Below are 57,671 nucleotides of genomic sequence, written 5' to 3'. Positions count from 1 at the left end.
AATTAACTGTAGATAAAGAAAAAGTAAGGCTTCGACTTTTAAATGGATCAAATGCAAGAAATTACACCTTTAAACTAAATACAGGGGATTCTTTTGTACAAGTCGCAACGGACGGCGGGTTTTTAAATGAACCGGTCTCAATGGAAGAAATCACACTTACGCCTTCAGAGCGGGCCGAAATAATCATTGATTTTTCTAAAGTCGATGGTAATGAAAATATAGCGTTAATGAATGAAGATGGTGCCACGCTCTTACCTTTTGAAATCACAGATCAAACAGGTAAGAACATGGATATACCTGATGAAATGAATGACTTTTCAGTTACGGAAGAAGAAAAGAACCTGCCAGTGACAAAAGAAATTGAACTTTTCGGCATGATGGATCAGGTAACGATAAACGGAAAAAAATTTGATCCTGAAAGAATTGATTTTACGCAGGAACAAGGTGTTACAGAAGTATGGGAAATCTATAATAAACCTGACATGATGGGCGGCATGATTCATCCGTTCCACATCCATGGTGCTCAGTTTAAGATCCTTTCCAGGAATGGAGAAGCACCACCTGAGAACGAAAGAGGCTGGAAAGATAGTTTTTCCGTTGCCCCGGATGAGACTGTAAAAATTGCCATTCAGTTTAAAAATAAAGGCATATATATGTTCCACTGTCACATACTTGAACATGAGGACAATGGGATGATGGGACAGGTTAAAGTAGAGTAAGCTCCAAAGCTTCAATCTAATAACAAAAAAGGAACTATTTCTTGATTTTTTCTAGACGAATTACAATATTGAGTAAGTTGGAGAAGGACAATCATCATTAAAATTATGTGCAGTTTCTATGGAGTTTTACCATATCGGTTTATATGCGAAATGGATGGGAATTCAATTAATGTAAGTGCATTCAATTCTATAGGAGGGATTTATAATGGCTCATGAACAACATCAACAACTGATTCAGACGTTACATGAATGTATGGAAGCCTGTAACCACTGTTACGATGCTTGTCTGAGGGAAGAAGACGTAAAAATGATGGCGGAGTGTATCCGATTGGATCGTGAATGTGCAGATATCTGTGCATTTTTAGAACAGGCTCTGACAAGAAATTCACCATTTTCTTCTGATCTGGCGGCAGTATGTGCCAAGGTCTGCGAAGCATGCGGCAACGAGTGTCAAAAACATGACCACGATCACTGCCAGAAATGTGCAGATGCGTGCTTCAAATGTGCAGAGGCTTGTAAAGAAATCGCCTAAGCACAACACTTAGAAAGAAGTGGTATGTCGGAACTTATTCTGGACATACCACTTCTTTTATTTCCGGTTAAGATTGTACCCAGCATTTTAACGAAAATATACATTAAGGTGTATTTGCATTATTAATTAAGAGCGCCCTTGATTTTGACAATACTTATAAGAGACGCCTTAGTTTAGACAAGGTTATAAAAAACAGTTGAGTTCGCTTAGAACCATCGTTGCAAGGAGGAGTAAACCGAATTCCCTTCAAAACAGTCATTAATGTATCTGTTAATTCATATAATAAAAAGAGCTTATCCATGCAGATTATCCATTTGAGATAGATAATCCAGTAAAGATAAGCTCTTTAATATCATCTGTTTTTATTCAACAGGTGACAATTCACTTTCTGTCACCCATTTATGATTTTCTACTTTTTCTCCAGTTGTTGTTGTGAAGTCAAGCATATATACAGTAGTGTCTTCAGCAGATTCTATCACAGCGGTTGCACCATCCATGCCTTTCATGTGATCCGCATCCAAGGTCACTTCAGTGCCGGGCTCCAGTGGTGCTTCTCCTGGACCTTCCAATTCTTCATGGATGACCCATTTATGATTCTCCACTGGGTCTCCACCAGTTATAGGGTAATAAGTGACACTATAAGCAACAGTATCAAATGCGCCTGCAATTGTTGCTTCAGCGCCATACATACCTGGCATATGATCGGCTTTGATAATGGCTTGGCTACCCACTTCATAAGTTGGATCTTCTGCTTCCTCCAGACCGTCAGGGACTACACCAGTGCTGGACATCTGTTCAGCAAAAATGGATTGAATCGTTTCTTTCACTTCTAAAATACTGGTGCGTATATCATTAATTTCTGCTTCAGTCTCTTCAATGGATGCATCCTGATTTTCCATTTTTTTAGTTATAGCATCCAAATGGTTGTCAGCGGCGCTTAAGCGATTCAACAGAGATTCCAACTTGTCCAGATACTCTTTATAGAGCTGGACTTGATCAACTGTTATAGGGGCGCCTTCGATAGATCCTTCGATTGCCTCCAGTTCAGATTGGATGGCGTCCGTTTTCTTCTCAACCTTATCCAATCTCTTTTCAACCTTTGCTTCCCCCTGTGCGTGTTCACTGGCTTGGGGAGCTGCGTTGGTGGAATCTGCCGAAACTTGTCCTGCTGATAAGCTGATTCCAATAACGGTTGCGAGTGTGACGACTGTTTTTGTAAATCTGTTATTCATTTTACATTCCTCCCTGGTATTTTTTCTAAGAGATATTTACCTTAAATGATACAAGCAATCCAATGCCTTCTAATCATTTTAAATTTCTATTGATTCACCTTTCTGAAAAAGCATCACCCCCTTTGCAACCATGACCTTCCCCTCTTTGAAATTCAGGTTAATAATATTTTTTAAAAATGCTTTAATGGGCATGCCCTTCTTCCCCATCATTACGGTTTTTAAGAAATACATATTCCCCTATAAAGATGACAATGATGAAAATGATGGAGACGACAACAATCAGCCAGTCGTTCACCAATTTCACCCACACAAAAGCAGCCAGTACGATACCATCGAGTATAAATGCGGTCATGACAATAGCAGGGTTGGCATCCACCTTATCCCGCAGGTGTTTAAACACACCCCAATGCACAATCATATCCATCACAAGATACAATATGGCACCGACTGAGGCGATACGGCTGAGGTCGAAAATGACGGCCAGTACCATCGCAAGTACAATCGTGTATACCAGCGTATGCTTTTGGATTCGCCCGGGCATGCCAAAGTGCTTATGTGGAATCAGTTTCATATCTGTCAGCATGGCAAGCATCCGTGATACCGCAAAGACACTGGCAATAATACCGGAAACTGTTGCGATGATCGCAATGCCTACGGTAAACCATACACCGTAGTTTCCAAACGCCGGTCTGGCGGCTTCGGCAAGCGAGTAGTCCCTGGCTGCAATGATTTCGTTTAATGGCAGATTGCTGGATACCGCCCATGCAACCAGCAGATAGACAAAAAGACTGATGGAAATGGATGCAACAATCGCTCGGCCGATATTCTTATGGGGCTTAACGATTTCAGAGCCACTGTTGGTGATCGTCGTAAACCCTTTGAATGATAGGATGGTGAGTGCCACAGCAGCAATCATGCTGACAACCGTCGCGTCTTCCGTATTTCCACTGCTTTCAGCGGGTGTAATGGAAAAACCGGCGACCCATAATCCACCCATCGCAAAGACGACGAGCCCCATTATTTTAAGCAGGGACACAATCGAAGTAAACGTCTGAATGAAACTGTTGCCAGAAATGTTGACCAGGAATGCAAAGAGCAAAAGACCAACAGCGAGCACAGGCACCAGGTAGCTGGTTGCATCCATATTAAAAATCTGTAATGTATAGGTGCCGAAAGTACGGGCCACCAGACTCTGGTTGATGACCATGGATACGGCCATCAGCATCGCTGCAGAAGCAGTGACGGTACCCTGACCATAGGCTTTTGCCAAAAACATGCTGATGCCCCCTGCAGAGGGGTATTCATTGCTCATCTTGACGTAGGAATAGGCACTGAATCCAGTTACGATACCCCCGACGACAAACATGATCGGGAACCACGTGCCGGCAAGCGCGGCAACCTGCCCCAGCAATGCAAATATGCCGGCACTGATCATGACCCCTGTCCCGAGACCGATTGCACCAGTCAGAGATAAACTGTCTTTTTTATATTCGCTCATTAGCATCACCTCAGAAATAATTACCTCTAAGTATATGCCCCTGATTTATGCAGTTAGTGTGCAGTTTTTAAAATATTTCAAATTAATTTTAGCAATGTACTCAAAACCTACACTATTAAGCAATTGATAATATACGAACATTACTTTTTATTCCACTTGTAGCCCACGCCCCACACTGTGTGAAAATAATCATCGATGGGAAACCCCACTTCCCTGATTTTTTCTCGCATGTTTCTAACGTGTGAATCCACAGTTCGGCCTTCAGTTTCTGAGTACATCCCCCATACCAGGTCAATCAGTTGATTTCTTGAATATACCCGTCCCGCATTTTTCATAAGCAATCCAATCAATGAGAACTCTTTGGGAGTCAACTTGATATACTGATTTTGATAGGACAGTTCGAATCGATCCTTGTCCCATAGCAGTCCGTCCACCTCAACATGATTGACAGCTTTCGCCCTCCTTAATAATGCATCCATCCGCGCAACGAGTTCTTCTTCATTGAAGGGTTTTGTTATATAGTCATCCGCCCCCAATCTGAGGCCTTTGACGATATCCGCCTTCTGCTCCCGTGCAGTCACCATGATGATGGGCACATCCGAATACTGACGGATTTCTCTGCAAACGTTCCATCCATCCATGTCAGGCATCATGATATCGAGCAGTACAATATCGAATCTTTCTTCTTCGATGTATTGGAGTCCTTCTTTCGCCCCCAGCGCTTTTCTACAGTCATAGTGGTAGGGATTCAAATACAACGCCAGTAATTCCAGCATTCTCTCTTCGTCATCAATCAACAATGCTTTTTTCATACGCATCCTCCTTCGGCAAAGATATGTTGAAAACCGTTCCTTCACCTGGTTCACTTTCGACTTCCATCTTGCCGTTGTGAAGTTCCACAATTTCTTTGGCGATTGTTAGCCCAAGACCAGAACCCCCTTTGGAACGGGACCTTGATTTTTCTGCACGATAGAGTCGTTCAAATATATACGGCATATCTTCTTCGGAAATGCCTTCCCCTGTATCTGAAATGACCGTTAAGACATCATTTTTATTCTGAACCACTTCCAATCTGACATGATTTCCACGGGGTGTATATTTAATGGCATTATCGAGTATGTTCAACAGTACCTGTTGGATTCTTTCCGAGTCAATGGTAATGACCACATTACTTGGACAGAAATATGAAAATTCTATACTTCTTTCTTCAATTGCCGGATAAATCCGTTCCACGATCTTTTGGATCAGTGCATCAAATTCCACTTTTTCTTTTTTTATGGCAAATTCATTCTGATCTATTTTGGCCAGCTCGAACAATGTTTTTATCAGGCCGGCCAGATGTTCTGTCTCCTCCTGGATGATCTGTGTATATCTGGTTCGATCTTCCTCGGATGTGGTATCCCGATTGATGATATCTGTATATCCTTTCAAATAGGTCAGTGGCGTACGGAGTTCATGGGAAACATTCGACAGGAATTCATTTCTTTCATTTTTCAAACGCTTCAAATCTTTTGATAAGCGTGTGATGGCAGTTGCCAACTCTCCGAGTTCGTCTTTTCGACTGGTGGACAATTCTACTTCATGGTTGCCTCTGCTCAACGCTTCTGTGGCCTGCTTCATCCCGACCAATGGTTGTGTAATGACCTTCGAAAGTACAATCACCGTGATGATGGTTAAAATGACAGTGATCACTCCGATGATTAAGAATTGTTGTGTGAGATTGCTGATGATTTTTTCAATGTGATTGCTGTTGGCAAACATGAATACATGTCCACTATGTACACCATCCATGATAATTGGGCTGTCTGTCGCCACAAAATTTTTCTCTGCCCAATCCGACTCCAGTACGACCCCCTCATCTGGCACTTGGTCATTATCCGTATGCCTGATCACCGAGATCATTTCCGGGGCCATCGGGTTGGAGCTGGTGACCACTACCCCCTCTTGGTCTGTAATCGCGACAATAAAATCAGATTCGGATTCCATGATGGCGACATGCTCCAGAGTAGAGGGGGTGTAGTTTTCTTCCAACACATCCCGATGGGTATTCCCGCGGGCCAACAAGTCTCCCATCACGTCATCGACACGATCATTGACCAGGTTTGTATATAATATGGAGAATAATATGATTTCAACAGTGATAACTACTATAAAAAATAACAGCCCGATCTTCAGGGATAATTTATTTAACATCACAGCCCCCTCCCTTCGACATTAACCCTTCAAGTGCCTAACAACAGAGTGAAAAGATGATCTCAAAGTTTACGCTTACCTGGTTTGACCCCCATCTAGAACTTTTTCCCAAGCAGTTGACCCGGCATCAGAAAAATATACGTCACCGTTTACGGTATAGATGGCCAGTTCTTTTTCATTCTGTCGGTTCCGGGCAATATATGCAATTCCATCATTCTCCAATTCCGGTGTATCAATGATGGCTTCTTCATTATTTTTAACATTTCTTCTGTGGAGTTCAACATTTTCATTATTTATCGCATAATATAAGTCGTCTCCATAGAAATATACAGTCGTTCCTACCTCGTTTGGATTTGTTAATGCTTTAAATTGATTGCCACCATCCTCTGACAGATAGATGCCGGTGGAAGTCGCTGCTGCGATAAAGCTGGAATCTGACGGATGGATTGCCAATGATAATACGCCCCCTTCTAGGCTCTCCGCATCTACTTTTTCCCAATTTTCTCCATCATCAGTACTTTTATAAAATCCTTGACCCAACGCTGAATTCGGTTCAGGATTCAACAGAAAAATATCATGGCTGTCGTATCCTACCGCCATGGCATGATAATCCGTTTCCCCCTCGAATTGGATATGTTCAAGTGTCCTGCCGCCATCAAAGCTACGTTGAATACCAAAAGGGTTGGGAATATCGGAATCTCCTCCTGGATGCCCGGAAGTATAAAATCCTTCATCTACAGCATTGAACCCCATATAGTCATTGTAGTTCCTGGTGGTTTCATGCCATCCCCCGTCACGGAATATTTTCAAACCGCCATGGGTCGCCAGATATAATCCATCATCCCCACCAGCATATCCCATTCCATGCACATGTTCTATTTTACCGTTAAAAGCCTCTTCGAATTCACCTGTTCCGCCGCTACTGCATCCCGCTAGAAATATCGCTGATACTGTCATTGCATTAATCATCAGTTTTCTTGATACCATAGTCGTTTCCTCCTGCCTCTATTCACTATTCATTTGGGAAGTCTTCAACCATTTTATTATTTAAATATCGATTTTTAGTGCAGATTCTAATAAGGATATGACATGTTGTACCTAAGTTAAGAAACTCTCCATTGAAAACCTAAACATATATTTGTAAACATTAATCCCTGATATTTGCTGATTACATCCACTTTTCATTGAATCTGCACTTAAACTGCAAATTCTAAGGGTATGGTTTTAGTATCTCAAAAAATTGGAGGCCAGGTAGATGAAACAATTTCAAAGAATTTTTTTATCAGGTGCAATGATTTTCGCATTAGCGTTGGGGGTTAGTCCAGGAGCAGCAAACGCAGGCAGTACAGATACTGCCGCCCATGAAGATGGAAGCTATTACTACTATGAAGTCGATGCGCATGGAAACAAGACGCAGTACATTGATGGTTTGACTGAAAAAGAATTGGAAGATGAATTGGGTTACCCTTATAACGGGGCTCGTAGTCACTACTACTATGAAGTCAATGAACATGGAGATAAGACGAAATACATCAATGGGCTGACAAAGGAAGAGCTGAAAGAAAGACTGTACCATTATAATATGCAGTCCGAATCCCCTTCTGAGGACCACATGAATATGCAATCCGAACCACATTCCGGTGGACATATGAACCATTCCGCTGAGGAAATGTCGAGTTCTGGTGAAGTGCCTGAAGATTTGGAAGAAGCAGAAAATCCAACCTATGAAGTAGCGAGCCAAGCAATTATTGAAGCTGACCACATGCAAGGCATGCAGGGGGCTGAAGCAACCATCTCCGGAGCCTTTGATACAACGGTTTATTCCGTATCGTATACACCAACGAATGGTGGAGATCCAGTAGAAGATCATAAATGGGTCATCCACGAAGAATTGGAAAATCCGGGTGAAGCCCCATTAGAACCAGGGGATGAGGTAGTAATGAATGCCACGCATATGGAAGGTATGAAAGGTGCCACTGCTACGATTGATTCAGCTGAACAAACAACAGTTTACATGGTAGACTTTGTCACAACAGATACTGGAGAAGCAGTACAAAATCATAAATGGGTAATTGAAAGCGAATTGGCGCCTGTTGAATAACTCTAAACATTTTCAACGATGAATAAAGAGTCTATCCAAAACGGATAGACTCTTTACTATTGGCCATATGTTATTAATCCAATATACCAAAATGTTAAAAACAAGTGAGAAAATTTATACAATTAAGAAGGAAGTCGAAATTACAATCATCTTCCTTCCATAATATATTGTATAATTTTCACTTCTTATAAAAAATATTATCTCTATAATACTTCAAATAAGTTTACTTTAATCCATTTCGAATCGATGTAGCAATTGCGCATTGATTGCTACGATGATGGTGCTTAAGCTCATCAGTATTGCACCGACAGCCGGGCTGAGTACAATGCCCCAAGGAGCCAGAACGCCTGCAGCCAATGGGATGGCAAAAATGTTGTAGCCGGTTGCCCATATCAAGTTCTGAACCAGTTTATTAAAGGTCCGTTTGGAAAGGCTGAATATGGCCAGTATATCTTTCGGATTGCTGTCCACAAGAACGATATCTGCACTATCCATAGCGATATCTGTCCCTGCCCCTACCGCAATGCCAACATCTGCTTTCGTCAAGGCCGGCGCATCATTAATACCGTCCCCGGTCATTGCAACCACTAAACCACGCTTTTGAATTTCCGTCACTTTCTCTGCCTTCTGATCCGGCAGAACTTCTGCATAGACTTCATCAATCCCGATTTGTTCTGCAACGTAATTCGCCACTTTCCGGTTGTCTCCAGTGAGCATGATGGCCTTGATATTTCGCTTGTGCAATTGTTCAACCGTCTGTTTTGAGCTCTCTTTGATTTTATCTGCCAATGCGATGGCGCCTGACAGTTCTTCATCAATGATCAGGAACACAACCGTCTTACCCTGTTCGGACCATTTGTTGAAATTCTGATCGTCAAAGCTGATACCTTGTTCACTGATATACCCGGGACTTACAACTTTGATATTCCTGTTATCAATTGTCCCTTCAATTCCCACGCCAGTAATGGAATTGAAATGAGTCATTTCATGCAGTTTCAGTTTTCTTTGCATTGCTTCATTGAGTATTCCCGTAGCAATGGGATGCTCAGAGTCATTCTCTACTGTCGCTGCATAGCTTAGTATCTTATTTTCGTCCATATCACTGAAAGTTTGCACGTCTGTTACTCCAAATTTACCTTCAGTTAACGTACCAGTTTTATCGAAAATTACCGCATCAATATTCCGGGCCCGTTCGAACTGAGGACGTTTGCGAATCAACAGACCATGCTTCGCAGATAAAGCAGTAGAAACAGAGATGACCAGGGGCGCTGCGAGACCTAAAGCATGCGGGCAGGTGATAACCATGACGGTCACTGTTCTTTGTATGGCCGTATCTACAGTGGCTCCGATACTTATCCAAACAATAAACGTGATAATACCGGCAGCCAAAGCGATATAAAACAGCCATTTGGCCGCCTGATTCGTGATGTCCTGCGTTTTGGATTTTGTCTTCTGGGATTCTTTGACCATTTCGATGACCTGGTTCAAGTAGGACTCATCCATCAGTTTTTCTACTTCTATTGTAAGTGAGCCTTCCCTGTTGATCGATCCACCGATGACCTCGTCATTAACAGATTTGGTTACGGGAACGGACTCACCTGTCAGCATGGATTCATCGATTTGGGATTTTCCTTTAACGATCTTTCCATCCAATGGCATCTTTTCTCCCGGTTTGACCAAGAGCAGATCCCCTGCTTTGATAGCATCAACCTGCACTTCTTCCGTCTCACCATTCTCAGCAATACGGTTTGCTGTGCTTGGCATCAGGGATGCCAGTGACTCCAGAGCTTTGGATGCATTATTGATGGATCGCATTTCAATCCAGTGGCCCAGAAGCATGATCAGTACCAGGGTTGCCAGTTCCCAGAAAAGCTGCTCCCCATTAAATCCGAATACGACAGCCATACTGTAGAAGAATGCGATGGAGATGGCCATGGCAATCAGTGTCATCATCCCGGGTTCTCTGTTTCTCAGTTCATCAAAAGCCCCCTTGAGGAAAGGCCAGCCGCCATAGAAATAGACGAATGTGGACAGGCCAGCGAGGATATAGAGGTCCCCTGCAAAGTGCCAATCGACACCCATGAAATCCTGGATCATCGGAGACAGGAGAAGGATCGGAATGGTGAATATCAGCACAACAAAAAACTTATTCCGGAACTCCGTCACCATATGTCCGTGATGGTCATGTGCACCGTGCCCATGATTATCGTGGTCATGTTCATCATGAGACCCATTGTGACTTTCATGGTCATGATGGTCGTGATGGGTATGCTCTTCCTGACCATGATGATTGTGATTTTCCTCCTGGTCAGGATGTGCCTCTTTTTTGTGATGATTCATTTTATCACTCCCTCATATTTATCTCACTTTCATCATACCCCGATGGGGTATGATGAAACAAGTAATCGATTCTCAATATTGAATTTCATATGACAATATACTCAAATGACATACGAATCATGGAGTGGTTCGTATTGGACGCGAATATAAAAAATCTCTGAACACTTTGGAAGTGATCAGAGATTCAGGCCGGAAATAACTACTTCAGCTGCAAGTCTGTCAAACAAGTACTATCCCTTTCGAAAGTGGAAAAAGTGTACTCAGTATGTTTATATTGAGGCCTTATTGATAAATGGGCTTATAAAAAGTTATTCGTCTTCTGTTTTGTCACCATGGGACTCCATGAAGTCACCACAGGCATTCATCATCTCTTGCCCTTCAGGTGAATTCATTCCTTCCATCATTTGAGACATGTTTCCATTTTCCATCATGTTCATCATTCCATTGCCTCTCATCATGTTGCCTACGCCATTACTTTCTGGTTCTTGGGCAAATACTGTTGTTCCTAATACCAATAGAGCAGCAAAAGCAAAAGATGACACAAATGGTACTTTTTTGAATTTCATTTCTTGGTCTCCTTTCTATTCATTATAACTAGGACACCTTTAGTATAAACGACAAATTTGTTGAATTTGTGAGGATAAAAATTTTTAATTATTATTTTTTAAAACAGCCTTTTTAGCTTCAAATTCTTGATCATCAATTTCCCCACGTGCATATCTTTCTTTTAGAATTTGTAGTGATGAATCTTCTTTTTTGTCAAATGGTTTGAGTATTAATAAGACTATTCCATATATTAAAAACCCTAACACAATAATCCATATTATCATGTTAAGAATCATGCTTCCATCCATCATAGACATCATAGTTGTTACCTCCATCATTCTTTTATTTTTCTAATAAAAGTTTATATATTTGGATTCTTTTTAAATTTGTCTCATTTATTCTTTCTTTTCTTTAGAATTACAAAATATACAATCCCTATGATTAGGATCGGTAACCCCATCCATAAGCAAATCTCCAGAAAAGTTTTTAAATAGGACTCTATTGATCCTGTTCCCCACATCATTGTGCCAGAAGCAGTAAGACACATTATTCCAATTGCAATTAGAAGTACGACAATCAACCACTCTATCTTTTTCATATTGCCTCCTTATTCAGCTACAGGGAAACTTAACTGAAACCTCGTTCCTTTACCCACCTGGCTATTTACCGAAATAGTACCATTTTGTAGTTCAACCAAATTCTTTACAATTGCCAATCCTAACCCTGTCCCCCCAAGCTCTCTTGAACGAGACTTTTCAACACGATGGAAACGGTCAAAAATAAGTGGTAGATCTTTTTCAGGAATTCCAATACCCGTGTCCTCAATCATGATGTGAATTTTTTTATCTGCATTCCATACTTTCACAACGACGGATCCTTTTTCTGTATATCGGATCGCATTCCCCAACAAGTTAGTGAAAATTTGTTCTAAACGGATCCCATCAGCCTCGATGTGAGGTACACTTTCATCAACTTGAATTTTTAATGTCAGACCTTTCTTTTCAATTTCCATTTTGACTTTGAAAAGGGCACTTTCCAATACTTCTGTAAGGTCGATAGTAGACATTTGAAGGTCAATTTTACCTTCTTCCATTTTGGATAAATCAAACAAATCATTGATTAATATAACCAGCCGATCCGTTTCATCTTCAATAATGTTTAAATATTGAAGCTTTTCTTCTTCTGACTGGTAAAGACCCTGTTTTAATACTTGAGCATATCCTTTTAGGTATGATATTGGTGTGCGTAATTCATGTGATATGTTTGCAAAAAATTCTCTTCGCTTCGTTCTATATCTATTTGTTTCTTGTGCAAGGTCGTTAATTGCTTTTCCTAACGAACCTATTTCATCGTTTGAAGGAATACTTACCTGTATGTCTAAATTCCCCTTTGCCATTTGCCGGGTCGCTTGTTCCATCTCTATGAGTGGATCTGACATTTTCTTTGATAGTAAAAACGTGAAGCCAAGTGCTAGAAATAAAGCACCAACTGCAGACAATATTAGTAAATCTCTAATTTTCTCCACAGGTTCATGGACATCATTTATAGGCGCTAAAACAAAAAAGGCTCCTTGGAAAGTACCAGAACGGATGATAGGATGGCCCGATCCAATGTAGCTGACTTCTGCTCTAGCATCATGAAACATTTTTTGAACAGGTTGTCCTTTCCACAATAGATCTATATCTTTATTAGATAGATTAGTTATTTGGACACCAGGTTCTACTACGACATTTCCATCCGAATCTATAATATAAATTTCCTTATTAGTCAACTCGCCCAGTGTCTTAAACATATTTAGAGAGTTCTCATTTTTTAGAGATGTAATGGTAAGGGCATACTTTTGAGAAAATTCTTCTACCTCTTCTTGAACTTGATTATAATAAAAATTGGTAAAAATTTGATTCGCAACATATCCTAGAGGTAACAATACGACTAAAAATAAAACCATAATAGTTCCACCTAGTTTCAGAACAATTTTATTCATGTCATGTTTGATCCTCTTGTGTATTAAATTTGTATCCTACACCCCAAACAGTTTTGATTGGGTTATAGGACAACCCTACTTTTCGAACTTTTTCTCGGATGTTTTTCACATGTGTATCAATCGCTCGAAAATCACGAAATTCATCGTTGTCCCAAATTTTATCCAATAATATCTCACGAGTAAAAACCCTTTTGGGCTGACTCGCTACAGAATAAAGAATATCAAATTCTTTTGGAGTTAACTCTACTAGGACACCTTTATGCCTAACTTCTCTACTTTCATTATCAATTGACAAGTCTCCAAAGTGCAACTGAGTACTATTGGTTTCCTCTTTCTCAACATGTTGTCGACGAAGCAAGGCATTCACACGGGCAACTAGTTCCTCTGGAGCAAATGGTTTTATCAGGTAATCATCGGCACCAAGATTCAAACCATGAACTCGATCCTTAATATCATTTCGAGCAGTTAACATCAGGATAGGTACTTGACTGGACTTACGAACAGTTTTACATACTTCCCATCCGTCAATATCTGGCAGCATGATATCCAAAACCATTAAATCATAAGGGATTTGACGAGCCATCTTGATGGCTTCATCCCCATCCACTGCTTCATCAACCTGAAAATTCTCCTTAGATAAATAAATCTTAACTAAGTTTCTCATGTTCCATTCATCATCAACAACTAGAATTTTACTTTTCATATACTAGCCTCATTTTTTTATTGCATCATTCATTTTAATCTAAAAATTTGTATTATCTGTGAGGTTTCTTTTTATTCTATATTTGTTTTCTTAATTGTAATCATTATACATGTAGCCATTGAACCTTTAAAGAAAAGCCTTAACTTTTTTAAAAGGAGTTAAGGCTTAAAAATAGTTTGGTTATCCTGTGGTAACGAGTGATTATTCACGGTCATGAAATCATCATTTTAATGGGTAATTGCTACACCTTTATCAACGCTTTTATCCCATGTCTCTCCGCCGTCATTTGAAAAATAGATATCTTTCGCATTGGTAGCAAAAACCAATTCATCTTTATTTATAGGGTTCTGTTTTACATAAGCTATTGCATCCTCTTCTAGACTTGGAATACTTAGCTCATTCACTTCGTTTGAAGGCAAATTAATTTTTAAAAGTTTCGCCTCTTCTGACTGCGTTGCTACCAAAAGATTATTTTGATGGTCAAATGAAACAGCGGAAACAGCCTCAGAATCAGATAGTCTTTCAAAATTATTTCCATAATCATCTGATAAGAAAATACCTTGGTCTGTTCCAATAGCAACGATTCCTTCTTCTGTTGGATGTGCTGCCAATGAAGTAGCCTGTCCTACCAGTCCTTGTAACATACTTTGGTTCCAAGTCTTAGTTTCATTAGTAGAATAATAAAATCCCGGTTGATCCATTCGTGAATTTTCCGCTGGATTAAATAAATAAATCTCTTGCGTTTCATAACTCACGGTCATCCCATGAAAATCAATTTCTTCGTATAAGTCAAGAATATCAATTGTTTTGCCTTTATCAGTACTTTTAACAATTCCAAGTGGGTTTGCTAGTTCTGAATTAGGAGATGGGTGTCCACTGCTATAGAACCCTCCCTTGAACATAGAAAAGCCCATATAGTCATGTTTTTCTCTCTCTGTTGGAATAGTCCAAGCGCCATCCTTGTATACTTTTAGTCCATCATGGGCAGGCACATATAACTCTTCCCCGTCACTTGTGTACCCAAGACCATGAATATGTTGAAACGTTACTTCTTCTTCAGTATTTACAATCGCCATAATTAATAGAAAGATTGTTACCATGAAACCTATAATAGAGACCCATTTATAAATGATGCTTCTCTTTGAAATCAAATGATGTTTGTTACGGTTTTCTTTATTTTTCAAGCTAATGTTTTTCATTTTCTTCTTAGCTAATACAAATAATCCAAGGAAAATTACAAGTATTATCAGTGAGGCGATGAAACCATAATTCCAATAATTTGTAACTTCTTCACTGGCATGTCCTTCAGTACCATGAGCAAAAACCTTAATTGGAACCAAAAACAAAACAAAATTCATAGCTGATAATAAAATTACTTTTTTCATTATTTTTCATTTACACTCCTAGTAAAAATTATTTTAAATAGAACGATTAATAGTAAATACAAAAAGTTTGTGGAAAGTAAGTGGTTTTTAAAAGTCATTTTTGCCTAATGTTATGTTGGAAACCAGTAAAGCCATTTAAAAGAAGTTGCTAGAATTTTTTTCACATCAAATGGCTTATGTTACTAAAAAACTGATACCATATGATTCCTCCAACAAAAAACATTACAGAAACGCTATTCACTATTTTATAATTTAATTGTGTAGAATTTGTGAGGGTATATGATCATAACGAATTTATACTTTCCTCTGACCGATTTTACATCGCTAGAGTTAAATTGGGGATATGTAACAGGAAACCCCACTTGGAGCTCAGAGTACAGAATTTTTATTTATAATAATTATTCTTACCTGATTGTCTACATTCCTAATCTTGCATTCAAATGATATTTCAAGACCTTTATTTCAATATTTTATTAATTACACTTTTCCCGATATTTGTCCTTAACAAAAAAATAATTACAAGATGAAATGAAAAACATCTGACCTTGCCAATTGTCATGATACTGTCATACAGAGTGATTTTATAAAATGCTATAATGAAAACCATGAATCAGAACGACAGGCAGGTGACAAACATGAAGGGACGTACGCGCAACATCCTCAGGGTGAGCATCATAGTGACCATCACCCTGCTCATAGGAATTACAGTATGGTTCAACCTGACTTCTGGCACGCAGGCAGTCGAAGTGGGTGATGAGGCTGTGGACTTCAGGCTGACGACACTCGAAGGGGAAGAGATACAGTTATCCGAGCTGATCGAAGATAAGGGCGTCATCCTGAATTTCTGGGGCACGTGGTGCCCGCCATGCCGGGAAGAGATGCCAGATATGAATGATGTCTACACTGACGGACACGAAGATTATGAAATCGTTGCTGTGAATATTGGTGAAAATGAACAGCAGATTACTCAATTCCTATCCGGTCTTAGTGCGGATTTAGAATTCCCGATTGCACTGGACCGCTCAAGAAGCGTCACAGAAGCTTATAATATCGGCCCCTTGCCGACAACCATTGCTGTAAACAAAGAAGGTATTGTCGTCAAAAAGCAGGAATATCAGCTCACGCACGAAGATATATTGGCTTTCGTCGAGGAAGCCACTGAATAGGATGAGTGAAGTATGGAACTTAAAGAGATGAAATGTGAATCATGCGGTCATATCAACCCGCCCGGCACCCAGCTGTGCCAGTCCTGCGGCAAGATGATTGACAGTGACTACGACCAGAATAAAATCAAAGACCTGATGAGATATGACGGCAGTGCCATCAGATCCAAGACGAAACCGAAAAGTATTTTCGACAAAATCTGGATCTTTTTCACTTCCGTCAGAGTCGGTGTGTCCATCATACTGGCCATCACCGTTGCGGCTGCCATCGGGACGATCTTCCCGCAGGAATACTACATTCCAATCGGTGTCGATCCGGGCGAACACTATCAGGAAAACTACGGGACCCTTGGTTATCTCTACTACTCACTGGGATTTCATAACCTCTATTCCTCCTGGTGGTTCCTTATTCTCAATGGTTTGCTTGCCCTGTCGATCATTGCAGCAAGCATAGACCGCGGAATACCGCTGTTCAAATCGCTGAAAAATCAGCGTGTCAAGAAGCATGACTCCTTCTTTCGCAGGCAGAGGCTGTTTCTGAATACGGAACGTCCTGCCAATACCGACAGCCTTATTGATGCATTTTCGAAAAAGCGCTACAAGGTGAGGAAGGACGGGAACAGCTACCTGCTCGAGAAGGGGCGCCTGTCCCGCTACGGCCCCTACATCAACCATATAGGACTGATCCTCCTGCTTTTCGGCAGCATGTTGAGGTTTTTCCCTGGAATGTATGTAGACGAACTCATCTACCTCAATGAAGGGGAAACGGAAGAAATCCCGACCACCCAAGGACAATATTATATCAAAAATGAACGCTTCGTCATTGACACATATGAGAAAGAGGATGGCGAAGTCTTCCAGCAGGCACTTTCAGAAGGATCGGACCTCGTCAGCAACTTCCAGACCGACATCACATTCTATGAGAATAATAGTGCGGACATCGTCGGATCCTCCCCGGACCTCGAAGAAATCGACGAGTACAGTATCCGTGTTAATCACCCGTTCAGTTTTGGTTCTTATGAGTTGTATCAGTCGAGCTATGATAATTCTCAACTTAAAGCGATGACTTTCAGAGTGGAGGATGCCTCAGGCAATACAATCGGCGATAATTTCACCATTAATCTGGATGATCCGGATTCACAATTTGCCGTATCTGAGGATATCAGCGTCAACATGAGAGCGTATTCGCCTGATTTTCTCGAAGTGGCTGACAATGGAACACTCGTTTCGGCGACACCTGTTCCGACGAATCCCGCCTTCGTATTTGAAGTCACAAATGGACAGGAAAGCGAATTGAGCCTCTTACAGATTATGAACAGCACTGATATAACGGAAAACAATGAATACAATATCAGATTCGTCGGTGCTGAAGAACACATTGCCACCGTTCTTACAGTCAAAAAAGACCATACGATACCATTCATCGCAACCGGGTTCATCATCTTTTTAATCGGCCTCTCAGTTGGTTCATATATCAACCATAGAAGGATATGGATCAAGGCAGACGATGATTTCATGCTAGCAGCCCATACCAACAAAAACTACTTCGGCATGAAGCGTGAAATAAACGAAGTGCTCGAATCCAACGGTCTCGAAGCCGTCAATGACAAACTGGATGATGAAGACAAAAACAAGGAGTAATACTATATGGCATCCCAACTTGTATCAATCAGTAGTACGCTGCTCTATGCAGCTTTCATACTATACCTTGTCGCGATGCTTCCCCTGGCGACGAGCATCAAATCAAAATCGAACAAGCCTGCAAAGATAGCCATCACCATGGTAGTCATTGGATTTATCCTGCAGATATCCTATTTCATTTTAAGGTGGATTGCGCAGGGGCATGCACCCGTATCGAACATGTATGAATTCATCACCATGTTCGCCATCATGATCATCGCCGGTTACCTGATCACGTATTTCTATTTCAAGACCAGGCTGCTCGGGTTGTTTGCGCTTCCGGTATCCATGCTTCTCATGGCCTATGGCAGCATGTTCTCGAGAGAAGTGGAGCCGCTGATCCCTGCACTGCAGAGCAATTGGCTCGCCATCCATGTCATTACAGTGACCCTGGCTTATGGCATACTGTCGATGAGTGCCGTCGCCGGCCTGATCTATCTGCTGAAGGCCGTCCCGTCGGATGAAAAATCCTGGCGGGCACGCTTTTTGGAAGCGATTATGGCGGGTATCATCATAGTAATCACTTTCATTGCCACCACAGTGCTCATGCAGAATGTGATCGGCTATCAGGATGACTTCCTCTACCAGGATAAGCAGGGCCAGAATCAGATTGCCGAATACCATCTGCCGAGCCTCATCAATTTCGAGGGGGCTGTGCCTGTAGAGCATGTGGGTGAAAACAACTATGAGGAGGCGGATCATTTCCATAGTGGCGTGAACCTCCCTCCGCTGATTGATTCACAGAAGCTGAACACTGTACTATGGTCCTTCCTGCTCGGTCTGATCGTGTATGGAATCATACGACTCATCCTGAGAAAACGGATCATCGCAGTGCTGAAACCGTGGTCCAACAAGGCAGACCTCAACCTTATGGATGAAATCGGCTACCGCTCGGTCATCATCGGTTTCCCGATCTTTGCACTCGGAGGCATATTCTTTGCCTCAATATGGGCGCAGATCGCCTGGAGCCGTTTCTGGGGGTGGGATCCCAAAGAGACATGGGCATTCATTACGTTCATGTTCTATACAGTGTTCCTGCACCTCAGGCTCAACAGGGGATATGAAGGTGAAAAATCGGCATGGCTGGCCATCATCGGCTTCCTGCTCATCCTTTTCAACCTGATCGCCATCAATCTGCTCGTTGCAGGGTTGCATTCCTACGCATAACGCAGCAACACATGAAACTGATTGATCTTTCAATCTTTCAGCGAATCCTATGATAGTGTTGAACAGTACACATATATGCAATATCTCATGATAAAGGGTGCAGTGAAACCGAATGAGAATAAGATATAGTTGATCTGGATATACTAATACATCGGTAATTTCAAATAAAAGAAACCGTGCAGATCCATTTAATGGATCTGCACGGTTTCTTTTATATATTTCACATTGTTTTTCGATTGATCATTTCTCGAACAAAGTTTATAGATGTATATTTATCTTCTTTATATAGAAAGTGATGTGTGTATCCCTTTTTAAACTTATCAATTACAAGTTTTGGATTATATTCTTTTAATAATAAATTTTCTATACTCTGAACTAGAATCCTTGGAAGTCGCCGAAAAATGGCTGTAACCAAATAATGATTTGAGTCAATCCATCAAAGTAAAGAAGGATACCCATCAATACCATAATCACGCCACCAACCTTCATAATTACGTTTGAGTATTTCAACATCCACCGTGTACGGGATACAAAGAAGCTCAAAATGAAGAATGGCACTGCAAATCCAAGACAGTAAACAATCATTAAAATTAAAGCATTATTTGGTGCCGTTGCACTCATTGCAAAAATAGCACCAATAATTGGGCCATTACAGGGCGTCCATCCAGCACCAAATGCCGTACCTATAAAAATTGAACCTAAAAATCCAGATGGTCTATTTTTGAACTGTATTTTCCTGTCTTTCATAAGAAAATTAAAGTTTAATACACCGGTAATGACCAACCCAAAGATGATGATCAGAACTGAGCCGAGCTGTCTAATCAAATTCGCATGCTCAATCAACAATCCACCTAAAAATACTGTACCAAAACCGAGTGCAATATATACCAAACTAAATCCGACGAGAAAAAAAAGTGTATGTAATATCGCTCTTGCATTGAATTTTTGATTTTCCACTTCATTATAACTCATGCCTGTTATATAAGAGACGAAAGCAGGAAACACCGGAAGCACACAGGGCGAGACAAAACTTAAAACACCGGCTCCGAATGCAAGGAGAAACGTCACTTCACTGCCCATGAAAACACCCCCATTCACAGCCATTCTATCAGACATGAAGGAGGATCTTACATAATTTATACCAATGTTTTAGAACATTCTATGACATTTAAGTCTGCCCATTCTGCACCTGGCATATTTTATGATAGATTTCACGGTGTCTGCTCAGTTCCTCATGATCCCTCTTTCTAGAATTGAACCGTGGTTTAAAACCAGAACCTGATCGATGTTTTGTTATGTTGACAGTATATCCAATCGTTAGAGTTATCTCACCTTTTTTCATCTTCAATAAAGTAATCACTTGAATAATAAAAATATAAAGTTTATAATATATTCAAATTAAAATTTGAATGAAGAGGTGGAATATGAATAAGACAGATGCTTGTGATATTTTTTGTTATGACGAGGAAAAGGTTAACCGGATGCAAGAGAATTTACAAACTGTAGATATTGCCGGTATATCACAGATGCTTAAGGCTATTGCCGATGTGAATAGGGCAAAAATCACCTATTCCTTATGCAAGGAAGAGGAATTATGCGTCTGTGATATCGCAAATATACTCGGTGTGACTGTAGCAAATGCATCTCATCATTTACGCACGCTCTACAAAGAAGGCATCGTTACATTCAGGAAAGAAGGGAAACTCGCGTTCTATTCACTGGAAGATCAGCATATTAAAGAAATCATGACGATTGCATTAATACATAGGAAAGAAGTGATAACCAATGTCTGAAGGGATTGCAGAGCTGACTGAAGAAGAAAAAAAAGTTTACCGTGTTCAGGGGTTTTCCTGTGCGAACTGTGCAGGGAAATTTGAGCGCAATGTGAAGAAACTACCGGAAGTTCAAGACGCGAAAGTCAATTTTGGCGCCTCTAAAATCTCAGTCTACGGGTCCACAACGATTGAAGAATTGGAAGAAGCAGGTGCGTTTGAAAACCTCAAAGTGGTGCCTGAAAAGTCTAGTCGTCAAGCGCAACCAGAAGTTAATAAAGAAAAAAATGTTTACCGTGTTCAGGGGTTTTCCTGTGCGAATTGTGCTGGCACATTTGAGAACAATGTGAAGAAACTACCTGAAGTTCAAGATGCGAAGGTGAATTTTGGCGCATCAAAAATTTCTGTATATGGTTCTGCAACGGTTGAGGAACTGGAAGAAGCAGGGGCGTTTGAAAACCTCAAAGTGGTGCCTGAGAAATCCCGGGAAGAAAGTGGACAAGACAAAAAAGAAAAGGAAGTAACCATTCCATTTTATAAAAAGCACAGCACTCTGCTCTATTCGCTACTGTTTATCGCTTTTGGCTTCATTTCAATGTTGGTGAATGGTGATGACAATATTCTTACACCACTGCTGTTCATCACTTCCATGATTGTCGGAGGGGCTTCAATGCTGAAAACGGGTCTCCAGAATTTAGTCCGGTTTGAATTTGATATGCGCACACTCATGACAGTTGCTGTTATTGGTGGTGTAATCATAGGCGAATGGGCAGAAGTGGCAATTGTCGTCATTCTCTTTGCCATCAGCGAAGCTCTGGAGCGCTTCTCGATGGACCGTGCGAGACAATCCATCAGTTCGTTGATGGATATCGCACCCAAAGAGGCTCTTGTCAGACGCAACGGACAGGAAATGACAGTGCACGTCAATGATATTGCTGTGGGCGATATCATGATTGTTAAGCCTGGACAGAAAATTGCTATGGACGGCGTAATTGTCAATGGCTACTCTGCAATCAACCAGGCAGCAATCACAGGTGAATCAGTGCCGGTTGAAAAATCGATCGATGATGAAGTATTTGCAGGGACACTGAACGAAGAAGGCTTACTGGAAGTTAAAATCACTAAATTGGTTGAAGATACGACCATTGCCAAAATCATTCATCTGGTGGAAGAAGCACAAGGTGAGCGTGCTCCTGCCCAGGCATTCGTTGATAAATTTGCAAAATATTATACGCCTGCCATTATGGGTGTCGCAGTGCTGGTTGCGATTGTACCCCCGTTATTTTTCGGTGCGAGCTGGTCCACTTGGGTGTATCAAGGGTTAGCGGTTCTCGTTGTAGGTTGTCCTTGTGCATTGGTCATTTCTACTCCGATATCCATTGTTTCAGCAATCGGAAATGCTGCCAAGAAGGGAGTCCTTGTAAAAGGCGGGGTCTACCTCGAAGAAATGGGTGGATTAAAGGCCATTGCATTTGATAAGACCGGCACACTCACAAAAGGCGTCCCGGTTGTAACTGATTATCGTTTAATCGACAATGCAATTGATGAAAAGGAAATGCTGGCAGTCATCACAGCATTGGAATATCGTTCCCAACACCCATTGGCATCAGCAATCATAAAGAAAGCGGATAGCAATAATGTTCCCTATTCCGATATACACGTCGAAGACTTTTCTTCCATTACGGGCAAAGGGATAAGGGGTAAGATCAATGATAAGATGTATTACATTGGCAGCCCGGCATTGTTTAAAGAGATACAGGCAGCCAATTTCAGCAATACAATTGAAAAGGATGTCAAAACGCTTCAGAAACAAGGGAAAACGGTCATGCTTGCGGGCACAGAGAATGCCGTCCAAGCAATCATTGCGGTTGCCGATGAAGTACGCGAATCAAGTAAAGAAGTGCTTCAGAAACTGCATCAGGCAGGCATTAAAAAAACAATCATGCTTACAGGTGACAACCATAGTACTGCCAATGCCATCGGTGAACATGTCGGTGTCACAGATGTTCGATCTGAATTGCTGCCACAGGATAAACTCGATGTAATCAAACAATTGAAAACCGAATATAATCATGTGGGAATGGTCGGAGACGGTGTCAATGATGCTCCGGCATTGGCAGCTTCCACAGTTGGCATCGCCATGGGTGGGGCCGGTACAGATACAGCCCTTGAAACAGCAGATGTCGCTTTAATGGGCGATGACCTGAGGAAACTGCCCTTTACCATCAAACTTAGCCGTAAAACATTGAACATCATCAAAGCGAATATCGCTTTTGCCATTGGAATCAAACTGATTGCTCTGCTGTTGGTGATTCCAGGCTGGTTGACACTTTGGATTGCGATCCTCTCAGATATGGGTGCCACGGTATTAGTCGCACTCAATGGTTTGAGACTCATGCGTGTGAAGGAAGATGAATAGGTTTTGAATCTCTTCACTTTGAATCGAAATTTTAAAATATTGGAGATGTAAGAATGATTGTAACGGCATTTACAGCTGCTGCGGTTTACGTAGCAACAGGCATCGATTACCTTATTATATTGATTCTTCTGTTCTCACAAGTGAAAAAGGATCAGATCAAACATATTTGGATCGGTCAGTATATAGGAACGGCAATTATCATTGGTGTGAGCCTTCTGGTCGCTTTGGGGGTTGCCAATCTGGTTCCCCAGCAATGGATGATTGGTTTGCTTGGGCTCCTGCCCCTTTACCTGGGTATAAGGATATGGATTAAAGAGGATGAGAATGAGAATGAAAGCAACATTCTCTCTCTCTTCTCCTCAGGCAGATTCAATCAATTATTTGTGACGGTCACTTTCATCGTGTTGGCTTCCAGTGCGGATGATTTCTCCATCTACATCCCTTACTTCACGACATTGGATATGACTGAAATTATTGTTGCCGTCATAGTCTTCTCAATCACGGTTGGCGTTCTGTGCTACATCAGTTATCGATTGGCTTCCTTGGATTTCGTATCAGAAAAGATTGAGAAATATGAACGTTGGATCGTTCCCATTGTTTTTATAGGGCTAGGAATTTATATTATGTTTGAGAACGGTACGTTTAATGCTTTGACTTCCCTTCTCTTTTAAAGTGTTATATCTAAACTGTATAAATATTTAAAAAACAATCTATTTTCGAACCTTAGCTAAGATCTAATTCGAAAAAACAAACCACTTTGATTAATTCTTTTCAAGGTGGTTTGTTTTTTGTTCTACGATTCTTAAATAAGCCAGTATTTTAAGTAACTTTATTTTCGCATATAGATTGGTATGCTGATATAATTCCAGTTTTGACATAAATTCGAACAATACATGATTGGCTCATTAAACGAAGAGTTTGGTGATACAATTAGTGTTAAATAAAAATAGGCAGGTGTTTTAATGAAAAGAAGTAATTCCTCTACATTTAAATTTATTGTAATTGCTACCCTGGCTATTGTGGTATTGGTTATTGCAGGTGTTATTATCTACAATACTAATTCCCAATCGAGTCAGGGAATGGTATCAGGTAAGCAACCTCCAATTGAAGACCAACCGACATTAGGCGATTCAGATGCGCCTGTTACAATAGTAGAATTCGGAGATTTCAAATGTCCAGCTTGTAAAGCTTGGGGATCAGATGTTTTTCCAAAACTGGTAAATGACTATGTCGATACAGGAGAAGTGAAGTTCTCTTATGTAAATGTCTTATTTCATGGAGAAGAGTCTGAATTAGGATCATTAGCAGCTGAATCCGTCTATAAACAAAATCCTGATGCTTATTGGGAATTTCATAAAGCGCTCTTCGAAGCACAACCGAGTGATGACCACGATAGAAGTTGGATTACAACTGAAAATATCCTTGAAATAGCGAGCGGAGTCTCAGGTATTGATACAAATGATTTGAAATCTTCGATTGAAAATAATTCAGAGATGGACGCAGTGAATAGAGATTCGGAGCTGGCTTCAGAAATTGGCGTTCAATTCACCCCAACTATTATGATAAATGAGACAATAATAGAAGACCCATTCGATTATGAGTCAATTAAAGAGGTAATAGACTCTGAATTAGAGGAAAATTAAGATATGAGAAAAACAGATATTTCTCAGCTATTATTATATGTAGCATGGTTGGTCTCAATTATAGCAACACTTGGCAGTCTATACTTCAGCGAAATACAAAGCTTCATTCCTTGTGAACTTTGCTGGTACCAGAGAATCCTAATGTATCCTTTAGTATTGATACTTGGAATAGCCACCTTTCAAAATGATAAATCTGTTAAGAAATATGTATTACCAATATCAATCATTGGCAGTTCAATTTCTCTCTTTCATTATTTAGAACAAAAAGTACCTGGATTTGCGGAAATTAAACCATGTGCCAATGGTGTGCCATGCAGTACCGAGTATATTAATTGGCTTGGATTCATCACAATACCATTTTTAGCCTTAATTGCGTTCTCATTAGTTTCAGCATGTATGCTTCTTGTTAGAAAATAGAAAATCATTATTAAAAGAGGTGTCATCAAAATTGATGGCACCTCTTTTGCTTATATATTGATTTGTTTTACTGCACCTATTGCACACCTAAAATAATTCCAACGTAAATGGATATAGACATCAGTAAAGAGGAGAATGTAGAAGCGAAAACAGACTTTTTTCGTACAGCTGAGTATATGGTCAATAATAAAAACAACAAACCTAAAGCGAATAACAGGTAGTTTTCCAAAGCAAATGACATGGTGACATTGAACACGCCCCCCTGTTCAGCATTCTGGATAGTGTTTACAATATCTCCATCGTACAATGCATTAAATAGGGGGGAAGCCCCCTCTGTTTTTACCAGACTATAAATTTGATGCGGTGGCCAGGACTGCCCCATAAAGGCTGTCAGCCCGAACACAACCAAAGCATAGATACTTTCCAGTCTTGCCCATTTTAAAGGGTTGAATGACGCATTATTTTGCTGCTTCCTAAACAGAAATCCATTTATCAAAGCGAATATTACAAGTGAAATGATAAATATATGCTTCAGAACCAATGCCTGGCCGTAATTCACTATAAGACTGTTCTGATATTCCTGCAGCACAGAAGCGTTCACATCATCATATGAATCAATATCAATTTCCATAGTAAAGTACCCTGTAATGATCGCGATTGCAAGGCATATTATTGCCACTGGAGTAAACCATTTCAAAAATGGTGTCCAATTATGTTTATCCTTGGAAAACCAGCTGATTACAAAAAGAATTCCTATCCATATGCTAATTGACATGAAATGAAGTGTATGTACAATGAATCCTTGCCATTCGGTAATGGTGGCAGCATGTGCTGAATTTGTGTAGCCGAACAGCATCAATAAGGTTAAAACCAAAGCCCACATTTTTAAATGCAACTTTTCTGTCAGGTGCCTGGCTCTCAATACAAATATGAGAATGATGGATATAAAACTGATAAACAACCAGGCTTTGCCAATTTCAAAGGTCAGTATTACATTCATTAAGGTTGACCAGAGACCCATATCTCCAGCCAATATACTTGCCGTTCGAAAAACTGGAAAGAAAACGGTTATAGGTATTAAAATAGCCGTTAAATATAGTAACTTTTTGGGCACGTTCAAAGTTGTCCTCTTATCTTCCGGAACGATATATAAAATCAAAGAGCCGATGAGGAGCGAGAAACAAATGTATAATATAAATTCTGTCAAGGAAACTAAAAGCATTTCAATTCACCTCCTACTTTTTGCGTTTATCAGTAAATAACCAGATTGCAAATATTGTACCAATAACTACAAGAAGAATTATGATTACAGTACTTAACGAAACTCGATCATTTACGGTATCCGTCTGTTCTCCGGTTGTATTTTTTGAGCCGGAAGATTGATCATTCGGTTCATTCCCCACCCCATAGTCAGTATTATTCTGACCGGCATCATTTGTTTCGGTATTAATATTATTCTCATTTTGATTGACACCTTTCTGAATTTTACTATCTTCAGTTCCCAATATTGAGAAAGAATACCCATCCTCAATCAAATGCCCATCACTTCCGATGATCTTCCAATTCACTCTATACGTTCCTGATTCGAGCACATCTTTAAATGTTGCTTTCATTTCATCATCTTCTATATCAATAGCTGATGGTTGAAGCTCCTGACCCTCTTCATTCGTAAGGTAAAGGGTGCTCCCATTTTCAATCTTTGTACTAAAGTAGAGTTCTATTGTATCTATGGTTTCTTCGAGTTGTTCTCCATCCACTGGGTCGGCTGCTTCTAAAACAGAGTGTCCACTGGCTTCTTCGAACGGAATCGCAACAAATAACAGTGTAGCCGCTATAACCACATACATTATTCTTAAATCAAACATGTAACATTCTCCTGTTCAAGCTGCCATAATTTATATAGGAATCATATCATTTAATCAACTAAAAAGATGTGTGCTGTAAGAGTTGTAATGAAATCGTCAAATATATAGTAATGAAGTGTGCTAAAAAAGCTGCCATAAATATTATGGCAGCTTTTTCATAATGCAATATATTCTCTTATTTAATGTTCATGATTATGCTATATATTGTCATCCTTGCACATTACAGAATCTTTATGAGGATGATTTTCACTTTCCATCTGAATAGTTGCATGGCCAATATTCTCGTCTTCCAGCTTTTGTTCAATTGTTTTCAACATTTCCTGGCTTTCCTGAACAGAAATGCTTCCATCCACTACCACATGGCATGAAAGTGCATTTTGACCACTTGTAATACTCCATACATGTAAATCATGCATGTTATTCACACCAGGAACACTCTCTATGGTTCTAATCACTGCATCGATTTCAACATTTTTGGGTGTACCTTCCATCAATACATGAATGGACTCTTTTGTCACACGCCACCCACTTATTAATACAAGCATTGCGACAATCACACTTGCCATCGGATCTGCCCAGCCCCAGTTGAAGAAGATAATCATCAAAGCCGCAATAATGGCACCCACTGAACCAAGCAGATCGCCGATCACATGTAAAAATGCTGCACGTATATTCAAGTTTTCCTTCGTATCCCCGCCTCGCATGAGGAGCCATGCTACAAGGATATTTACCAGTAATCCGATGGTAGCGATTATCAACATACCAGTAGAGGCCACTTCAGGAGGGTCTGTAAACCGTTGGTACGCCTCATAAAAAATGTAAATGGCAATCAATACCAGAGTAACTCCGTTAAATACTGCTGCAAGAATTTCAAACCGTTTATATCCATATGTTTTACTATAATCGGCAGCTTTTTCTCCAAGTATAAAAGCCAACAACCCAACACCCAGCGAAATTGAATCACTTAACATATGACCCGCGTCAGCTAGTAAGGCGAGACTATTGGTCAAGAAACCCCCAATCGCTTCAATAATCATATATCCTGTGATAATGAAGAAACTGATCATCAAGGTCTTTTTGTTCGTACCATGTGTATGGTCATGCTCCTGACTCATCCAATTACCTCCTATTAATATTTGCAGATGGGTATGTTAAATTGATCTCTATATATATAGTTCTCCCATATTTCTTTGTTTAGTGGTGACAAGCGTGATCAATTGTCTCTTTCAACATGTTCATTACATGTGCATCATCATGGGAATAATATAGAGTAGTACCCTCTCTTCTATATTTGACCAATCGCAAATTTTTCAAAAACCTTAATTGGTGGGAGACAGTAGATTGTCTTAAATGTAAGTTTTCAGCAATATCGTTCACGGAATATTCTTTAAGAAAAAGCAAATTTAGTATTCTGATTCGTGTCGGATCACTTAATGCTTTGAAAGTCTGAGATACAACAAATAAAGTTTCTTCATCAAGATCTTTGGTGTTATAAACAGTTTCGTTTTCCTCAATGTCTTTTATGATTGCTCACCTCTTCCTAGTCATAATGATAATTCTCAATTAATATATGCTTATATTCATATATATTCATATATTAAAAATGTTTGGCACTATTGTCAAGATATTCGTAATAATGAGTATTATCAAGTCTATCATTCTAATTGATATAAAATTGCATCTATCTTTTTCCTACCACTTCAATTAGAAATCAAGGCAATCATTGATAGATTATATTATACTGATTTGCAGAAAGGTTCATCTTATAAGAAAATTTTTAAATGGAAAAGAGATTTATTTATGGGGACATTAGAAAAATTCCAAACTTTTATTATACTATTCGCTATTGGTTCAGGTCTTTTATTAGGACAATTAGACGTAATTGAACAATATGCAGAGACTCTGGTTGTTCCGTTCTTATTCTTAATGCTCTATGGATTGTTTTTGACGATTCCACTGCATCAACTAAAAAAGCATTTTTAAATATCAGGTTCCTTGGATCCAGTACTATCATTAATTTTATATGGACACCAGTATTAGCCTGGGGTTTAGGGGCTATTTTCTTATCAAACCATCCGGCTTTATGGATTGGTTTCATTATGCTTATGGTGACACCTTGCACGGATTGGTATCTGGCATTTACAGGCATAGCAAAAGGAAATGTGTCTCTTTCAACATCGGTTCTACCGATTAATTTGATTCTACAAGTCGTGTTTTTGCCTGTATATCTACTACTGTTCGCTGGAAGCATTGAAACGATACCCCTCTCGACACTTATAGAGAGTATATTGATTGTATTAATCGTTCCTTTCGTACTTTCTCACCTTACGAGATTCCTATTGAGAAAAAAAGAATCAGTTTTAAACAGCAAAGTTATACCCTTTTTTAGCAATGCTCAGATTTTCTTTTTGTCATTAGCCATTATGGCAATGTTCGCTTCTTAAGGTTCATACTTACTTGATAACTTGGAAGTCATTTATATTTTAATTATACCTATCTTGATGTTTTTTGTTATCAACTATGTATTAGGTCGTCTGGTGGGAAGAATCTTGAAGTTTTCCTATGAAGATTCGGTCAGCTTAAGTTTGACGATTATTGCGCGAAATTCTCCGGTAGCCTTAGCTATAGCTGTCACAGCATTTCCCAACCAGCCACTCATTGCTTTGGCTTTGGTTATCGGACCTTTAATTGAATTGCCTGTACTTGCCATTGTGTCCCAAGTACTGCTTTTCACAAAAAAGAGTGAAAAATGAAAGAGGATGCCATATGACTTGGGTAAACTTTATTAAAAACGACTGTTTATTAAATATTTACAGGTTTTAATTTAAATTTAGTTATGTCTAATCAAGGTAGACCCTAAATAGACAATACTAGAGTGTTGAATTCACTGGTTTTCGAGTGTATGATTAGGGTGTATTTTAATTATATTCAGAAAAGATGGTTATGTGAAAATTGGGTGTCAATTTCGATATTATTTTGCACTAAAGTTAAAAAGCTCAGCTTATCACGAAGACAGCTGGGTTTCTAAATTGAGTATGCAAAATAACACTTAAAATAGATGCAAAATAGTTACTAAAGTCACAGGACGATTTCACGGATGTGGCAAATCGTCCAATAAACGATCGTTTACTGGAAGAGTATAAAAATGATTACTATATCAAAAAAGAACTATAAAGAAATACAGAGACTCTATAAATAATATGATGAGTGCTGCTTTTCTTGGTATGCTGAATGGCTGCATAAAAAAGCACCCCTAAAGCTGAATTTGGGAGTTCAACTTTAGAAGGGTACCACGGCAAGTGGGAGTTTTTTATGGGTCATACTGTATTTGAATCCACTCCTTCGAAACCCCATATTATATTACTAAGAACTGTTTGAATGTGAAAGTAACCATATCACTTTGATTACTCAATCAATCCATCCTTCATCTCTATCGTGTAATCTGCATATTTCAATGCACTTTCATCATGTGTGACCATTAAAACTGTAATCCTGAATTCTTTTGATAATGATGTTAATAGTTCCATCACTTCCTTAGATCGCTTTGAGTCCAAACTTGCAGTCGGTTCATCGGCAAATAATATTTCTGGTTGATGAATGACAGCGCGTGCGATGGCAACCCGCTGCTTTTCTCCACCGGATAGACTGTCTGGGTAAGTATCTCTATGATGCCACATATCCACTTTTTTAAGAATAGCTTTGATCTCTTGCCTTCTCTCTTCCTTAGACCACTTTAGTTCGGCTGTATCCAGCATCAGACCCAATTGTTCCTGAACCGTCAAGAATGGCACCAGGTGAGCCTGCTGAAAAACGAAGCCAAATCTTTTTGCACGTATATTCCTCACCTGATTGCTGTTCAGCGAAGTCAAATTTTCATCTGCAAAAAAGATCTCTCCTTTTGTTGATTTCTGTAAACCGGCCACTATGGTCAGCAGGGTGCTTTTGCCGGAACCGGAGGCACCGACCAGTGCAGTGATTTCACCTTCGGGAAGATCAAGGTCAATGCCTTTAAGAATCTTTTCTTCAGTACTGCCATGCTTGAATGTTTTCTCCAATCCATTGATAGTGAGTATGGCCATGTTACATACCTCCTTGATTGATTGCCTGCATCGGCTCCACTTTACTGATCTGGATGCCTGATACTGTCGATCCAATAAAACCGACCACCAGGAAGACAAGGGACATCATTGAAGACGAACTCAATGTCAGCAGGAACGGCATTCCTTCAGGCATCACAGCTCCAAGCAATTGGCTGATTCCGACTGAGAGCACCAGAGAAATGATGGTAATGATGATCATCTGCACCCACATCATTTTGAATAGTGTAGACGTTTTAACCCCGACCGCTTTCAATATGCCGTAAGTTGCGATTTTTTGTACGTTGATCATATAAAAGAAGATGCCAAATAACATTCCGCTGATGACGAATAGAAATACAACAATCATATTCAAAGATAACTGCTCTGCACTGTAGCTTGGTATCGTATTTAAAAATTCATCGTTGGTGAACTGGCTTAATCCATCGATTACGGGCGCTTCATTTCCTTCTATGAAAGCTAATTGAAATGCATCCGTCCTGTACATATTCTGGAAATCATCATGATTGATGAAGGCAACAGGGGCATGGCTGAACTTTTGCTGATCAGTAAATCCATCCACCTTTAATGAATGATCCAGCAGACCATTTGTCATTTTCTCGTCTTCACTGATTCCCTCTTTCATAATGGAATTATCAAGAACTAGCCGCTTGGCCTCTACATCAGGGAAATGATCACTATTGGCTGTACTGACGAATGCAACACCATGCCTCTTTTCATCAGCAGCTTCGACCTCTCCCATTTGGATGGACAAAAACATGGCATCGGATGAAGCTTCCTCAATTTCATTCCTGGTTTCTCCATCAAGACTTGAAAAGTTGTACTGTCCTTCTGCTTCTTCCTGCATATAGAATGTACCTTCTGGCATATCTTTGATTAAAGATGCATTGTCGTAGGAGAGCCCATTCGCCAATCCTGAAATGATCATCGTCAGCAGACTGATCAGAAAGATGATTGATCCAAGGATCAAATATCTTGTCTTGGACTTCATTATTTCCTTCCACGCCATCTTCATTTTAATCCCCCCTCCATTAATTGTTCTCCGGTTTGTAGATGAGTGTCTGGGCGAAGAATAGTATGAAGCTGATCAGAACAGCCACACCGCCACCGATATATATAATCAGCGTTACGATGTCCGGCATTTCAATCTGACTGACCATATGCAGATACATCCCTGCCGTCAAGCCGGTGGTGCCGACGATGCTGGTCCATACATGAATTTTCGTCAGAAGTGTGTTCTTTATGCTGAAGACCTTATAGAATACGGCCCATGAGAATAATGTCAGCCAGCCGACCACGAGAACGTGCGTATGCACTGGACGGAAGGCATATCCCCCTGATCCAGCCATATGGGCACCCATCACTGCCCCGATTACGCCAAACATCCCAGCGAAGACAAGCAGTACTTTACTTGGATTTTTCATAAATAAAATCCTCCTCAGTTGATTGATACTTCATATTCTATAATCGAAATATGAACGCAATATGAACTGAGAAGGATCATTTTATTTTTTCGGTAGTGTCACAGTGAATATGCTGCCCTGCCCATTCTGGTTTGACTCCACACAGATTGTCCCTTCATGGAGAGAAATCACTTTATGGACAATGGATAAGCCAAGACCTGACCCTGGGACCCTATGGGATCTCGCGGTATCTTCTCTGTAGAACCTCTCGAAGATACGCTGCTTCACCGCATCATCCATGCCGATGCCTGTATCTTTGAAACTCACCTTTATCTCTTTGTCATACTCCATCAATTCAATCTCGATCTCACCGAACGTGCTATTATATTTCAGAGCATTGGAAATCAGATTATCCCACACTGTATTCATCAAGGCCTGGTCAGCAGTAATCTCCACATCCGGGATATCATGGGAGAGCATCAGGTTATTCGAGTCGATTTTCCATTCATAGTTGTGAATCAACTGTCGTATCTGTCTGCCTACATTATATTCTTCTACTTTTAAGATATGCGATTCCTGATCGAGTGATGACAAGAGCAGTAACTGGTTGGTCATCGAACTGATTCGATTGGATTCATCATCAATGATCCGTACATATTCGAGCCCTTTTTCATTCTCAACCAGTTCATTTTTCAAAAGCATACCATACCCTTTGATGTTGGAGAGCGGAGACTGTATATCGTGGGAAATATTTGATATGAAATCCTTGCGCATATTTTCATTCTGCCGTATTTTCTCTGCCATTTTGACAAAGTTGTTTGTCAATTCGCCCATTTCGTCCTTCCTTCCTGTCTCTAGTCCCTCGACATTATAATTTCCGGAGGATAGTATCTTTGTCGCCCTGCTCAGACGGCTCACAGGACGAACCATATATTTGGTGGCAATAAGAACGAGAATGATGCTTAAGATGATGGTGATCAGAAATAACCAGCCAAACAACAGATGCATTTCATTGAATAGCATCTGTATGTCCGGCCTTATGAATATTGCGTAATTTCCACCATCATAATTTACAGGAACACCGATGGTATTCTCCAGCTCATTGGCAAAAAATCCCGTGACAAAAGTCTCTCGTGGAAATTCCCGCATGCCGTGATAGATATTTCCATCAAGAACATCTTGCACTATACTTATAGAAAGTTCATTTTCTCTGAATTCAGCACCGTAGAGGATTCCATTCTGCATCGTCTCGAACAGATAGATTTGATAACCGATATCCGCAATGTTTTTCAGATATTCATCCATTGCAATCTCGGGGTTCTCTTCAATGAAAGTAGATATCTCCTGAGCAATTCGAGTATTTTTCTCATCGTTGACCGGTTTCAAATATTGCTGGTAGTATGCATTTGAAATTAGAAATGCGACCAGGAAACTGGTGAGCATGATGCCTATTGTCGTTGCAGCAAAAGTGCTATACAAGGATCTCATCATTGATTCATCTCCAGTGTATAACCTACGCCCCTTACTGTACGGATGCTGAACGGCACGGACAGATGACTGAAGCGTTGCCTCAATCTTTTGATATGGACATCCACTGTCCGGTTATCCCCCTCAAAATCCAAATCCCAAACATTTTCGATGATTTGTTCACGGGAGAAAACACGCTGAGAATTTTTTGCCAGTAAATATAACAGTTCAAATTCCTTAAGTGGCAGTTTGATTGTTTTGGTATCAATTTTTATTGAGTAGTTTTCATGAAGAATCAAAATATTCCCAAGTCGTATTGGATCATTATCACTCTCAGAATCGACATACCGGCGAAGAAGCGCCTTAATCCTGAACACCAGCTCTTTCGTTTCGAAAGGCTTGGTCAGATAATCATCAGTGCCTGCTTCAAAGCCGACTGCTTTATCATCAATCTGATCTTTCGCTGTTAAAATAATAATTGGGATGTCATATGTGTTCCGAATTTCTTTTGTCAAAGATATACCATCCATAAAAGGCATCATCACATCTACTACTGCGATATCACAAGGGAGGGTCTTCAGCTTTTTTAACGCGTCCCTTCCATCCGTTGCTTCGATTACATCATATCCTTCTTCTTCCAGATGTAACCGGACAAATTTTAAAGTGTTCTTATCATCATCAACAACCAAGACTCTTGCCATACATTAACCTCCATAAAGCTTCATATTCTTAATCTTATTGATAGAAGCGTTACTATAGTGATATAACAAATTTTACATTGAAACTTAATTTGTGAAAAAGATAATATTAGCATCTTATATAGTGCAATTATCACCTAAAGTCAGTACAAAATAAAACAGAAGCAACACCGAGTATATTGGGCCTTTTTACAAAGTTACAATTGACAGTTGTTTCTTCATCTTTTTTCGTTGGAGTTTTTCTTGTTATCCTTAAAAATATTGAAAAAAAGCAAGTGCAGAATAATTACTCTGCACTTGCTTTTCATTTCTATTCCCTTATGCTTTAGTGGCTGCTTATAAGTGAGGATATGTAAACTGATTTTAGTTAGAAGCTTTCAGCTAAAATGATGCAAAGTTCAACGTCTTTCTAGTTTTTATCAAGTGCTAAGTATAACTCCTTGAAAAGCTTGTCTTTGATAAAAGGTTTCAATGCTAAATCAAGTTCTTTCTTCGTTTTAAAGCTATCCTTAAATTTATAGTCATATAACAAAGCTATTACTTTTGCTCTCGGTGTTCCAAGGTGTATACCCATATCCTTGAATCTTGGATAAGCATAGTAGAATTCTTCCGCTTTTCTTCTTTGAATTTGCAGTTCGCTTTCTCTGCATGCCTTCGATATTTCTTCCCATTCTTTATCCGCTTTTCTTCGACGCTCTTCTAGCGCTTCTTCGAGTTCCTGTTCCCTTCTGCGTCTCGCATCGTGAAAATCAAACGGGGTGTCGTAATAAGTTCTACCTAACGTTTCTTCCATTGCTTTTACTATCAGGATTGCTTCTTCGTCACTTAAAAAAGATCTATTGCGACAGGCTTTCATCCACTCAGGCTTGGGGATGAATTTGTCTACATACCACTCTTCAATCATTGGTTTTAGATATGCCTCATATCCTGGAGCGCCAAATTCGTGAGATGTCTCTTTTGTAATCAAAATGTGCAAAATAGTGTGCTCAATCAAATCGCAATAAACTAATCTATCTTTCTTTTGATACTGAAAGGGAATTTTATTCTTCTTAATAAATAACGGATCTGATATTTTTAATTCTTTAATTTCATCTATGTGATGGCAATATAGCCCCTCGTTGGTTCTTTTATATTTCCCCCTTGTTATGTTTTTAATTTCTCCATTTTCAAATCTCTGGTATGACTTTTCACTGAAATAATCATATTGGGCGGCACCGTATTTCTGAAGTAAAAATTCAACTGCTTCATCATAGGTTTTTGTAAGTAGGTTTTCATATTCTTTATATGCATTCATCATTTATCACCTAAAGATATAATTTTTTCATATTATTTCCAATTATATTATATATTTGGAAATTTAGATATGGATTTTGAGAACAAAATATAATTTAAAAAGCATTTACCCGCATGTAGCAGGTTTTATCTTACACCGCCTCTTTAATCAGCCTCTGAACCTACTGAATAGAATCTAATACTGTAAGGAGGCTTAGCACTGCGACTACTTCTTATAACTTTGGATCGTCGCATCTATGTAAAACTCCATTGCGGTTGATAACTTCTTTTTCGCTCTTCGGTGAATTTGCCATTAAGGAACAAAGCTTGATCCGTACATAAAGGTGTGATCAACTACTTTCCTTGCTTCCACATACAGTCCTTAGCAACATGAATAGCCTTTCTGTCTGTATCGTTTAAATTGATATCCCTCACCTTACTGTTTACCATCACTTTCATTTTTGTGTCTCATACCTATAATAATTATTTAACATTCTTTAATTTTCCAATCTGAACAGGTAGCAAAAAAGAAGCAGACATTCAATGGATTTACATGAATGCCTGCTTCTTTAATATTGGCAAGCGCCTTAAGTTAATGACATTAACATAAGGTTAGAAGCTTTTAGAGAATACCAAGTTATTCAGCGTCGTCTTATTCTGTGCCTTCACCTGCTGCAGTAATCCTATAGATCAGACCGCCATCAGTCGATGCAATAAGCGCGCCATCTTCAGTTACAAGAATATCACGGAAACGTTCGCCTTCTTCAGTCAATAGACGTTCTTCTCCAACGATGAGGTCATCTTCAATAACGACACGTACAATATAGTTCGGCGCGAGTCCTCCGATGAACAGGTTATTCTCCCATTCAGGGATTGCGTCGTTGTCATAGAATGACATGCCACTTGGTGCACTTGTCGGATCCCAATAATATCTTGGTTCAACAAAGCCTTGCGCCTCGTGCTCTGAAATCCCCTCATTGATCAATTCACCAGTGTACTCGATACCATAGGAGACGATTGGCCATCCATAGTTATTGCCTGGCTCGATGATATTCAGTTCATCCCCGGCTTGTGGACCGAATTCAACAATCCATAAGTCTCCTGTTTCAGGGTGGAAGTCGACACCTTGAATATTACGGTGACCGTAACTGTAGATACCATCCAGTGCGTCTTCATCTTCGATGAACGGATTCGTATCTACTGGTTCTCCATCTGGTGTAATGTGGATGACTTTACCTAAGTAGGCATCCAAGTCTTGTGCACGTTCGCGGATTGGATCATCTGAACGCTCACCCGTTGTCAGGAACAGGTTGCCTTCATCATCGAAGATGATACGTCCACCATAGTGCAGGGTACCCTCATATGCTGGTGTTGCCTGGAAGATCACTTCAAAATCTTCAAGTGCGGTTTCATCTTCTGACAGAACACCTTTACCGACAGCAGTTACAGTCCCGCCTTCAATATCTTGAGAAAACGTCAGAAATACTAGTCTTGATTCGTCAAAATCAGGTGCAATGGCTACATCAAGCAAACCACCTTGATCTTCGTTATTCACTTCTGGTGTCCCTTGGATTGGCTCGGAAACAGAGCCATCTTCAAGGTTTACAATAAGAAGTTCTGCTGAATCCCTTTGCGTAACAAGTAGGCGGTTTGTATCAAACTCCACCATACCCCAGGTTACGCCAAGACCCTCAGTAACAACTTCCACATCAAGTTCTGTTTCAGTCTCTACTTCAGGTGCTCTTGTCTGTTCCGGGAATGCGGGTTCAAACTCAGTCACTTTTGGTTCGGTTTCTGCTGATTCAGATCCAGTATCTGTACTTTCATCACTCTCTTCTGTTGCTTCTTCGGATTCTTCACTCTCTTCTGTTGTTTCCTCCGGTTCTTCAGTGGATTCCTCAGTTGTTTCTTCTGTTTCTTCTGTTGCAGTATCCGATTCCTCAGTGGATTCTTCTTCTGAAGTACCACCATTGCCACATGCTGCCAAAGCCAATACAAAGATCAGCATCAGCAGGAATGTCAATCTTGACCACGAAACTTTCCCCATCGTTTTTCCTCCCCTTTATATAATATTGAACTGAATATATTAAAATCCAGTCCTTAATACCCAGCATCAAAAATGGTTAAGACTTTCATAACATAACTGAAATTATGAATTTATTTGTATATAATTTTATCATAATTATCTGAAAAACTTAACGATAGATTTACTATATTCACTATAAATGGAATAATACTATCTACTGATCTAGGTGATGACTTGCACTATAATTTTAAAAAACAGCTTATTTTTCACCGAGGCAGCTGGATGACGAAGTTCAATGTTTAAAAGATAATTAAAATAAGGGCAAGCTATCAGATGAAGCAGCATATGTAATTCAGCTCTCTTGGTTGGAAATTCCCGCTGAATATACGACTTAATTTTTTTGAGAGCAACAATGTATAGACATGAGCTCCGTTTTCCTTTATTATTATATAATTCATAAAGATACGAAAAGAGGTTTATTTATGCACTTCTCAACACAGACCAAAGTAAAGACGTGGACAATTTCCATCATCGCCCTGCTCCTGTTCATCGTCCCGGTCTACTTCAACGGTCAATGGACCATCATTCTCGGTATATTCGCCGACTACATACTTGGTAATCTGGAGACTCAGATTCCAGCAATTCTCACTGTCATCATGTCCATCTTTCTGATTATCACCATCTACGGTACACTGATCAACCGCAATGCGTTCAGCCAGTCTCAGAAAATGAAGGACATCTTCGTGCTCGACTGGCTCTGGTTCACACTCCGTGTGCTTGGTACTGTCTTTGCCGGCATGGTCGTCCTCGGACTCGGTCCTGAAGCGATCACGAGTGACGCGACAGGCGGCACGATGATGAACAGCCTCGTGCCGATACTCGCCACATGGCTCCTGCTTGCAGCCTTCCTCATGCCGCTCCTGATGAACTTCGGCCTGATGGAATTCATCGGTACATTCCTTGAACCCGTCATCCGTCCGTTGTACAGAGTGCCCGGACGCTCCTCTATCGATGCCCTCGCTTCATGGATGGGCAGCAGCCCGGTCGGTGTCATGATTACGACACAACAGTACGAAAAGGGGTTTTACACGAAGCGTGAAGCGATGAATATCGCCACCAACTTCTCAGTCCTTTCCATTCCGTTCAGCCTGGTCATCGCCTCCTTCATCGGCATTGAGGAATATTTCCTGCAGTTCTATATGACGATGGCCATCGCCTGCATACTGACAGCACTCGTCATGGTACGCATACCGCCCCTGTCCAAAAAGGAGGACACGTACTATGAAGTGACTGGCAAACAGATCGATGACAGAGATGTTGAAAGTACGATGCTCAAGACCGCAACGACACGTGCCTACAAAAGAGCCGACGAAAGCGATGGACCGAAAGGCATCATCAAGGACGGTACACTGAATGTTGTTGATATATATGGCGGCCTGATTCCCGTCGTCATCGCAATTGGTACACTGGCACTGATTGTCGCCGAGTATACACCTGTATTCACCTACTTGAGCTACCCGGTCCAGCTGTTCCTGGAACTCATCAATGTACCAGAAGCCGCTGCCGCAGCACCGGCATTCATCATCGGCGTCACCGACATGTTCCTGCCATCCGTCATCGGTTCCGGCATCGACAGCATGTTCACGAAGTTTCTGATCGCCGTCATGTCACTCGTGCAGATCATCTACTTCTCTGAAGTCGGTGCCCTGCTCCTCAAATCGAAGATTCCCGTATCCGTCTGGGAACTGCTTGCCATATTCATACTGAGGACGATCATTTCGTTCCCGATCATCTATGTACTGGCACTGCTGTTTGTCGGATACTGAAAGAAGCGCCCGGGGCCTGGTCCCCGGGCGCTTTGGTGCAGTTATTGGTATTTTTATCAATCCATTAGATATAATACCCTTGAGGTAATGAATATGAGTTTTTATCAGGAAAATATGAAAGAGATCACAACACTGCAGCTGGTTTCTCAGATTATCGGTAAGATCAAACTCGAGTATGCACATCAACAGCCCCAATGGGCCCATGTCGTTCTCGACATCACACCGCGCGGATTTACAACTGGACTACTGAAGCAGAATGGAGAGGCCTTCATCATCGAAGCCGACCTTGTGCACAACCGGGTCATTGTCGAAACGGTTTCAGGAGACGAAACAGTTGCACTTGAAGATGGCAAAACCGTCCGCACGTATTATGAAGAGATCATGGATGCCGCACGCCGGCTCGGCCTCTACCTCTCCATCTTCACGACACCACAGGAAATGAAGACGACAACGCCTTTCGAACTTGATGAAGATCACCACCACTACAATCCGGATGTTTCCCGGGAAATACTCGCGTGGTTCCAGTATGCCAGTGACGCTGAAGCGATGTTTCTTGCCCCGCTTAGAATACGCAAGGCGATGCCGGGACTGTTCTGGGGCACGTTCGATGTCTCCTGCTTCGCAGTCTACGACCAGTTCGAACCTTTCCCAGATGACACGAAAGTCATCGAGCGTGCCGCTTTCGACGAGCATATGATCGAGTTCGGCTTCTGGCTCGGCGATGACACTTTCAAAGACCCGACTTTCTTTGTCCTTCCCTACCCGTTCGTTTCCGATACGGTACTTGAAGTCGATGACAGCTTCCCGGAAGGCAGCTACTTCAAAGCTGAGATGGCCGAATACCTGTACGAAATGAAAAATGGCCGCGATGAACAGGAGAAGGAAAAGATTGCCCAGTTCTTCAGAGCATCCTTCGTCAAATCCCGGCAGCATCTCGGCTGGGACAATCAGCAGCACTGCTTCAATTCCTTGAAGATGAATGAAAATCAACGATAGACAAAAAGCCGAGGATCATTGGATCCTCGGCTTTTCCATGCTTCCCTCTATTTCGCCAGTACGAGTGGTGAAAATACAGTGTACATCGCCGCGACCAGCAGCAGGATGATGATGCCGGTAAGTTTGACGTGCTTCCACGGGGTCATGTCGACTTTATTTTTATACTCTTTTAAATCGTATTCATTCTATTCAGGATGCCACTTGCAGAATGCCATCAGGATGAGCAGGTCGAGTATGAACAGCACACTCCATACATAGAGATAATGTATTTCCGGAATCACTATTTTGGAAGCGGCGTAAGTGATCACGTGAAATGCAAAGACCACTTTGGCACCGAGTGCTGATGTCTTCTTGGAATAGAAGCTGACCAGCACGATGGCGAGCAGCGGCATGCTGTAGAGTCCATTGAACTCCCGGACAACCGCGAACAGGCCTTGCGGGAACACTGAGATAAACGGCGCAATGATGATGGTCAGCAGACCGACGCCGATTGTAACAAATCTACCGACGCTTGCGATTTTTTCCGAACTTGCTTCCTTATTGATGATCGGCTTGTAGAAGTCCAGGCTGAACAGTGTGACGGTTGCGTTCAATGCCCCGACGAATGAACTCATGATGGCACCGAAGACGACTGCTGCAAAAACGCCGGACAGCCATCCCGGAAGTACTTCGGATATGAGTGTCGAATAGGCCATATCCATGCCCAGGTCTCCACCAAACATGTTGAATGCGATGATGCCTGGAAGCACAAGGGAGAACGCCCCACTGATTTTGAAGAAGCCGACATAGATCATGCCTTTTTGTGCTTCTTTCAGGTTTTTGGCTGCCAGTGCTTTCTGGATGACCATCTGGTTGGTACACCAGAAATACAGGTTGTTGAAAAGCATCCCGAAAAATAGTGTCGGCCATGGCACGATGTCCGAATCGATATCTCCCCATGCGTTCAGCTTTTCCGGTGTCTGGGTGATGATTGTATCGATGCCATCAAGGATGCTTCTGTCCCCCAGGGTGAAGAGTGCCAGTCCTGCTACCGCAAGACCGCCGACGATCAGGCCGATGCCGTAGATGAAGTCGCTGTGTGCCAGTAGGGATAGACCGCCCAGGATCAGATATGAGATCCGACGGCACCGATGACGAATGCGATGATTGCAACGGCTGTGATGCTGCTCACACCCAGAAATTCATCAATGTGGAAAAGATCATTGAAGATCAGTGCGCCGGAGTACAGGACAACCGGCATGAAACTGACGACAAATGTAAACATGAATAGTATGGATACGATTCTCTTGGTCGTTGTATCGAAGCGTATTTCAATAAAGTCCGATATCGTGTTCACACCGTATTGGAAATACTTCGGCATGAATACCCAGGCACCGATGACGATGGCGACAGCAGCGGTCACTTCTCACGCCATCACCTCCATGCCGGCGACATAGGCCTGGCCATTCTGTCCGACCAGATGTTCTGTGGACAGGTTGGTCATGACGATCGACATGCCGACAGTCGTACCGACAAGCGAGCGACCGCCAAGGAAATAGCCTTCCGAACTATTCGTGTCTACTTTTCTACTGCTTAAGTATGAGTAGAGATAGATTGATATCAATATTACAAAAAACGATATGATTGCGAACCAGTTCATACGTACCTCTCCTTAGTTGTATATCAAGCTGCCAATGTAAATCATGAGTTCGCTGTGTTATGAAGGGTGAAGCGGAGGATCAGATGTTACATGCTTGGCTCATGGAATTTCTTCCCCGCAGAAGAAACCGTAAAACGATACTTTTACTCTAGGGGAAAATTCCTTCATCTTACGCTGATTGGAGACGCAGACACCCCCGGAGTATTCAATCCTCTCCGGGGGTGTCGCATTGTATGAAAATAAAACCGGGGATATCCCCCGGTTCAGTATTACTGGTTGGAAAGCTTCGTGGCAGATGCGAACAGTGTCTCCACTGCCGGCAGCATGCTTGATTCGTTGATGTCGAATTTCTCGTTATGGTGTCCGGCTGCAAGGTCTGTACCGAATACACAGTACGTCGCTTGTCCACCCTGTTTCTGTACGGCGTTGATCATGAATGTCGCATCTTCCGAACCTGCAGCAGCATCACTTTTCAGTTCTCCTGTGAGGCCCGCTTCCTCGCCGACACCTTTCAGTACTTCTGCGAGCTCCAGTGAACAGTTCGTATTCTCTGCTTCACCGACGAGTTCGATGTTGTACGTTGCGCCATACATCTTCGCGGCCCCTTCGATGACTGCTTCCGCCTGTGCTTTGACATACTCATTGACTTCCGATGTCTCACCGCGCGTCTCGATCTTCAGCGCAGCATGGTCCGCAATGACATTTCTGCCACTGCCGGCGTGCAGTTCACCGACGTTGATGCGCGTTGCACCGCCCGAGTGTCTCGGTATGGCATTCAGATTGATGACGGCATTGGCTGCCGCGAGCATGGCATTCCTGCCTTCTTCCGGTCTGCCTCCGGCATGTGAGGAGACGCCTTTGAATGTCACATCCATCTTGGATGTTGCGAGGAAACCGTTATTGGCAGCGACGATGGTGTCATGCGGAACCCCTGTACCGATATGGGAGGCGATGAGGTAGTCGACATCTTCGACTGCGCCTGCCTCCACCATCGAACGGGCGCCGCGTGTGCCTTCTTCGGCCGGCTGGAAAAGAATCTTGATCTTGCCGGCGAGCTGGTCTTTATTTTCCATCAGTCTTGTTGCGAGACCGAGACCGATCGAAGTATGCACATCATGTCCGCATGCATGCATATTCTCAGTTGTGGATCTGAAGCCTTTTTCGACAGGGAAGTGATCGTCACCTGTCGCTTCAAAGATCGGCAGGGCATCCATATCGACACGATATGCTATCGTTGGACCCGGCTTGCCGGTATCGAGTGTCGCAACGATGCCGGTATAGCCTTCAGAAACGTAGCCGAGGTACTTCTCGATGGCGCCGTTCTCCTTCGCCCATTCGAGATGCTTTTTCGTCTCTTCATCATCCGGCTTGCCCATGACATAGTCCGGATTCATGACTGCTTTGCCAATTTCAAATTCAAAGCCGAGTGTCTCGAGTGTATCAGCAACGATGGTGGCTGTTCTCATCTCCAGGAACCCGAGTTCCGGATACTGGTGGAAATCCCTGCGCCATTCTATCAATTGTGTTTCAAGCTGAGTCATTTTTTCTCTCCCTAAAAGTGATTTTATTGCGCTCTGTCTTCCAGGAACGTGTAGACACCCGGGCCGTATGGCAGGCCTGCATAGTAGAAGACCATGATCAGGATGATCCATGCCACGATGAACGCGATGGAATACGGCAGCATCAGTGAAATGTATGTGCCGAGGCTGGCATTCTTATCATAGCGTTTCATGAACGCCAGGATGATGACCAGGTACGGGAACAGTGGTGTCACGATGTTGAATGAAGAATCCGCAACACGGTAGGCCACTTGTGTAAAAGCCGGGTCATAGCCGAGCTGCATGAACATCGGCACGAATATCGGTGCCTCGATTGCCCATTTGGCTGAACCTGAAGTGATCAGGAAGTTCATCGCACCGGTGAAGATGATGTAGCCGATGATCAGCGGGATTCCGGTAAAGTTGACGCTCTGCAGGAATTCCGCACCATTTACGGCGATCCATGTACCCAGGTTGGACCAGTTGAAGTAGGCAATGAACTGGGCGATGGCGAATACAAGCACGATGTAGCCTGCCAGTTCCTTGATCGCTTCCGTCATATGATCGGCAACGTCCTTGCCGGATCTGACCGTACCTGTGACGATACCGAAAGCCAACCCGATGATGACGAAGAAGATCAGGATGAGTGGTACGATGCCGTCGATGAATGGTGAAGGAATGATTGTGCCGCCTTCACCTCGAAGCGGGCTGTCCGGCAGCATGATGACGACAAAGATGAGTGCCCAATAGAGCAGTCCTGCAATCAGTGCCGCAAAGAAACCCATTTTAGCGCGTGGCAGTTCCTCAGTGCTTTCCTCTTCGATCGCTTCCCCTTTATATTTTCCAAGTCTCGGCTCGATGAACTTTGAAGTCAGCAGTCCACCGACAACCGTCAGTACGAAGACGGAAACGATATTGAAGTACCAGTTGTCGATCGGTGTAACGACGATGCTGTCGTCGATAACCGCAACCGCTTCTGTCGTAATACCGGCAAGGAGCGCGTCCGTTCCGGCGATGAACAGGTTGGCTGTAAATCCGGCACCGGCACCGGCGAAGCCGGCTGCAAGACCAGCAAGTGGATGTCTGCCGACCTTATAGAATACAAGGGCACCAAGCGGCGGAATTAGTACGACCGCTGCATCGGATGCCAGGTTACCCATGATACCGACGAATACGACCGTATATGTCAGCAGGAATGAGGGCGATTTCAAAATTGTTTTACGGATGGCGTAATCGAGCAGGCCGACTTTCTCGGCAAGACCGATACCAAGCATCATGGCGAGCACCAGTCCGAGTGGTGCAAAGCCTGTAAAGTTCTCGAGCATCGACGTCAGAATGAACTGCAGCCCTTCACCGGACATCAGGTTTCTGATTGCGAGCTCTTCCCCTGTACCCGGGTGCTGGACGGATGCACCTGCCAGGCTGAATACCCAGGAGAGCAGTATCATGAAGAACGCCAGCCCGACGAAAAGTACAAATGGGTCCGGCAGCTTGTTGCCGACACGTTCAATTACATCTAGAAATCTGGCAAAAATGCCTCTTTTTTGTTCCATAGGACACCTCACTATTTAAGTTTTATTTCGTTTATCTGTCGCTCAGCTTTGAAGGGGTGACGGAATCCGGAATCGGATTCATGTAGTCATTCTTCTCCCTGAAGCGTTCGAATTCCGCTCTGACCTGTTCCAGGTCTTCTTTCGATTCGAAAAGTTTTACGCCGGCGAATGCCATGCTTTCTGCCGCACGCAGCATGCCGCGGTTGGCGAAGTCGCTCAGACCCTGCGACGTCATCTGCCATGAATGCAGTATTGTACCAAGTGCCGAAGTGGCGGCGGAAAGCTGTGCCGTCGGCACAATCCAGCTGACATCACCGACGTCCGTCGAACCGGGCAGTATGCCTTCCCGTCCGATGTATGGTGAGATTGTATCCGCCAGATATTTGCCGGCATATTCCGAGCCATCACCCGTATAGCCGAATCCACTGATCGGTTCGAGATAGTTCTGCTGTACGGATTCAGGCAGTGTATTCCACAGCCTTTCAGCGTATGCCTTCTCCGTATCCTTCGGCGCTCCTGCACCTGCTGCTTCAAGCCCCGTGTAAAGCAGCTTTTCAAGATGGCGGTTCGGTATGTAGTTCGAACAGCCCTTGTCGAAATCGATCGTCATTTCGGTTTCCGTCATCATCGCAGCACCTTCAGCTATCTTGACGACCCGCTGGTAGATCTCCTCCACCTGGTCGACACGCGGTGCACGGATGAGATAGAGTACTTCCGCCTGCGCCGGGACGACATTCGGCGAAATACCGCCGGTGTTCGTCACTGCATAGTGCATGCGTGCTTCCGGTATGACGTGTTCACGCAGATAGTTGACACCGACGTTCATGAGCTCCACTGCATCGAGAGCACTTCTCCCGAGATGCGGTGTATGCGCTGCATGGGACGCGCGGCCATGGAACTTGAAATAGACCTGATAGTTTGCGAGTGTCGAGTAGTCCATGATGGCATTTGTTGAAGATGGATGCCAAGTCAGTGCAGCGTCCACCTTATCAAATACACCCGCTCTCACCATGAAGGTCTTGCCGGAGCCGCCCTCTTCTCCAGGACAGCCGAAAAATGTCACTTGGCCTGGCAGATTGTGGTGTTCAAGATATGCCTTCGTTGCACAGGCAGCAGCGAAAGCGCCCGTGCCGAGGAGGTTGTGTCCACAGCCATGGCCGATATCCGTTTCAAGCGGCTGGTAGGACGTCTCCCCCGGTGCCTGGCTCAAACCTGAGAGTGCGTCAAACTCACCGAGAAAGGCGATCTCAGGACCTCCGGTACCGGAGGTTGCCGTAAATGCCGTATCGATGCCGGCGACATTCCGCTCAACCGTGAATCCCTGCTTCTCGCATTCATCCGCCAGAAACTTTGCAGATTCGTACTCTTCGAAGCGTGTTTCAGGATGATTGAATATGTATGCACTGACCGACTCGAAATACGACCTGTTCTCCTTCAAATATTCGTTTACAAATGCGTTCATCAATCCATATCCCCTTTCATATGTAATAGAATGATGCCCCTGACCCCGTTATGTGCATGGTAAAGTTCGTGTTTTTCGTTCATAAAAGTATGAACACTTAATTATGTTACAATGATTTTTCAGATATGTCTACCTCTTTAGAATATTATCATTTATCGTTCGTTTTATACAATCTTTGGAATTTTTATACATAATATGTATATCCCATTTATTTTGGATCAATGTAAAAATTGGACTTGTATATCCCATCGAGTTCGTATAAAATATGGGAGTATCATTCGGGGCCATAGCTCAGCTGGGAGAGCGTTGCACTGGCAGTGCAAAGGTCAGGGGTTCGATCCCCCTTGGTTCCATATCAAAAGCCGCACCTTCGACAGGTGCGGCTTTTTTTCGTCCACTATCCTTTCATCACTGCAAAATAGTTCTCTTCCTCATCAGAGAAATTGAACGTTCTCATCGATCCGTACTCCTCGATTTTACCGACATTGACACCCTTATCCGTCAGTTCCTGATGCAGCTGATCCAGATCATCCGTGAAAAACATGAGGGACGGCGTTCCGAAGTTGAGCTCAGGCGAGAACTTCTCCACCGTCTTCCTGTCGAAAAGAATGAGGCTTGCCCCGGCATCTTCCATCGGTCTGACTTCGATCCAACGCATCTCATCCCCCGCCCCCGACTCGCTGACCACTTTGAAACCGAGCTTTTCCTTCCAGAACTTCTTCGATGCATCCTGGTCATTCACATACAGCATGACTTCCGCAAGTTTGGTGAACATTTCCCTCTCCCCTTTAAATATGAAGTTTCTGAATCATAAGCAGACGACAGTCATTTGCAGCATCCATACGGTTACATTTTACCACATCAACATCGTTCTTTCTCCTTGTAAGAAATCATTACACAAGTTAGAAATATCACTTCATTTCCTATATAATTTAAAGCATCCTAAAAATCGGAGTTGATTACCATTGGGTTGGTACATAGTCTATTTTGTCCTGTACTTCATTTTCATGCTCGGTATCGCAGCATACTACTTTAAAAAGATCACCACTTACGAAGATTATCTGATCAGTGGGTGGAATACCGGCTTCTGGAAGATCACCGGAACCATCATCAGCACATTCTGTGGTGCAGCGGTCTTCATCGGCTGGGTCGGTCTCGGCTTTACAGTCGGATTGTCCGGCTACTGGAAGTTCGCGTTTGTCGCCATCGTCTTCTCGCTCATTCTGATTCTCGGCTTTGCGAAGCCGCTGCGCCGCCAGCGCCTCATTACACTGGCGGACCTGTTCACCGTAAGGTTCGGCGGCAAGGCGGGCATTGTGCCTTCCATCCTGTCCGCGTTCATCTATTCCGTGCCGACGACGGCACTGCAGATGGTCGGCATGTCAACCGTCTTCAACATTACGCTCGGCGTCAGTCTGCCGGTCGGCATCTTCATCTCATTCGTCGTCATCCTGATATTCACCATCATCGGTGGACTGCCGGCAACAATTCTGACGGATGCCATCCAGTCGATCATCATCATTATCGGCGTGGTCATTCTCGCAATCGTCACGGTGTCTCATGTCGGCGGATTGGGCGGCCTGTTCGAAGCGAGTGCGCCGGAATACTTGAGTATTGCCGGTCCTGATGGCTATGGTGAAATTCTGCTCTACGCCCTGTCGGTCGGACCTTTCTATCTCGTCTGGCAGTCGACATGGCAGCGCATATTCGCCGCAAAGGATGAAAAAGTGGCAGTGGGTGCCAACGCACTCGGCTTCATCATCGCCGGCCTGATCTCATTCCTGCCGTTCATCATCGGTCTCGCTGCACGCCAGTTTGTGCCGCTTGATATGGACCCTGACCTTGTATTTTCATATGTCACGGACTTCCTGCTTGCGAGTCCACTTGGCGGCCTTGTCTTCCTGGGACTGCTCGCTGCGCTCATGACCGGCGCCACGTCATTCATTCTACAAGGCTCAAGCAACTTGACGATCGATTTCTACAAGACATTCATCAATCGCCATGCGAGCGGCAAGCGCATGCTGTTCTTCTCGCGTATTTCCGTGCTGATCATCACGAGTCTTGCCTGCCTGTTCGCCTATACGGTCGAGGATATCGCGACGACGTACCAGTGGGCGCTGCGTCTGACGGCGACCGTCATCGTATTTCCGTTCCTGGCTGTCATGTTCTGGAAGGGTGTTACGAAAGCCGGCGTCCTCGTCAGCATGATTGGTACAGCAACTCTTGTACTCGCCTATCCGTTTCTGCCGATCGGCATGGATCACGCTTTGTTCGGCTTCCTGGTCTCCTTCATTCTGCTGATCGGTGTCAGTCTCGTGACGAAGCATGCTGATTCCGAAACCGTACAGGCCGCCTATTTCGAAAAACTGCACAATCCGACATTGGAGGATAAATGATGACAACAGTACTGATCAAAAATGCAAACATCATTGATATGGTGATGGACACACCCTACTTGGGAGACATATTGGTAGAGGACGGGAAAATCGTCCATATCGACGCGGAGATTGCTGCCGGGGAGGAAGAGGTGCTCGACGCTGAAGGCCGCTTCCTCATCCCGGGCTTCATCGATACCCACAGCCACCTGCTGCTCTACGGCCTATACAAGTCGCTCGTCGATCTGACGCCACAGACTGTCGGCAGCATTGATGAAATAAAAGCGGCGCTGCAGGCACGTGTGGATACGACTCCAGACGGTGAATGGGTGGTCGGTCATGGCTACAGTGAAATCGAACTCGCAGAGGACCGGCACATCACGATAGACGAACTGGATGCGATTTCGACGGATCATCCAATCTATATCCGTCACAGCTCGGCGCATATGGGCGTCGCCAACTCACGCGCGCTTGAAATTGCCGGCATCAATGAAGAGACAAAGGATCCGGATGGCGGATACTTTGCGCGGACGGATGGCAGGCTGAACGGACTGCTTTTTGAACTGCCGGCCGTTGAGATGCTGCTTCCGCACCTGCCGAAACCGTCGAAGGCCGAGATGATCGAGGCATTGAAGGCCGCTCAAACAGATTACATTTCAAAAGGCATCACGACAGCAACCGAAGCATGTGTCGGTCTGGCACATGGCAAGGATGACTACGATGCGTTTACTGCCTATATCCAGCAGAATAACGATATGAAGCTGCGCCTCATGATCGACTATCAGCTGATGCTCGAATCCGAATCTCTAAAGGGACTTTCTTTTGATGAATTGAAGCAGCGGATAGAAGGCTTGTCCGACGGGCAATGCACGCTCGACAGCGCAAAGTTCTTCCAGGATGGCTCCATCCAGATCAACACGGCTGCACTGACCGAGAACTATCATAATGTCGATGATAAAAGCCATATCATCATTCCGCAGGACAAGCTCGAAGACCTTTATATGGATTTCGCCCGCCGCGGCTACCCGCTGACAACTCATGGCAATGGCGATGCTGCCATCGAGTCGATCATCGAAGCCTACAGCAAGGTCAATACAATGGCGGACTATGATGAAGTGACGCGCATCGAGCATATCCAGACCGGCAAATATGCGGATATCGAAGCGATGAAGGCGAACGATATCGAGGGTTCATTTTTCACAAATCATATCTACTACTATGGCGACAAGCACTATGAGAAGTTCCTTGGACCAGCACGCGCTGAAAAAATGGACCCGGCACGCTGGGCAGAGGATCTCGGCGTATTGTATACACTCCACTCCGACTGTCCGGTGACGCCGATTTCACCACTCGATACAATCCGCATCGCCTGCGACCGCACGACGAAAAGCGGCCGGGTGCTCGGTGAAGATATGAAACTGTCCCGTTTCGAGGCATTGAAGGCCATGACAATCAGTGGCGCAAAGCTCAACCGGACCGAGAGTGAGAACGGTTCAGTCGAGATCGGCAAGGCCGCCGACTTCGTGCTGCTCGATGAAAATCCACTGGATGAGGATATCGTGCTAGAGGATGACCTTATCCTCTACACTTTCATTGACGGTAGACTGGTATATAAAAGGGATTAGAAGTTTCAAGTTCAAACAAGGGGGATTTGAATATGAATGCTTTAATATCATCAGATGAAACTTGGCTGCTTTGGGCATTTCTCGTCGGCTGGGCAGCTGTGTCCATCTATCTTGAGCAGCGTTTCGAATGGGCGTCGAAATTATCCGGCGCCATCATTGCTCTGCTCGGCGCGATGTTGCTTGCAAACTTCGGCATACTGCCAGTGGAGGCCCCGGTCTATGATGCCGTGTGGGCTTATGTCGTTCCTTTATCCATTCCACTGCTCTTGTTTCAGACAAACATCCGCCGGGTCTGGCAGGAAAGCGGGCGCCTGCTGCTCATCTTTCTGATCAGCACAGTCGGCACCGTTGCCGGGTCGATTGCCGCCTTCTTCCTATTGAAGGATCTGATTCCCGGCCTGCCGCACATCGCAGCGATGATCACTGGATCGTATACCGGCGGTGGCGTCAACTTCGCAGCGCTTGCTTCCCGATTCGATGTGCCCGGGGAGACCGTTTCTTCCGCGGTCGTGGCCGACAACTTCCTGATGGCCGTCTATTTCTTCGTGCTGATTTCGATTCCGGCAATTGGGTTTATTAGAAAACGCTTTGCCACACCGCACATGGACGAGATGGATGGAAGTGATGAGACTGACGATACCGCCGCCGCTTCCTACTGGAAGCGCAAGGAAATTTCACTGAGCGATATCGCGATGGCTGTCGGGACTTCCTTCGTCATCGTTGCCGTATCATTCAAGCTTGCAGAAGTTTTCAGAGGACTGATTCCGGAAGATGGGAATGCATTCATGGTCATACTCCGTGGAATTGTCGGCGATGACTATCTGATGCTTACCACTCTGACACTACTCCTTGTCTCGATTGTGCCAAGATATTTCGAGCGCATCAATGGCGCTCAGGAGATTGGAACGTTTCTGATCTATATTTTCTTCGTTGTCATCGGTGTGCCCGCTTCGATTCCGTTGATTCTGCAGAATGCACCGCTCATTCTGGTGTTCGCCGCCATTGTCGTGTTCATCAATATGCTCATATCCTTCTCGGTCGGCCGACTGTTCAGGTTCGATCTCGAAGAGATTATCCTCGCCAGCAATGCCAATATCGGCGGACCGACAACCGCTGCCGCCATGGCCATCTCCCGCGGCTGGACGAAACTCGTCGGTCCGATACTGATCGTCGGGACACTCGGCTACATCATCGGCAACTACATCGGCACTGCCCTTGGACTATGGTTCAGCAGCGCGATGTAGGTTGATTGGAGCGCTAATTGTCATTCGTGGCGGCGACGAGTGTTAGTTGGAGGGCTAACTGTCATTCGTGGAAGCGACGAGCGTTAATTGGAGCGCTAATTGTCATTCGTGGCGGCGACGAGTGTTAGTTGGAGGGCTAATTGTCATTCGTGGCGGCGACGAGCGTTAATTGGAGCGCTAATTGTCATTCGTGGCGGCGACGAGTGTTAGTTGGAGGTCTAATTGTCATTCGTGGGAGTGACGAGCGTTAGTTGGAGGCCTAACTGTCATTCGTGGGAGCGACGAGTGTTAATTGGAGCGCTAATTGTCATTCGTGGCGGCGACGAGTGTTAGTTGGAGGCCTAACGTACACTGAACCAGCCGCTCAATGCAAATTGAACATCAACCTAACAAAAATAAAAGGATGTCATCTGCACAAGAATAGATGACATCCTTTTTTACTACTTATTATCAAAACGTTATACGCTGACAGCCACCTTCATCCTACCTATTTGGTCCGAACACACGCTTCTCGCTGCTGCCTTCATCGCCGGAAAGGCGCTTGCTGATTGTCGTTTTCCAGCTTTCAGCCAGAAGGTCGAGGGATGCCAGGCTTTCATTCAGACCGATGTTATCCTTCTGATTGTACATGACTTCGTTGCATGCCTCGATTGACCAGTCGGGATGGGGACGGCTGATGAGCTGAAACGTATCTCCGCTCTCCACATCCCCTTCTTCAATCACCCGGAAGTACCAGCCGGTGCGGCCGGTCTTCTGGATCCTCAAGGCCAGGTCGAGTACATTATGGCGACGTGCGGGCTTCCAGCACGGGCGTCTCGGCTGGGAGACCTGGAGGACTGACCCACCAACCTTGTATGTATCCCCGATGCAGACGGATGTCTCGTCCATATGCATGACTGCAAAATTCTCTCCGTTGCCTCCGATTTCAATATCCGCATCAAGTTCACGGCGCCATGATTCGTAGTGGCTGACCGGATAGGCGAAGACCGCCTTTTCAGGGCCGCCATGGTTTTTCTTATCGGCGACATCGTCTCCCACAAATCCAGTCTTCGTCAAATGGACCGGTCCTTCTGTGACTGTCTTGAAAATGGCGCTTTCCCACTCCTGATCCATCTTGTTTTCTGCTTCTTTCTGTCCAACCTTCTTCACTTTACCGGTAAACAGCCTATATATTTTTTCCTGTTCCATATGAGCCTCCTAAAAATAAAACATCATATATCCGCTTCATCTGAATTGAACTCCGTAATCGGATGGGATTTCCTGAAGAGCTTTTCAAGCTGGTTGTTGATGGCAGTAATCGGATAGCGTTCCCTGAAATTCGTCGCCCGGACCTTCTCGTACGTACGGGCGTATTCCGGATGTCTCGGGTCGCCGAGTATCTCAAGCACACCAGCCAGATTGCCGGCACCGCCGATATTCTCGATCGGCGCGGGACCTGCGTAGTCGCGAATGCCTGGAATCCGCCGGTGGATATTGGTTGTATTTTCAGCCAGTACTTTCAGGCGATAGGACGCACCATACATATATTCGAGCACTTCATGCTGATCGAACACACCATCGATCTGGGTGAAGCTTGAAAGAAGCTCCATTGTCCCCTCGGAGCGCCCTTCCACCTGGTTCATGCGCTCAACGATGACCAGATTGCCGGATCTGAACATCGCGTCATGCTTCTGCCGCCAACCCATCGCCTTCTGGATGATGAGGTGCAGCTCGAAAAAGTTGAGGCCGGCAGGTACGATGATGGTGCGTGTAATCTCAAAATCGATATCTTCCACAGTCAATCGGATGATATGCGCGTTGTAGTCGCCGCCCTGGCTTTTATTTCCGGCAGGGCCGAGACCTTGGCGAACTTTGGTTTCGACTGCATGGAAGTCGACCTGTTCGAGTGCGCGCCTCACGTCCTCATGCATGACGTAGTGGTCGGCATGGATCTTGACGAGAAGACCGATCTCCTTCGCCGTCTCCCATCTCGAGCTCGCCTCATACACATTGAAGCTCTTCTCGACATTTTCACGGATGCTGGCATACTCCTCCGGCCAGAGCTGAAGCAGAATGCCTTCAAGGTATTTCGGGTGGGTGATGACGGACGTCATATGGCGCAGATAGTCCTCTTTCTGATGGCCGTCCGGCTCCACGTTGAGCCGCTTCAGCATGGCACGGAGTGTCCGCCATGTCAGGTTGTCGTACAGCCAGTAGATCGGACCTTTGTATATATGATGGAGCTGGCTGATCTCTTCCGGATCCAGCGGATCATCCTTATGGATATACATCGGATAGGCCGGAAGTGTCCCACTCTCCTTCAATATGCCGTGCAGTGCCCGGATGATGTCATGATGGATGGCGCCGGTCCCGTCCCCTGCCTCGAGCACATACTGGTAGTCGATCAGCACAGGATACTGCCTGACGTCATAGGCGACGTAATGCAGCCGGTCGTCGGTCTCCATGTCAACCAGGTGGCTGATGAGTTCGACTTCGGTCATCGACAGCATGCCGGCCACCACAGAGTCCGCATCGAGTCCCGCAACTTCCGCCTCCTTGAACTGGACGAGTGCGGCCTTTGTATCAAACTGCCGATCATTGATCAGATTGGCTCTGACAAGTTCATTTTCTTCAAGAAAATGGGTGAAAAATTGATGCAGATCCATGCTGCCACCTCCCTATCTGATATCATCCATCCTGTCATAGAATGGTTCCAGTGCACGTCCGATTTCGATATATACACTCATGATTTCCTGATATTTCATATATACTTTCTCATCCGGCGTGTATGCATCGCTCTCTCCGACGAAGTTTGATACTGCGCTCAGATCATCCATCTCGCCAATGGCGTACAGGCCGAGCAGGCAGGCTCCGAAAGCACTCGATTCATAGGATTTCGGCACAGTCAGCTGTTCACCGAACACATCGGACATGAGCTGCTTCCACATCTCGCTTCTGGCGAATCCGCCGCTTGCCTTGATGCTTTTGACGCTGCTCATCTGTTCCCTGAGTGCAAGGTATACGCTGTAGAGATTATAGACGACACCTTCCATTGCCGCACGGATCATGTGGCTTCTGCTGTGCGACAGTGTCATGCCGTAGAATGAACCCACTGCCTTGGCATTCCACAGCGGTGCCCGCTCGCCAGCCAGATACGGGTGGAAGATGAGCCCATTGCTGCCGGGCTGGATATCCTTGGCCGCCTGGGTCATCACTTCGTATGGATCCTTCCCCTTCGTTGCGGCCTCTCCGACTTCCTCCTGGCACAGTTCATCGCGCACCCATCTCAGAACGACGCCGCCGTTATTCACCGGACCGCCGATGACATAGTGGTCGTTCGTCAGGTGATAGCAGAATATGCGCATCTTCGCATCCGTCCTCGGTGCATCGATCACCGTCCGGATGGCACCGCTCGTACCGATCGTGATGGCAATATCGCCTTCCTCGATGGCATTGACACCAAGATTGGCGAGTACGCCATCACTGGCACCGATGACAATCTTTGTCTCCTCTGCCACGCCAAGATGATCATAAGCCCGGTTGAGACTAGGATATACGCGTGTCGTATCGACAATGTCGGGCAGCTGTTCCGGGCTGAGTTCGAGAATATCAAGCACTTCCTCATCCCACTGCGATGTCTCAAGGTTCATCATGCCCATGCTGCTCGCAACCGACTTGTCGACTTCATAAAGTCCTGTGAAGTGGTGCAGCACATATTCCTTGATGCCGACAATCTTGCCGATGCGGCTGTACATCCCGGGATTTGCCTCCTTGAAATAAAGCAGCTTGATGAATGGGCTCATCGGGTGGATCGGCGTCCCCGTCCGTCTGTATATGCTGACCCCTTTTTCCGTATTCCACGCTTCTGCAACATCTTCACTGCGACGGTCCGCCCAGGTGATGCATTCGGTCAGCCGGCTGCCGGAGCGGTCCAGCAGAATCAGGCTGTGCATGGCGGAAGAGCATGAAATGAATTCGATGCTGTTACCGCAGCTGTTGCGCTCAACGAGCGTTTTGACTGCCCGCATCGCCTTGCCGAGAATCTCATCCGGATCCTGCTCTGCGGTATGTACGTCCGGGGTGTGGAGCGGATAGTGTTCGGTCTCCTTGTCCACATATTCGCCCTCTGTACTGAACAGCACCGCCTTCACTGCTGTTGTTCCGAGATCGAGACCCATCATATATTTCTTCATGCCATTTCCTCCTCGTTTTTTCCTGTTACCTCTATTATATGTGTTTTTGCCGCTGTACACAAAAACCCCATGCATCGCATGGGGTCTGTATTGCTATATGAATAGACTGATGACCAGTACGACGGCAAAGCCGGTCAGGCCGATGATGGTCTCCATGACCGTCCACGACTTCAGCGTCTCACCGGTGGTCATGCCGAAGAAGCGGTTGACCAGCCAGAAGCCGGAGTCGTTGACGTGGGAGAGCACTGTCGCCCCACTCGCAATCGCAATGGCGATCAGACCGAGTTCAGGCTGCGATACCGGGCTCACTGCAATGATCGGTGACATGAGTCCGGCACCGGTAACCATCGCAACAGTTGCAGACCCCTGGGCCACACGGACAAATGTCGTGATGACGAATGCAGCGATGACAAGCGGCAGTCCGGCTCCAACGACAAGGTTACCCATGACGTCGCCGACACCACTCTGGATGAGCACTTCCTTGAATACGCCACCGGCACCCGTGATCAGAATGATGATACCTGCAGGTTCGAGTGCTTTTGTCGCGATATCCTGTACTTCGCCTCTCGTGTAGCCACGGCGTGTACCGAGCAGCATGAATGTCAGAACCACAGTGATGATCAGTGCCACGAACGGATGTCCGACAAACTGGATGCTTTCAGCAAGAAGGTTTGTGGATTCCTCTCCAACAATTGCGCCTGTCACCGTGTTGGCCAGAATCAGTACGAGCGGAATGAGAATGAGGGAGAATACGAGCGTAAAGCTTGGCATATCTCTTTCCTCGCGCATTGCGCTGACATCATCTTCAAGCTTCTGGTAGTCCGGAATTTCAAGCTGGATCTTGCTTCCGATGTATTTACCGAAGACGGGACCTGCAAGAATCATTGCCGGGATACCGGCTGCGATACCGAACAGGATG

47 protein-coding genes, 1 tRNA gene and 2 pseudogenes (2 of these 50 only partly in view) are annotated in these 57,671 nt (G+C 43.7%); 18 read left to right on the top strand and 32 right to left on the bottom strand.

The genetic code is table 11. The features are described from left to right. Positions 1 to 719, top strand: partial view of a multicopper oxidase family protein gene (locus FO441_RS11545; RefSeq protein WP_145290301.1) — the final stretch only. Its footprint begins 850 nt before the window's first position; 719 of the gene's 1,569 nt are visible here — the last part of the coding sequence; its start codon lies off the left edge, out of view; it ends in the stop codon at positions 717 to 719. 205 nt (positions 720 to 924) lie between these two features. Beyond that, a complete protein-coding gene (locus tag FO441_RS11540; RefSeq protein ID WP_020006663.1) occupies positions 925 to 1,251 on the top strand; it encodes a four-helix bundle copper-binding protein in 327 nt (108 codons plus the stop codon). Positions 1,252 to 1,613: 362 nt separating this feature from the next. Here FO441_RS11540 and FO441_RS12755 read toward each other — a convergent pair whose 3' ends face one another. From FO441_RS12755 to FO441_RS11515, 5 genes are all read right to left on the bottom strand, one after another. Then, positions 1,614 to 2,150: a YdhK family protein gene (locus tag FO441_RS12755; protein WP_186365555.1), complete on the bottom strand. Its 537-nt coding sequence runs from the start codon at positions 2,148 to 2,150 to the stop codon at positions 1,614 to 1,616. A 514-nt stretch (positions 2,151 to 2,664) separates the two neighbouring features. Then, positions 2,665 to 3,981, bottom strand: a complete 1,317-nt coding sequence (locus tag FO441_RS11530) for an APC family permease (protein WP_145290298.1) — start codon at positions 3,979 to 3,981, stop codon at positions 2,665 to 2,667. A 140-nt stretch (positions 3,982 to 4,121) separates the two neighbouring features. Continuing rightward, complete coding sequence (locus tag FO441_RS11525; protein WP_145290297.1) at positions 4,122 to 4,793, bottom strand: response regulator transcription factor; 672 nt, start codon at positions 4,791 to 4,793, stop codon at positions 4,122 to 4,124. After that, positions 4,771 to 6,174 (bottom strand): sensor histidine kinase, encoded by a 1,404-nt coding sequence (locus FO441_RS11520; RefSeq protein ID WP_145290293.1) that lies wholly within the window; start codon positions 6,172 to 6,174, stop codon positions 4,771 to 4,773. The genes FO441_RS11525 and FO441_RS11520 overlap by 23 nt, the downstream gene beginning before the upstream one ends. Positions 6,175 to 6,249: 75 nt before the next feature. Then, the gene (locus FO441_RS11515) at positions 6,250 to 7,161 is read right to left on the bottom strand and encodes a F510_1955 family glycosylhydrolase (protein WP_145290290.1); all 912 of its coding nucleotides are present in this window, start codon (positions 7,159 to 7,161) and stop codon (positions 6,250 to 6,252) included. 625 nt (positions 7,162 to 7,786) lie between these two features. On the opposite strand from FO441_RS11515, the gene FO441_RS11510 reads away from it, so the two are divergent. Then, positions 7,787 to 8,275 carry a YdhK family protein gene (locus FO441_RS11510; RefSeq protein WP_246095142.1) on the top strand — a complete coding sequence of 163 codons (489 nt, stop codon included), beginning with the start codon at positions 7,787 to 7,789 and terminating at the stop codon, positions 8,273 to 8,275. A gap of 228 nt (positions 8,276 to 8,503) precedes the next feature. Here FO441_RS11510 and FO441_RS11505 read toward each other — a convergent pair whose 3' ends face one another. The 6 genes from FO441_RS11505 to FO441_RS11480 form a co-directional block, all read right to left on the bottom strand. Beyond that, positions 8,504 to 10,615: a copper-translocating P-type ATPase gene (locus FO441_RS11505; protein WP_145290287.1), complete on the bottom strand. Its 2,112-nt coding sequence runs from the start codon at positions 10,613 to 10,615 to the stop codon at positions 8,504 to 8,506. Between the two features lie 308 nt (positions 10,616 to 10,923). Continuing rightward, positions 10,924 to 11,181, bottom strand: coding sequence for a hypothetical protein (locus FO441_RS11500; protein WP_145290284.1), 258 nt, complete (start codon positions 11,179 to 11,181; stop codon positions 10,924 to 10,926). Positions 11,182 to 11,265: 84 nt separating this feature from the next. Continuing rightward, complete coding sequence (locus tag FO441_RS11495) at positions 11,266 to 11,481, bottom strand: SHOCT domain-containing protein (RefSeq protein WP_145290281.1); 216 nt, start codon at positions 11,479 to 11,481, stop codon at positions 11,266 to 11,268. Positions 11,482 to 11,768: 287 nt separating this feature from the next. Further along, a complete protein-coding gene (locus FO441_RS11490) occupies positions 11,769 to 13,145 on the bottom strand; it encodes an ATP-binding protein (RefSeq protein WP_145290279.1) in 1,377 nt (458 codons plus the stop codon). Position 13,146: 1 nt separating this feature from the next. Continuing rightward, on the bottom strand, positions 13,147 to 13,848 hold the full coding sequence (locus FO441_RS11485; protein WP_145290276.1) for a response regulator transcription factor: 702 nt from the start codon (positions 13,846 to 13,848) through the stop codon (positions 13,147 to 13,149). A 227-nt stretch (positions 13,849 to 14,075) separates the two neighbouring features. Continuing rightward, the gene (locus FO441_RS11480; protein ID WP_145290272.1) at positions 14,076 to 15,233 is read right to left on the bottom strand and encodes a F510_1955 family glycosylhydrolase; all 1,158 of its coding nucleotides are present in this window, start codon (positions 15,231 to 15,233) and stop codon (positions 14,076 to 14,078) included. Positions 15,234 to 15,829: 596 nt separating this feature from the next. On the opposite strand from FO441_RS11480, the gene FO441_RS11475 reads away from it, so the two are divergent. From FO441_RS11475 to ccsB, 3 genes are read left to right on the top strand one after another with little or no spacing between them, the layout of a single operon-like run. After that, positions 15,830 to 16,399 (top strand): redoxin domain-containing protein, encoded by a 570-nt coding sequence (locus tag FO441_RS11475; protein WP_246095136.1) that lies wholly within the window; start codon positions 15,830 to 15,832, stop codon positions 16,397 to 16,399. A gap of 12 nt (positions 16,400 to 16,411) precedes the next feature. After that, complete coding sequence (locus tag FO441_RS11470; RefSeq protein WP_145290269.1) at positions 16,412 to 18,037, top strand: cytochrome c biogenesis ResB family protein; 1,626 nt, start codon at positions 16,412 to 16,414, stop codon at positions 18,035 to 18,037. Positions 18,038 to 18,043: 6 nt separating this feature from the next. After that, positions 18,044 to 19,243: a c-type cytochrome biogenesis protein CcsB gene (gene ccsB / locus FO441_RS11465; RefSeq protein ID WP_145290266.1), complete on the top strand. Its 1,200-nt coding sequence runs from the start codon at positions 18,044 to 18,046 to the stop codon at positions 19,241 to 19,243. Positions 19,244 to 19,618: 375 nt separating this feature from the next. On the opposite strand, the gene FO441_RS11460 is transcribed toward ccsB, so the two are convergent. Continuing rightward, positions 19,619 to 20,323, bottom strand: coding sequence for a cytochrome c biogenesis CcdA family protein (locus tag FO441_RS11460; protein ID WP_145290263.1), 705 nt, complete (start codon positions 20,321 to 20,323; stop codon positions 19,619 to 19,621). 344 nt (positions 20,324 to 20,667) lie between these two features. Between FO441_RS11460 and FO441_RS11455 the strand changes: the two genes are divergently transcribed. From FO441_RS11455 to FO441_RS11435, 5 genes are all read left to right on the top strand, one after another. After that, positions 20,668 to 21,036, top strand: coding sequence for an ArsR/SmtB family transcription factor (locus FO441_RS11455; RefSeq protein ID WP_145290260.1), 369 nt, complete (start codon positions 20,668 to 20,670; stop codon positions 21,034 to 21,036). Beyond that, the gene (locus tag FO441_RS11450) at positions 21,029 to 23,434 is read left to right on the top strand and encodes a heavy metal translocating P-type ATPase (RefSeq protein WP_145290257.1); all 2,406 of its coding nucleotides are present in this window, start codon (positions 21,029 to 21,031) and stop codon (positions 23,432 to 23,434) included. Before FO441_RS11455 ends, FO441_RS11450 begins: the two co-directional genes overlap by 8 nt. 53 nt (positions 23,435 to 23,487) lie before the next feature. Next, positions 23,488 to 24,105: a CadD family cadmium resistance transporter gene (locus FO441_RS11445; protein ID WP_145290254.1), complete on the top strand. Its 618-nt coding sequence runs from the start codon at positions 23,488 to 23,490 to the stop codon at positions 24,103 to 24,105. Positions 24,106 to 24,396: 291 nt separating this feature from the next. Continuing rightward, positions 24,397 to 25,077 carry a DsbA family protein gene (locus FO441_RS11440; RefSeq protein WP_145290252.1) on the top strand — a complete coding sequence of 227 codons (681 nt, stop codon included), beginning with the start codon at positions 24,397 to 24,399 and terminating at the stop codon, positions 25,075 to 25,077. A gap of 3 nt (positions 25,078 to 25,080) precedes the next feature. Beyond that, positions 25,081 to 25,494, top strand: coding sequence for a disulfide oxidoreductase (locus FO441_RS11435; protein WP_111747095.1), 414 nt, complete (start codon positions 25,081 to 25,083; stop codon positions 25,492 to 25,494). A 76-nt stretch (positions 25,495 to 25,570) separates the two neighbouring features. Here FO441_RS11435 and FO441_RS11430 read toward each other — a convergent pair whose 3' ends face one another. The 4 genes from FO441_RS11430 to FO441_RS11415 all read right to left on the bottom strand — a co-directional run bounded on the left by FO441_RS11430 (position 25,571) and on the right by FO441_RS11415 (position 28,874). Beyond that, complete coding sequence (locus tag FO441_RS11430; RefSeq protein ID WP_145290249.1) at positions 25,571 to 26,716, bottom strand: copper resistance D family protein; 1,146 nt, start codon at positions 26,714 to 26,716, stop codon at positions 25,571 to 25,573. Positions 26,717 to 26,729: 13 nt separating this feature from the next. Then, positions 26,730 to 27,359 (bottom strand): copper resistance CopC family protein, encoded by a 630-nt coding sequence (locus FO441_RS11425; RefSeq protein WP_145290246.1) that lies wholly within the window; start codon positions 27,357 to 27,359, stop codon positions 26,730 to 26,732. A gap of 197 nt (positions 27,360 to 27,556) precedes the next feature. Further along, positions 27,557 to 28,474 (bottom strand): cation diffusion facilitator family transporter, encoded by a 918-nt coding sequence (locus FO441_RS11420; RefSeq protein ID WP_145290243.1) that lies wholly within the window; start codon positions 28,472 to 28,474, stop codon positions 27,557 to 27,559. Positions 28,475 to 28,553: 79 nt separating this feature from the next. Further along, positions 28,554 to 28,874 carry an ArsR/SmtB family transcription factor gene (locus FO441_RS11415; RefSeq protein WP_425473452.1) on the bottom strand — a complete coding sequence of 107 codons (321 nt, stop codon included), beginning with the start codon at positions 28,872 to 28,874 and terminating at the stop codon, positions 28,554 to 28,556. A gap of 285 nt (positions 28,875 to 29,159) precedes the next feature. Here FO441_RS11415 and FO441_RS11410 point away from each other — a divergent pair. Beyond that, positions 29,160 to 30,112 (top strand): annotated as a pseudogene (locus FO441_RS11410) (arsenic resistance protein). Between the two features lie 651 nt (positions 30,113 to 30,763). On the opposite strand, the gene FO441_RS11405 reads toward FO441_RS11410, so the two are convergent. The 7 genes from FO441_RS11405 to FO441_RS11375 form a co-directional block, all read right to left on the bottom strand. Then, a complete protein-coding gene (locus FO441_RS11405) occupies positions 30,764 to 31,438 on the bottom strand; it encodes an ABC transporter ATP-binding protein (RefSeq protein WP_145290238.1) in 675 nt (224 codons plus the stop codon). A 1-nt stretch (position 31,439) separates the two neighbouring features. Next, entirely contained in the window at positions 31,440 to 32,471 is a 1,032-nt protein-coding gene (locus tag FO441_RS11400; RefSeq protein ID WP_145290235.1) for an FtsX-like permease family protein, read from the bottom strand. A gap of 16 nt (positions 32,472 to 32,487) precedes the next feature. After that, positions 32,488 to 32,880, bottom strand: coding sequence for a hypothetical protein (locus FO441_RS11395; RefSeq protein WP_145290232.1), 393 nt, complete (start codon positions 32,878 to 32,880; stop codon positions 32,488 to 32,490). An 81-nt stretch (positions 32,881 to 32,961) separates the two neighbouring features. After that, a complete protein-coding gene (locus FO441_RS11390) occupies positions 32,962 to 34,350 on the bottom strand; it encodes a HAMP domain-containing sensor histidine kinase (protein ID WP_342782192.1) in 1,389 nt (462 codons plus the stop codon). Continuing rightward, positions 34,347 to 35,027, bottom strand: coding sequence for a response regulator transcription factor (locus FO441_RS11385; RefSeq protein WP_145290228.1), 681 nt, complete (start codon positions 35,025 to 35,027; stop codon positions 34,347 to 34,349). The genes FO441_RS11390 and FO441_RS11385 overlap by 4 nt, the downstream gene beginning before the upstream one ends. 406 nt (positions 35,028 to 35,433) lie before the next feature. Beyond that, positions 35,434 to 36,318: an SAV1803-related protein gene (locus tag FO441_RS12705; RefSeq protein ID WP_246095134.1), complete on the bottom strand. Its 885-nt coding sequence runs from the start codon at positions 36,316 to 36,318 to the stop codon at positions 35,434 to 35,436. Positions 36,319 to 36,948: 630 nt separating this feature from the next. Further along, entirely contained in the window at positions 36,949 to 38,343 is a 1,395-nt protein-coding gene (locus FO441_RS11375) for a PQQ-dependent sugar dehydrogenase (protein ID WP_145290226.1), read from the bottom strand. Between the two features lie 461 nt (positions 38,344 to 38,804). Between FO441_RS11375 and FO441_RS11370 the strand changes: the two genes are divergently transcribed. Both FO441_RS11370 and FO441_RS11365 read left to right on the top strand, forming a co-directional pair. Next, complete coding sequence (locus FO441_RS11370; protein ID WP_145290223.1) at positions 38,805 to 40,148, top strand: YjiH family protein; 1,344 nt, start codon at positions 38,805 to 38,807, stop codon at positions 40,146 to 40,148. Between the two features lie 93 nt (positions 40,149 to 40,241). Then, complete coding sequence (locus FO441_RS11365) at positions 40,242 to 41,144, top strand: DUF5996 family protein (protein WP_145290220.1); 903 nt, start codon at positions 40,242 to 40,244, stop codon at positions 41,142 to 41,144. 47 nt (positions 41,145 to 41,191) lie between these two features. Here the strand turns inward: FO441_RS11365 and FO441_RS11360 are convergent. From FO441_RS11360 to FO441_RS11345, 4 genes and pseudogenes are all read right to left on the bottom strand, one after another. Next, positions 41,192 to 42,783: pseudogene (locus FO441_RS11360) on the bottom strand (solute:sodium symporter family transporter). 269 nt (positions 42,784 to 43,052) lie between these two features. After that, entirely contained in the window at positions 43,053 to 44,324 is a 1,272-nt protein-coding gene (locus FO441_RS11355) for an amidohydrolase (RefSeq protein WP_145290218.1), read from the bottom strand. Between the two features lie 23 nt (positions 44,325 to 44,347). Beyond that, positions 44,348 to 45,874, bottom strand: coding sequence for an AbgT family transporter (locus FO441_RS11350; protein WP_145290216.1), 1,527 nt, complete (start codon positions 45,872 to 45,874; stop codon positions 44,348 to 44,350). Between the two features lie 31 nt (positions 45,875 to 45,905). Then, entirely contained in the window at positions 45,906 to 47,336 is a 1,431-nt protein-coding gene (locus FO441_RS11345) for an amidohydrolase (protein ID WP_145290214.1), read from the bottom strand. A gap of 280 nt (positions 47,337 to 47,616) precedes the next feature. Here FO441_RS11345 and FO441_RS11340 point away from each other — a divergent pair. Beyond that, positions 47,617 to 47,689: transfer RNA gene (locus tag FO441_RS11340), tRNA-Ala, on the top strand. 44 nt (positions 47,690 to 47,733) lie between these two features. Here the strand turns inward: FO441_RS11340 and FO441_RS11335 are convergent. Further along, positions 47,734 to 48,111 (bottom strand): VOC family protein, encoded by a 378-nt coding sequence (locus tag FO441_RS11335; RefSeq protein WP_145290212.1) that lies wholly within the window; start codon positions 48,109 to 48,111, stop codon positions 47,734 to 47,736. A gap of 190 nt (positions 48,112 to 48,301) precedes the next feature. Between FO441_RS11335 and FO441_RS11330 the strand changes: the two genes are divergently transcribed. Genes FO441_RS11330 through FO441_RS11320 form a run of 3 tightly spaced genes read left to right on the top strand, consistent with a single transcriptional unit; the run spans position 48,302 to position 52,580 of the window. Next, a complete protein-coding gene (locus FO441_RS11330) occupies positions 48,302 to 49,732 on the top strand; it encodes a sodium:solute symporter family protein (RefSeq protein ID WP_145290210.1) in 1,431 nt (476 codons plus the stop codon). Beyond that, entirely contained in the window at positions 49,732 to 51,336 is a 1,605-nt protein-coding gene (locus FO441_RS11325) for an amidohydrolase (protein ID WP_186365553.1), read from the top strand. Before FO441_RS11330 ends, FO441_RS11325 begins: the two co-directional genes overlap by 1 nt. A 32-nt stretch (positions 51,337 to 51,368) precedes the next feature. Further along, positions 51,369 to 52,580, top strand: coding sequence for a DUF819 family protein (locus FO441_RS11320; protein ID WP_145290204.1), 1,212 nt, complete (start codon positions 51,369 to 51,371; stop codon positions 52,578 to 52,580). Positions 52,581 to 53,063: 483 nt separating this feature from the next. On the opposite strand, the gene FO441_RS11315 is transcribed toward FO441_RS11320, so the two are convergent. From FO441_RS11315 to FO441_RS11300, 4 genes are all read right to left on the bottom strand, one after another. Next, entirely contained in the window at positions 53,064 to 53,768 is a 705-nt protein-coding gene (locus FO441_RS11315) for an MOSC domain-containing protein (RefSeq protein WP_145290202.1), read from the bottom strand. A gap of 23 nt (positions 53,769 to 53,791) precedes the next feature. Next, positions 53,792 to 55,225 (bottom strand): IS1096 element passenger TnpR family protein, encoded by a 1,434-nt coding sequence (locus tag FO441_RS11310; protein WP_145290186.1) that lies wholly within the window; start codon positions 55,223 to 55,225, stop codon positions 53,792 to 53,794. A 12-nt stretch (positions 55,226 to 55,237) separates the two neighbouring features. After that, positions 55,238 to 56,752, bottom strand: coding sequence for a gluconokinase (gene gntK / locus FO441_RS11305; protein ID WP_145290183.1), 1,515 nt, complete (start codon positions 56,750 to 56,752; stop codon positions 55,238 to 55,240). 93 nt (positions 56,753 to 56,845) lie between these two features. Then, positions 56,846 to 57,671: the 3' portion of a GntT/GntP/DsdX family permease gene (locus FO441_RS11300; RefSeq protein WP_145290180.1), read on the bottom strand. Its footprint extends 536 nt past the window's final position; the window shows 826 of its 1,362 coding nt (coding positions 537-1,362); its start codon lies off the right edge, out of view; its stop codon occupies positions 56,846 to 56,848.

This window comes from Salinicoccus cyprini (assembly GCF_007713705.1).
Classification (GTDB): domain Bacteria; phylum Bacillota; class Bacilli; order Staphylococcales; family Salinicoccaceae; genus Salinicoccus; species Salinicoccus cyprini.
This window is presented reverse-complemented; position numbering and strand designations above follow the sequence as displayed.

Excerpts from the sequence above, each read along its gene's own strand:
- FO441_RS11540 (WP_020006663.1), top strand. The coding sequence starts at position 925 with ATGGCTCATGAACAACATCAACAACTGATTCAGACGTTACATGAATGT.
- FO441_RS12755 (WP_186365555.1), bottom strand. The coding sequence starts at position 2,150 with ATGGAAAATCAGGATGCATCCATTGAAGAGACTGAAGCAGAAATTAAT.
- FO441_RS11530 (WP_145290298.1), bottom strand. The coding sequence starts at position 3,981 with ATGAGCGAATATAAAAAAGACAGTTTATCTCTGACTGGTGCAATCGGT.
- FO441_RS11525 (WP_145290297.1), bottom strand. The coding sequence starts at position 4,793 with ATGAAAAAAGCATTGTTGATTGATGACGAAGAGAGAATGCTGGAATTA.
- FO441_RS11520 (WP_145290293.1), bottom strand. The coding sequence starts at position 6,174 with ATGTTAAATAAATTATCCCTGAAGATCGGGCTGTTATTTTTTATAGTA.
- FO441_RS11515 (WP_145290290.1), bottom strand. The coding sequence starts at position 7,161 with ATGGTATCAAGAAAACTGATGATTAATGCAATGACAGTATCAGCGATA.
- FO441_RS11510 (WP_246095142.1), top strand. The coding sequence starts at position 7,787 with ATGAATATGCAATCCGAACCACATTCCGGTGGACATATGAACCATTCC.
- FO441_RS11505 (WP_145290287.1), bottom strand. The coding sequence starts at position 10,615 with ATGAATCATCACAAAAAAGAGGCACATCCTGACCAGGAGGAAAATCAC.
- FO441_RS11500 (WP_145290284.1), bottom strand. The coding sequence starts at position 11,181 with ATGAAATTCAAAAAAGTACCATTTGTGTCATCTTTTGCTTTTGCTGCT.
- FO441_RS11495 (WP_145290281.1), bottom strand. The coding sequence starts at position 11,481 with ATGATGTCTATGATGGATGGAAGCATGATTCTTAACATGATAATATGG.
- FO441_RS11490 (WP_145290279.1), bottom strand. The coding sequence starts at position 13,145 with ATGAATAAAATTGTTCTGAAACTAGGTGGAACTATTATGGTTTTATTT.
- FO441_RS11485 (WP_145290276.1), bottom strand. The coding sequence starts at position 13,848 with ATGAAAAGTAAAATTCTAGTTGTTGATGATGAATGGAACATGAGAAAC.
- FO441_RS11480 (WP_145290272.1), bottom strand. The coding sequence starts at position 15,233 with ATGAAAAAAGTAATTTTATTATCAGCTATGAATTTTGTTTTGTTTTTG.
- FO441_RS11475 (WP_246095136.1), top strand. The coding sequence starts at position 15,830 with ATGAAAACCATGAATCAGAACGACAGGCAGGTGACAAACATGAAGGGA.
- FO441_RS11470 (WP_145290269.1), top strand. The coding sequence starts at position 16,412 with ATGGAACTTAAAGAGATGAAATGTGAATCATGCGGTCATATCAACCCG.
- ccsB (WP_145290266.1), top strand. The coding sequence starts at position 18,044 with ATGGCATCCCAACTTGTATCAATCAGTAGTACGCTGCTCTATGCAGCT.
- FO441_RS11460 (WP_145290263.1), bottom strand. The coding sequence starts at position 20,323 with ATGGGCAGTGAAGTGACGTTTCTCCTTGCATTCGGAGCCGGTGTTTTA.
- FO441_RS11455 (WP_145290260.1), top strand. The coding sequence starts at position 20,668 with ATGAATAAGACAGATGCTTGTGATATTTTTTGTTATGACGAGGAAAAG.
- FO441_RS11450 (WP_145290257.1), top strand. The coding sequence starts at position 21,029 with ATGTCTGAAGGGATTGCAGAGCTGACTGAAGAAGAAAAAAAAGTTTAC.
- FO441_RS11445 (WP_145290254.1), top strand. The coding sequence starts at position 23,488 with ATGATTGTAACGGCATTTACAGCTGCTGCGGTTTACGTAGCAACAGGC.
- FO441_RS11440 (WP_145290252.1), top strand. The coding sequence starts at position 24,397 with ATGAAAAGAAGTAATTCCTCTACATTTAAATTTATTGTAATTGCTACC.
- FO441_RS11435 (WP_111747095.1), top strand. The coding sequence starts at position 25,081 with ATGAGAAAAACAGATATTTCTCAGCTATTATTATATGTAGCATGGTTG.
- FO441_RS11430 (WP_145290249.1), bottom strand. The coding sequence starts at position 26,716 with ATGCTTTTAGTTTCCTTGACAGAATTTATATTATACATTTGTTTCTCG.
- FO441_RS11425 (WP_145290246.1), bottom strand. The coding sequence starts at position 27,359 with ATGTTTGATTTAAGAATAATGTATGTGGTTATAGCGGCTACACTGTTA.
- FO441_RS11420 (WP_145290243.1), bottom strand. The coding sequence starts at position 28,474 with ATGAGTCAGGAGCATGACCATACACATGGTACGAACAAAAAGACCTTG.
- FO441_RS11405 (WP_145290238.1), bottom strand. The coding sequence starts at position 31,438 with ATGGCCATACTCACTATCAATGGATTGGAGAAAACATTCAAGCATGGC.
- FO441_RS11400 (WP_145290235.1), bottom strand. The coding sequence starts at position 32,471 with ATGAAGATGGCGTGGAAGGAAATAATGAAGTCCAAGACAAGATATTTG.
- FO441_RS11395 (WP_145290232.1), bottom strand. The coding sequence starts at position 32,880 with ATGAAAAATCCAAGTAAAGTACTGCTTGTCTTCGCTGGGATGTTTGGC.
- FO441_RS11390 (WP_342782192.1), bottom strand. The coding sequence starts at position 34,350 with ATGATGAGATCCTTGTATAGCACTTTTGCTGCAACGACAATAGGCATC.
- FO441_RS11385 (WP_145290228.1), bottom strand. The coding sequence starts at position 35,027 with ATGGCAAGAGTCTTGGTTGTTGATGATGATAAGAACACTTTAAAATTT.
- FO441_RS12705 (WP_246095134.1), bottom strand. The coding sequence starts at position 36,318 with ATGAATGCATATAAAGAATATGAAAACCTACTTACAAAAACCTATGAT.
- FO441_RS11375 (WP_145290226.1), bottom strand. The coding sequence starts at position 38,343 with ATGGGGAAAGTTTCGTGGTCAAGATTGACATTCCTGCTGATGCTGATC.
- FO441_RS11370 (WP_145290223.1), top strand. The coding sequence starts at position 38,805 with ATGCACTTCTCAACACAGACCAAAGTAAAGACGTGGACAATTTCCATC.
- FO441_RS11365 (WP_145290220.1), top strand. The coding sequence starts at position 40,242 with ATGAGTTTTTATCAGGAAAATATGAAAGAGATCACAACACTGCAGCTG.
- FO441_RS11355 (WP_145290218.1), bottom strand. The coding sequence starts at position 44,324 with ATGACTCAGCTTGAAACACAATTGATAGAATGGCGCAGGGATTTCCAC.
- FO441_RS11350 (WP_145290216.1), bottom strand. The coding sequence starts at position 45,874 with ATGGAACAAAAAAGAGGCATTTTTGCCAGATTTCTAGATGTAATTGAA.
- FO441_RS11345 (WP_145290214.1), bottom strand. The coding sequence starts at position 47,336 with ATGAACGCATTTGTAAACGAATATTTGAAGGAGAACAGGTCGTATTTC.
- FO441_RS11335 (WP_145290212.1), bottom strand. The coding sequence starts at position 48,111 with ATGTTCACCAAACTTGCGGAAGTCATGCTGTATGTGAATGACCAGGAT.
- FO441_RS11325 (WP_186365553.1), top strand. The coding sequence starts at position 49,732 with ATGACAACAGTACTGATCAAAAATGCAAACATCATTGATATGGTGATG.
- FO441_RS11320 (WP_145290204.1), top strand. The coding sequence starts at position 51,369 with ATGAATGCTTTAATATCATCAGATGAAACTTGGCTGCTTTGGGCATTT.
- FO441_RS11315 (WP_145290202.1), bottom strand. The coding sequence starts at position 53,768 with ATGGAACAGGAAAAAATATATAGGCTGTTTACCGGTAAAGTGAAGAAG.
- FO441_RS11310 (WP_145290186.1), bottom strand. The coding sequence starts at position 55,225 with ATGGATCTGCATCAATTTTTCACCCATTTTCTTGAAGAAAATGAACTT.
- gntK (WP_145290183.1), bottom strand. The coding sequence starts at position 56,752 with ATGAAGAAATATATGATGGGTCTCGATCTCGGAACAACAGCAGTGAAG.